This window comes from Klebsiella sp. GW_Kp181 (assembly GCF_040062315.1).
GTDB lineage: Bacteria > Pseudomonadota > Gammaproteobacteria > Enterobacterales > Enterobacteriaceae > Klebsiella > Klebsiella oxytoca.
Map to the genome: position 1 here is coordinate 1 of NZ_JBEAFR010000001.1, position 57,242 is coordinate 57,242.

The following is a 57,242-nucleotide window of genomic DNA, read 5'->3' on the forward strand; positions in this document are numbered from 1 at the left end:
GCTGTCCGGGCACGGATGAGTCTGGCCCGGACGCGGTGCTCCGCCTGCAGCGTCTGCTGCCTTTCCGTTCTGATCGCCACGAAGCGCATCCCGGGGCGGCTGACAGCCTCGCAGATAGCTTCGGCATCGTTGGCATCATTCTTCTGGCCTTTAAGATAAGGCTTAACCAGCCGGGGCGGGATAATGCGTACGGTATGCCCCATACGGGTCAGCTCCCGGGCCCAGTAGTGGGCAGAGCCACAGGCTTCAATACCGATAAGGCACGGTGAGAGTTGGGTGAAAAAGGCCGCCATGCGGTCACGGCGCAGGGTTTTACGAAGGACAACATGCTCACGGTGATCCACGGCATGTATCTGGAAGACATTTTTTGCCAGGTCGAGACCAATACGTTTAATATTCATGATGGACACCTCCTCCAGTTAACTGTAGGTACACCTCAGTCTGGCACTTTGATGCCGTAAGGGGGAGGCGTCCATCACATCGGGCTACGGGTTCATTGCCGTCTGCGGACCGGGAGCCCCCATGATTCACCGCCGTCTGCGGGCCGGTAACCACCATGATTCACCGACGTCTGCCGTTGGGTCGCCCGGACAGATGCGCAGCATCGCCTCCGGGAAATTCAGCCACTCCGCACTCTGCTCCCGGGGGCGGCGCTCAACGCGCCTTGCCCGGGCTACGGGTTCATTGCCGTCTGCGGACCGGGAGCTCCCATGATTCACCGCCGTCTGCGGGCCGGTAACCACCATGATTCACCGACGTCTGCCGTTGGGTAGCCCGGACAGATGCGCAGCATCGGCTCCGGGACAGCCTGAACAGACAGCCGCCAAATATTAGTCGGTGATTTTAAACGTCAGCGCATAACCGCTGGTTTTACCTTCATCACGCGCGCCGCCCATCTGATAGACCCGCACCGTATATTGACCGCTGACGGCCAGACGCTGCTCAAAGGTATCTCCGCTCATTGAACCGTTATAAATGGCATTATTATCAGGCGCGATAACATTAAAATAAGGATGCGGCCACTGGCTCGTCATGCTGATATGCATCATCTGGCCCGCTTTCGCCACCAGCGTAAAATCATTGACATCGTTCCCGGTCACGGTACTTTTTATTATCGTACCGCTGCTGCCTTTATCAAAATGGACGGCATTACTGTTTATTTTATCACTTGCCATTGATAACACTGACGCTAATAAATAACTTGCACAGATCACGCTGCCAACAATTAGCTTTATTTTTTTCATTTAATTAACACCTTATGTTTTTTATGCGCGCTGTTATAGCATATAAGATGCATGGAGTAAGCTACTTCTAAATAGAGTCCCGTATTTAAGGTTTAAAATCCGGAGCGGTATTTTAAAAAATCGCTATGCCTGTTCATCAGAAAAGGGGGGAAATTTCGTACGTAATACAGCCTCGGAGATCGCTGCGATAGTTTTCCTAATCGGAGTCCTGCTCCCTTATAACCTGCTGTAAGGCAGCGAGTTAACTCTTGATGAAATGCGAGTGCAGGATGAAAGTCGCTTTGCAAGTGCTAAAAAACCCCGGCAGGCCGGGGTTTTGCTTTCACGTCACGCAATCACTTCTGCGGGCGCATTGCCGGGAACAGGATCACGTCGCGGATGGTATGGCTGTTGGTAAACAGCATCACCATGCGGTCGATACCAATGCCCAGGCCAGCGGTCGGCGGCAGGCCATATTCCAGCGCGGTGACGTAGTCTTCGTCATAGAACATCGCTTCGTCATCCCCCGCCGCTTTGGCGTTGACCTGATCCTGGAAACGCTGCGCCTGATCTTCCGCATCGTTAAGCTCGCTAAAGCCGTTGCCGATTTCACGCCCGCCGATAAAGAACTCGAAGCGGTCGGTGATTTCCGGGTTCACGTCGTTACGGCGCGCCAGCGGCGAAACCTCCGCCGGATACTCGGTGATAAAGGTCGGCTGGATCAGATGCGCTTCCGCGACTTCATCGAAAATTTCGGTGACGATACGCCCCAGTCCCCAGCTCTTCTCAACGTGAATACCGATGGATTCCGCCAGCACTTTTGCCGCATCGAAGTTATCCAGATCCGCCATCTCGGTTTCCGGACGGTATTTCTTGATCGCTTCGCGCATGGTCAGTTTTTCAAACGGTTTGCCGAAGTCGAACACCTGGTCGCCGTACGGCACTTCGGTTTTACCCAGCACGGTCTGCGCCAGCGTGCGGAACAGAGACTCGGTCAGTTCGATCAGATCTTTATAGTCCGCATAGGCCATATAGAGTTCCATCATGGTGAACTCTGGGTTATGACGTACGGAAATACCTTCGTTACGGAAGTTACGGTTGATCTCGAATACCCGTTCAAAGCCGCCGACCACCAGCCGTTTCAGATACAGCTCCGGCGCGATGCGCAGATACATATCCAGATCGAGCGCATTATGATGGGTGATAAACGGACGCGCGGAAGCGCCGCCGGGGATCACCTGCATCATCGGGGTTTCCACTTCCATAAAGCCGCGCGCGACCATGAACTGACGCATGGTGGCGAGGATCTGCGAACGCACTTTGAAGGTGTGGCGCGACTCTTCGTTGGAAATCAGATCCAGATAGCGCTGACGATAGCGCGCTTCCTGATCCTGCAGGCCGTGAAACTTGTCCGGCAGCGGGCGCAATGCCTTGGTCAGCAGGCGCAGCTCGGTACAGTGAATGGAGAGTTCGCCGGTCTGGGTTTTAAACAGCTTGCCGCGGGCGGCGATGATGTCGCCGAGATCCCATTTCTTAAACTGTTCGTTGTAGACGCCTTCCGCCAGATCGTCGCGCGCGACGTACAGCTGAATGCGGCCGCCGACGTCCTGTAAAGTAACGAAAGAGGCTTTACCCATTATACGGCGAGTCATCATGCGGCCAGCCACGGAGACCTCGACGTTCAGAGAGGTGAGCTCGTCGTTTTCCTTACCATCGAACTCCGCATGAAGCTGGTCAGAAGTGTGGTCACGGCGAAAATCGTTCGGGAACGCCACGCCCTGCTCGCGCAGCGCGGCCAGTTTTTCACGACGGGTTTTCAGTTCATTATTAAGGTCAATTGCCTCATCGGCACCTTGTGCTTGTTGTTCAGACATGTTGGTTCCTCATAACCCTGCTTGCAAACTTGCTTCGATAATTGAACCAGGTGCTATCCAGCGCGGCCTGTCCCGGTGACGACACCAAAGAACAATCTTCAGGAGCCTGGCTTCAATTCCGGCTGATTTCACTCAGCCATCGCTTCAGTAATACTTTTTTATCTTCGGCTTCCGCGCTCGCCAGAATATCCTCCTCCTGTTCAGTAAAGGGTGCAAGGAGCGGCTTGTCGCCCCGCTGTTGAGGTTGCCGATCCCCGGCTCGCGGCGTAAACGCCTTAGCCGGGCTACCAGGCAGCACAATTTTGTCGCCCCGGTAAGCGCAGCGCGACCAGGGGGAGATTTCCCGCAAAGCCGCACCTGTCGCCAGCCGAAGGCTAGGCGCCGCCTCCGGGAAGCTCACCGGCGGCCGCGCGGCGTTTGCCAACGCTGAACGCGGCGGCGAAGGCGACGACGACAATGATCGCCACGCAGCCCAGCGTCCATTCGCCCATCTGCGCAAAGAAGTGCTGATACGCGGCAATTGCCGTATCGCTGATTTGCGACTCGGTGGTCTGCTGGGCGACGACGCCCGCCAGCCAGTTAGCGACCGCGCCGGTCGCCAGCATATAAATGCCGGTCAGCATGCCGGTAACGCCGGGCATATTGAGGCGGGTAATCTGCGCCATCGCCACCGGGTCAATAAACAGTTCGGCAAAGCCCATCAGCGCCAGTCCGGCCACCATCATGCCCATCGATGCCTGCCCTTGCGCCGCGCCGTGGCGTGCGTTAAGCGCCAGCAGCATAAAGCCGCAGCCCATCAGCACCAGGCCAAAGGCGAACTTCAGCCATACGCGCAGCGCCGAGCGAACGGAACCTTCCGGACGCATCAACCACGCCAGTACGACGCCCGCCGCCATCACCGCCACGGCGTTAACCGACTGGAAGAGCGCGGTCGGCACTTCAATATTCAGCAAGCGGCGGTTCACAAAGTGGTCGATGAACAGGCTAATCGAGCTCCCGCCCTGCTGCGCCAGAACCCAGAACAGGGTACCGGCCAGCATCAGCAGAACGATCTGCCACAGCGCGCGGCGATGTTCCGGGGATTTGACCATAATGCGGGCTACCATCTGGGCGGCGAACACGCAAACTATCGCCAGCAGATAGCCGGACCAGTTATTTTCCAGCAACAGCGTAAAGAACACCGGCGCAACGCAGAGCATCACCACCAGCCAGCCCCAGGTCGGCAGCACAAACTTCACCGTCCGCAGCGCCTGTTTATCGACGCCGCGGGTATCACGGAAGTAGCGGCTACCGCTGAGGAAGATCATCAGGCCGACAAACATGCCGATCCCCGCCAGCGCAAAGCCGATATGCCAACCGTACCACTGCGCCGCCAGCCCGCAGGCGATGGGCGCGGCGATGGAGCCGACGTTACCGGCGGCGTACAGCAGCGAGAAACCGCCATCGCGGCGCCGATCGTCAACGGCATAGAGTTCGCCCAGCAGGCAGCTAATGTTGGATTTGAACAAGCCGTAGCCACAGATAATGATCGCCAGCGCGAGATACAGGCTCCAGGTGGAAGTGGATTCGACGCCCAGCACCACGTGGCCAAGCGTCATTAACAGCGCGCCGGCAATCACCGCCGTGCGGTTGCCGAGCAGGCGGTCGGCAAGCCAGCCGCCGAGAATAGGAGTGACGTACACCAGAGAGGCGTAAGCGCTGAACAGGCTGATGGCATGGCTGTCATCAAAGCCGAGCTGATGGGTGAGATAGAGGATAAGCAAGGCACGCATGCCGTAAAAGCTGAAATATTCCCAGATTTGGATCGCAACGATGTAATAAATCGCGCGCGGCTGTGAGGGTGTTTTCATATGTTCTCCTTGCAGCGTGAAAAAAGGGAAGTGGCAAGCCACTTCCCTGTTGTGCATCGATTATTTGTTGTTTTCTTCTTTCAGCACTTTAACGGTGTAACGACCATCCGCCTGACGATAGGCGCCGTGGATATCGGTTTCGAAGCCCGGGTAGTGGGCGCCGATTTCGCACAGCATCTGCAGGAACTCCAGCACCGGACGGCTCTCTTCGGTGATCATTTCACCCGGCATGACCAGCGGCACTCCCGGAGGATACGGCAGGATCATGTTGGCGTTAACGCGACCCACCATCTCTTCGAGATACACCTCTTCGGTCTGACCGTGCAGCTCTTTCTGGAACGCGGCGTACGGCGTGATCACCATGGTCGGCAGCACTTCGAACGCGCGGAACATCAGGTCCGGCAGGTTGTGATGCTCAATCAATTTGTGAATGTTCTGCGCCAGTTCCTGAACGCGCATGTTTTCGTAGAATTCAGGATCTTCACGATACAGCGACGGCAGCATGTTTTTCACCCGCAGGTTCAGGTCGAACGCGCGTTTGAAATCGGTCAGCGCGCGCAGCAGGCTCAGCGCTTTGGTTTTATCGATACCGATACTGAACAGGAACAACAGGTTGTACGGGCCGGTTTTTTCGACCACGATACCGTGCTCGTCGAGATACTTCGCCACGATGCTGGCCGGAATACCGAACTCATCCATGGTGCCGTCTTTCTTCATCCCCGGGGTCAGCAAGGTGACTTTAATCGGGTCGAGATACATGTGCTCGTTGTCGATGTTTTTGAAACCGTGCCATGCGCTGTCGGAACGCAGCGGCCAGCATTCAGGACCATCGATATGTTCCGGCTGCCAGACGTCGAAGAACCAGCCGTCGGACTCGCCTTTCAGACGTTTGATCTCTTTACGGAACTTGATAGAACGTTCGATAGAGCCGTCGATCAGGCGCTTACCGGCGTTGCCTTTCATCATCGCCGCCGCGGTTTCCGTAGAGGCCACCACGCCGTAGTGCGGAGACGTTGTGGTGTGCATCATGTAGGCTTCGTTAAAGGTTTCTTCGTTAACGTCGCCTTTAACGTGGATCATCGAAGCCTGAGAGAACGCCGCCAGCAATTTGTGCGTGGACTGGGTTTCATAAATCACTTTGCCTTCAACGCGGCCGCCGCTCATCCCGCATTTGCCTTCATAAATCGGCGAGAAGTTGGTGTAAGGCACCCACGCGGAGTCAAAGTGGATGGATTTCACATCCAGGGTTTTCTTGATGTAGTCCGTGTTGTACAGCAGACCATCATAGGTGGAGTTGGTGATCACCGCGTGCACCGGCCAGGTCGCGTTCGGGGTTTCTTTTACGCGCTTCGCGATGGTCGCATGCTGGAATTCGCTCTGCGGAATACCGCCGAGGATACCGTAGGCGTTACGCGTCGGGCGGAAGTAGATTGGCGTAATGTCGCTCATCATCATCAGATGGGTCAGCGATTTATGGCAGTTACGGTCAATCAGTACGGTGCTACCTGCTGGCGCAGAGTACATCCCGACGATTTTGTTAGCGGTAGAGGTCCCGTTCGTCACCATGTAGCTGCGTTCCGCGTTGAAGACGCGAGCGATGTACTCTTCCGCTTCTTTGTGCGGGCCGCTGTGGTCCAGCAGAGAACCAAGTTCAGATACCGAAATGGAGATATCGGATTTCATGGTATTGGAACCAAAGAAATCGTAGAAGATGCTGCCGACCGGGCTTTTCTGGAACGCGGTACCGCCCATATGGCCTGGCGTACAGAAGGTATATTTGCCTTCACGTACGTATTTAAACAGCGCTTTGGTCAGCGGCGGCAGAATGGTGTCGATATACTCGTCAGTATTCTGTTTGATTTTGTTCGCAATGTCTTCCGCGGCGCCCAGCGCATATTCGAAGAAGCGAACCTGCATCCGCAGATCGTTGAGACTGACGTCCAGCGTTGAGTAAGTATTTGCAAAGGCATACAGCGGCATATATTCGTTCATTTTGCTGATGTCTTCGCACAGTTCGAGATTGTATTTATCCCAGTCGAAGATAACGCCGCACAGACGCGCATTGTTTTCGATAAGTTTTAATAAGTCTTCACGGTCGTTCGGGTAGACAATACGGAAGTCCAGGCGTTCGAGGGCGCGATGCAGTTCACGGATGGGTTCTTCTTTGAAGTAGACACCCATGTGATTCATGATTGCGATAACGTTCATAGTCAAATCTCCAGATAAAGAAAGCCCCTCCCGCCACGTCGTGACAGGTGATGGAAGGAGCCTCAGGAATAGGGTTGCTGATTAATGCGCGCTGGCGGTGTTGCTATCTGCTGAGTTGTCGTTGTTCTGGCGCTGGTGCATTTTGCGACCGTAGAACATCAGGATAATCAGGCTGACGATAAAGGTACCGGCCAGTTCGAAGGAGCTTGCCCCCATCAGGGCAATGAAGCAGAACGCGCAGCCGAGTACGGAGCAAATCAGGCTGACGAAGTTGCGTACATTGATGCCTTCGAAGCGAATCAGGTCAACGCAGGAGTAGAAGTAAGGCAGCATAGTCAGCAGTACCGCGATACCGGTCAACTCGCCGAACAGGTCAGAAGCTTTGCCGCCGGTAGAGTTCATCAGGGTAATCAGTACCATCAGCGCGGTCATTTTCACCGCGGCCAGCAGCAGGCCTTTTTTCGGGATCCCGTTGCTGTCGACTTCGCCATACACTTTCGGGAAGTTACCGTCATTGGCGGCACGTACGCCGGCCTGACCCACCAGCATCATCCACGAACCGAGCGAAGTCAGGCACGCAAAGGCGGTGAAGGCGGAAACCATCGGCGCAGCCCAACCGCCGAGAATAGTGGAGGCGCTCACTGCAAACGGCGCACCGGATGCGGCCATCTGAGAAGCAGGATACATACCCGCAATAACCTGAGTCGCAGCGATGTAAACGATACCGGCCATCGCAGTCCCCAGCATGGTAGCCAGCGGCACGGTGCGTTTCGGGTTTTTCACCATTCCGGTACTGACGGCGGCGGATTCCACCCCGACAAAGGCCCACAGGCAGAGCAGAATACTTTTGATTACCGCATGACTGTCAGTAGTGCTGGAGGTGTTCCAGTTTGCCTGATAGGTTGCGGCATCAAACCAGTGCCAGCCGACCACGGCGGTCATAACTACCGGAATAAGTACCAGCACCAGGCCAATTGTTGTCAAGCGGCTAACCCAGGTCCCGCCGAGCATATTCACGAAGGTGAATATCCATACGATGGCAATACAGGCAATACCTGCCGGCACCGGGTTATTTAAAATTGGGAAGAACGTTGATAAATAAGAGACGGCGGTAATACCGATTGCCAGATTACCGATCCAGTTGGCGTGATAATAAAGCACACCGGTCTGGAAACCGAAGGCCGGAGATATTTCACCGGCGTAGGCAATAGGGCCGCCCTGCTGCGGGTTCTTGGTCGCCAGTCGGGCATAAACATAAGCCAGAGACATCGCGCCAATAATAGAAATCACCCAACCCCAGATGGCAATACCACCGATGCTAGCGAGGTTTGCAGGTAATAATGCGATACCGCTCCCCATCATATTACCGGCGACGACGCCGGTACAGGCAAATAGCCCGATCTTCTTGGCAGAACTCATGTTTGCTTTTCTCCTAAGTTTATTTGGGAGGTACAGATCATGATGATGAACCTTTTATTGACCCGACCAACTGCCAACAAGATTACGGATTAGTACGAGATAAGTCCTAAAGATAAAGTGAAATAACTGCAAACATCAGACAAATGATATTTTGACCTTTTTCGCGCAACATATCAGGATGACATGTTGATATCAGGAAAAGATAAATAAAGTTATTTTTCAATAATTTGTGAACTATAAATCGTGTTGAAAAGGTGTTACATACGGGACCGGACTGGTTATAAGATATAACAATCTGGCGGCTCATGAGAAACATAATTTTAACCTCATTACGGCCAAAACCATGGCCGTGATGAGGGTTTACTTATTCTGAAGCGAGGAAATTATCGAGATACGGTACCACTCGGGTTACGGAGGTCTGGAATACCGCGTTTTCAATCCAGTAAAACGTATTCTCTCCCGGCCGTAAATTAAACGCCGTCAGATAGGCATCGGCAGCTTCCCGGTTCTGTCCTTTCATTTCGTACACTTTGCCCAGCAGCACATAGTTCATCCACGACATTTCCAGATCAATCCCGGAATTAATCGCGCTGTAGGCTTCATCGACTTTGCCTTTACCCAGCATGTCTACCGTTTTAATTTGATAAAATATTGCCATATCTTTAATCCCCGGCATATTACCCACCCGGGTTATTTCGCTGTAAAGATCGGCCAGTTGTTTATCATCTAACGGCTGTTGGGAATGGCGTAATACGTCCACCAGCGCCTTTTCCGCCCAGGCGTAGGTAAAGTCCGGCGACTGCTTATTCACATCGGCAAGCAGGCTACTGGCTTTGCCCAGCGAATCGACGTCTCCGTTCATTAATAACTGATGCGCCTGATAGAAATGCGTGAGCGCGATACTTTGCGACGGCTGATACTGCTTAAGCATCTCCTGCATTCGCGCCGGCCATGGCTGCTTAAGCGCGTCCGACAGGCTACTCAGCAGGTCGTTTTGAATCGACAGCTGGTTGTCGCTGGTCACGAAGTAACGCTTGTCCATCATCGTCGATCCGTCGGCATTATCCACCACTTTGACCGACATAAAGCACTGCTGCGCGCGATAGTGCCGCTGGTTGACGAACTCGATGGTCAGGGTTTTTCCGGAACTGCTCGGCTCATTGATGTTGTAGTTGGTTTTATCATGCACCATAAAGGTGGAGAACGTGTTCAGCGAGGTGGTAATCAGGCTCCCCAGGCCGATGGCATAGGAGTGCTGCGATGACCAGTTGTTACAGGTATTGCCGCTGAGCAGGTGGATATCAACATCCCGCGGGTTGAGCAGTATGCGGGTTTTTGTGACCGGCGGGCGCGACTCCAGGGTGGATAATGCCACCAGCGCCACGCAGCTTGCGAGCGCCAGCAAAAACAGGCCCCAGACGATAAAGGTACTCAACCGCTTACGTTTTTCCGGCTTCGCCACCGGCGCCATCTCTGGCGCAGCCGCCTCAGGCTGCGGGGAAACCGATGGCGCGTCCACGGCGACCGTCGGCGTTTCTGCAGGAATAACCGGCGTCAGTTCCTCCCCCTCTTCCGTACACCAAATCACCGGCACCGTTAGCTTATAGCCGCGTTTAGGAACGGTAGCGATATATTCCATGCTGCTATCGTCGCCATCTTTCAGCGACTTACGTAGCTCAGAAACGCTTTGCGTGACGACGTGACTGGTCACAACGTTGCGGGTCCAGACGTTGTCGATAAGCTCATCCCGACTCAGTACTTCATCAGGATGGCGGGCAAAGAAAACCAGAAGATCGATTAAGCGCGGTTCGAGAGTTAGCTGACGCCCCTTGCGGCTAATTTGGTTAACAGAGGGAGTAACCAGCCATTCTCCAACGCGAACAACAGGTTGTTGCATAAAAAAGAGCCCCAGGACGAAAAGGGAAAGGCGGGATGATAACACATTTCCCCTACCTATTAATGATAGGGGTCATGACCATGAACGCAATATATTCTTCTCCGTTTTCGAAGCGTGACAAACTTTCATTTGCTAAAGACTTTTCTTTGATTCACCGCGATGTTCCTTGAGGAGACGAAAGTCTGCCCTTTTTGACCTTATTTTCGCCGAATGTGTGACCTGAGCAAAGCTTAGGCACGACAATCGTCGCCCAACCGTGGGGATATGCTATTTTTAGGTCGCCCGGCACAGATCGGACCGCCGAACAGATGGCCGAAAAACAGCGCCTCACCCGCAGCGTAAAGGAATGTCGACGATGAACTACAAATTAGATAAGCAAATTGTGCACAATGACGTTTTAAGAAATAGCTTCATTGATCTTGCGATTAAAACCTTCGATCTCTCCTTTAAAGAGTGGTACCGCAAAGGATACTGGACCGACGCCTATATTCCCTACGCCCTCGTCAGCAACAATAAAGTGATTGCTAACGCCTCCGCCAATATTATCGATCTGGTCTGGCAGGATGAACCCCGCCGCTATATTCAAATCGGTACCGTGATGACCGATGTCGATCATCGTAATAAGGGTCTCGCCGGTCAGCTCGTGAATGCCATTCTGGCGGACTGGCAGGATAAAGCCGATGCTTTCTTTCTGTTCGCTAACCCAAACACCGTTGATTTTTATCCAAAATTCGGCTTCGAGCGCACCGAGGAGCATCAGGCTATCCTGCCGGTAATGCCGGCGGCGGGCGACTTCCGCAAGCTCGATATGGATCGGCCGGAGGATGTCGCGCTATTACAGCGGTATTATGAAAAATCGAATCCCTTTTCGCAGCTGCGCGTACAGAATAACTTCGGTTTATTGATGTTTTACTGTTCCGCGTTTATGAAGCACTTCGTCTTTTATTCCGAGAAAAATCAGGCTATCGCCATCGCGATGCAAAACGGACCGGCGCTGATCTGTTTTGATATTTTTTGCGACAGCGGCCGTTCTTTGTCGGCCATTATTAATGAGCTCGCCGATGAAAATACCTATCAGGCCGTGCTGGGCTTTACTCCCAAAGAGAACCGGGTTGGTGAGTATGAAAAAATTGAAGGCGAAGATCTTCTGTTTATCTACGGACAAAAAGAAAATATCTTCAAAGCGCATAAGCTGATGTTCCCGCTTTTATCCCACGCCTGACCGAGACCAGGGCCCGCGTTCGGGCCTTATTGCGCCAGTAGCCACTGTTCAAACGCCTGTAGCGCCGATTCATTGATCCCGGGCTCCAGCGGTTTAACCAGACAAAAGCGCTTGCTCAGGCTGCGAGCCAAAGGCCAGGGCGCAACCAGCGTCCCGTTTTCAAGCTCTTTTTCAACGTACACGTGCGGTACCAGCGCAACGCCCTGCCCGGCCAGCGCGGCGGCTATCGCCATCTCATGCAGATCGTAGCGCACGCCCCGCGCCGGATGATCCAGCGCGATCCCACACTCTTCAGCATAGCGCGGCCAGGCGTCGGGGTTTTGCCGTCGGTGAATGCGCGGTAACAGGTTCAACTGGCTCAAGGCTTCGCCTCCCGTGAACAACGCAGAATGGCATACCGGCACCAGCCGCTCCTCAAACAGAAATTGCCGGCGCATTCCGGCCCATGCGGGATGCTCAAAGTGCACCGCCGCATCAAAACCACTGCCGGTAAGAATAAACGGCTCGGTTCTGACCGCGATGTTCAGCATGATGTCCGGGTAGCGGCGATGAAAATCCCCCAGACGGGGAATCAACCAACGGCTGGCAAAGGTCGGGGGGGAGGCGATTTCCAGGCTTCGGCTGCCGTCCGCGACGCCCATCAGATACTGAGCGTCGCGTTCCAGCCGCTCCAGCGTCTCGCGCACATGGTGCGCATAGCGCGCGCCGTTAGGATTCAGCCGCACCCGGCTTCCCGTCCGTTCAAACAGTTTGCAGTTCAGCAGCGATTCCAGGCGGGCGATTTGCCGACTTATCGCCCCTTCGGTAAGCGACAGCTCTTCCGCCGCGCGGGCAAAATTACCGTGCCTGGCGGCGGCCTCAAAGGCCTGCAGAGAGGCGCTGCTGGGGAGTTTTTTTCGCATACGGGTATCCGGTTTACGCGGTGCATTGATGACAAAAGATCATTGAAGGATGAAATAATATCGTTTCAGGCGGCTCAGTGCAGCACGTAGGATGATTAAACGTCAATATCACCCTTCAATCATGCAGAGGCTTGCCCATGCTATATATCGTTGAGTGCAGTTACGCCGATCCGGAAAGCGAAGCCAGCTGGAATACGTTTTACAGCCAGCACAAGCTGCCGGCGCTGGTTTCCGTCGGCGGTTTCCGCGCCTCGCAGCGCTTTCGCGCCCTTTCCTCCCGCAGCCCGCTCTATCTGGCGATTCATACCATTACCGATGCAGCCGTTATCGCCAGCGAAGAGTATTGGCTTAAAGGCGGCGGCAACTTTTCGCGTTGGCAGGCGCATATTTGCGACTGGCGCCGCAACCTGTATCGGTACGACGATGTATTTCCGCAGGTCTCACAGGATGAGGTTCTGTTACTCAGCCCGGCGCCGCTGGACTTCATTGACGCAGAACTGGGGTATCCGCCGACAATACTGCACGCTGCCGGGCTGGATAACAATCCGCCGCAGCGCGTGGCCTACATTCTGCCGCGTCGGGAGGCCAGGCTGCTTGCGGGACAGGAAAAATACCGCCTCTACGAGACCATGGGCGCTCAGCTGCTCAGCTCCCTTGATAATCAACCTGATGCACGTTAAGAGGCCATAATGCGCAATCCCGCTTTTATCTCCCGCCAGATTGGCGACTTTCAGGTGATGGCCCTTAGCGACGGCTGTATGGCCGCCAGCCTGACGCTGCTGTCCGGTATCAATAGCGATGATGCTCTGGAAATCCAGCGCCATGCCGGCATCATTGCGCCGGATGATATCGACATTAATGCCTATCTTATTCGCGGCCAGGGAAGGACGATTCTGGTCGATGCAGGTACAGGAGGCGGCACGCTTGCCGCGAGTTTGCAAGCGGCGGGGGTTGGAGCAGAAGAGATCGATACCGTACTACTGACCCACGGCCACCCGGATCACATTGGCGGCCTGTTGGATGCTCACGGCGCGCCATGCTTTCCCAACGCCCGTCTTCATCTGCATCCTCTGGAAGCGGAGTACTGGCAGGATGACGGTATGTTGAATCGGGCAAATGAGCGGGGACAGCGCAACTTCGCCCTCGCCCGCCGAACCCTGGGCGCGTGGGCCCGCCGCCTCAGCTTTCTCGATGAGAGAGAGGTCGTCCCGGGTATCCGCCCGCTTTGGCTACCCGGACACACGCCGGGCCATTGCGGGTTTCGCATCGACTCAGCTCCGCAAAGCCTGCTGATTTGGGGGGATATTGTCCATTTTCCGCATGTTCAGACCGCCCGGCCCGCCGCTGCCATCGCTTTTGATAGCGACCCCGCGCAGGCCAGAGCGACGCGGGAATCGCTCCTCGCCCGGGCCGCAAGCGAAAACCTGCTCGTCGCCGGTATGCATCTTGGCGGCTCGGGATTTGCACATGTGCTACCGACCTCCAGCGGTTATCGTCTCGATTATGCCGCGCAGTAACAGGAAATCTGGCCAGCGAGGTTTACTTCTGGCCGCATTTCTCTTATCCAACCCACATTTATTTAGCATCTGCTGAAAGATTGAGCTGACTCGCGTTTATTTTCCAAAGCAAATATAAAATAGAATTTCACTATAAATGAATTATTGTTTTGTTTTCCCATGAGATATGACATTAAGGAAAATATATGCGCAATACCTTCCGACCTTCACGCCCTATGCTGGCGCTGACTATCGCCCTGGCCGGACTCGCAGGCGGCTGTAATGACAGCGGCGTAAACCGCGATAACCCGGCGGAAGCGCCCGCCTCCGCGCCGCAGAACGTCATGGTTCCCGTCCTGTCTGCTGATGAAAATAGCCTGGTGCTGGTTTGGGAAAAGCCGGAATCAGAGACGCAGCAGGTGGTGGACTACGCGATTTACCGCCAGGGCGAGCGGCTGGGTCTGGCGCGCGAAAATCAAAACCATTTTTCACCGGCCAAACCCTATATTGATAACTTCTATCAGCGGATTGCCAGCGATGGCTGGCAGCAGCCAATCGATTTGCGTACCTTTACGGTCACTCACCTGCAGCCGGATACGGAATATGCCTTTACGGTGCGCGCGGTCTACGCCGATGGCCAGGAATCTCCGGACAGCGCGGTGGTTAAAGCGCAAACCCGCAAAACGCCGCACGTCATCGAAGCCAGAACCTTTGGTGCAAAGGGTGATGGCACTACGCTGAATACCCAGGCGCTGCAGCAGGCGATCGATAACTGTACGGTCTCGCACTATCCTCAGGGCTGCAAGGTGCTGATTTCCGGCGGCATATTCAAGAGCGGCGCGCTGTTCCTGCACAGCGATATGACCCTGGAGATTGCGGCTGACGCCACCCTGCTGGGTTCAGACGATCCGGCCCAGTATCCGCTGGAAAAAGGCTATTACCTCTATCCCTACAGCGATCATCCGCAGCCCCGTCGCCCGCCATCATTAATTAACGTGCTGGAAGCGGACGATAAGGGCGAGTCTCCGGCCGGGACGTTTCGCAATATTCGCATCGTCGGTCAAGGTACGATTGACGGCAACGGCTGGACCCGGGGCGTCAAAAGCGGCGGCGAGGCCACAATTATCGATGAAATGGGCAATGAACTGCCGCAGTACCGGGCCAGTAATGCCAATAAAGTTGGCGCAGACGGTATTCTGGCAAAGCATCAGACCGAAGCGGCTATTGCGGAAGGCATCGAAAGCAATAGCGCCTATAAAAATCGCCGCTCCAGCCTGATGACTCTGCGCGGCGTGCACAACCTCTATCTTGCCGGGCTGACAATCCGCAACCCCGCGTTCCACGGGGTAATGGCGCTGGAGTCAAAAAATATCACGCTCAATGGCCTGGTTCACCAGACCTTTGACGGCAATAACGCCGACGGCGTGGAGTTCGGCAATAGCCAGAATGCGCTGGTTTTCAACAACTTCTTTGATACCGGGGATGATTGCGTCAATTTCGCCGCCGGGTTTGGTAAAGGCGCGGAAACTTTTCATCAACAGCCGCAAAGCGGGGCGTGGATCTTTAATAACTATTTCCGTAAAGGCCACGGCGCCGTGGTGACCGGTAGCCATACCGGAGCATGGATCGAAAAAGTTCGCGCCGAGGATAACGTCATGTATATGACCGATGTCGGCCTGCGCATGAAAAGCCGCCCTTACTACGGCGGTGGCGTAAGGGATGTGCTGTTCCGCCATAATGCGATGAAAGATATCGCCAAAGAGCCGTTCGTTTTTACTATCAAATACAGCGCCGACGTGAATGATACGACCCCTGCCGACGAGCCCGCTCAGTTCCGCGACGTTCAGGTGCAGGACGTCACCGTCGATGGTACTTCGGCTAAGTACAGCATCCTGATTGACGGCATGACGGTAGCCGAAATGGCAGAATCATTTGGGCTGACCTATTCTCGCGATGCCTATCACCAGAATCTGCGTTTTTCCAACGTCAGTTTCCGTAACACCAAAGCGACCAGTATCTCCTTCCTGCGCGACAGCCAGTTTGATGAGGTAACGTTCGCTAATACACCGCAGGCCTGGGCGTTTTTCGCCGTCAATGACGTGACGCTCGCTGATAGCCTGCATCAGCAGAGCATCACCCGGGGAGAAAAGGACAAACTTATCCTTGAGGGGGCAATAAAGTAATGGCGTTGCCGGCGGCGTCAGTCGCCGGGTTTTATCAGCGCTTCTGCCTAGACAGAGATCTGTCGCTCAGTGATCCAAAGTAAAGACGCAGGTCATAACCGGCGTATTCAGCGTTCCCCGGACGATATAATTTCATTACATCCCAAATGTGCTCGCCAGCTTAGTGTTCAAGGGCAAGCGCGCAGACATGCTCAACATGAGACAGATCGTGGTATAAGTCAGGTAAGGTCATTTTCTGGCGAATAACCATTTTCAAATTAACCTCAATCTTTCCCTTTTTAAGGTCTCTAATCGTAATATTTTCGATAATATTTTTTTGCTGATGGATACGGCTTATCAGCTTTTCAAGGGCCCCTCGTTCATCAAGAACCACCCGTACTTTCACTTTTCCGGGGAACTGATTTTTAGTTTGCAGGAATATAATGAACGGGCTTAATTTTATCGCCAATAAGAACAAACCCGTGGCGAAAAAAGCATGAAAATAAAAACCGGCGCCGCAGGTAATTCCAACCCCGGCTGATGCCCAGACAATGGCCGCCGTCGTCAGGCCTGAAATAGCATCGTCGTGTCGATGCAGAATCACTCCCGCCCCCAGAAAACCGACGCCGCTGATAATCTGGGCCGCCAGGCGCATCGGATCGCTACGAATGTTCATCGAAATTTCAGCATAGTATTCCGCCGACTGTATTGAAACGATGGTTAATACACAGCTGGCGACAGACAAAATGACGCAGGTTTTGAATCCGACAGGTTTCCCTTTCGATTCTCTTTCCAGGCCAATGATGCCTCCCAGAATAAACGCAATGCTGATTTTGACGATGGTCAATAACGGAAACCATCCGTGATCGACGATCGTGGCGGCCAGATTATTCATATCATTACCTTAATGAAAGATCCGTTATCAATCAGGAGTTCGCTTTCTTCAATGCGAGATCCGTTTTGCGTTTTGACAGATCGTCGCGGAAGAAAATCAGGAAGAAGACGCTCACTACCGCGGCGACACCGGCTGAAACTAACCAGAATGTTTCCCATTGCGGTAACGCTTCCGGCCCTTGCTCTGTCACGGTACTGTTAAAAATCTGCCCGCAAACGGTAGAAGCAAACAGCAGCCCGACGCCGTTGGAGACGATAAACCTCAAGCTTTGCGCCTGCGCTTTGATCTCTGGCGCGGCTTTGCGGTCAACATAAATATCGCCGACGGTAAAGAAAAAGTCCCAGCAGAATCCCTGTAACATCAGGCCAATCAGCACAAACATCATGTTGGCATCCAGCGAGGCATGAGCAAACAACAGCGTGCGGATGATCCAGCAAACGGCCCCCAGCATCAGCGTGATTTTAAAGCCGGCTTTTAGTAAGAAGAACGACAGCAGGAACATGAAAATCACTTCGCAGGCAATCCCGATCTGCATCATTGATGCGGCATTATCGAACCCCAGCGCTTTCAAAAAGACAGGAATATAGGCGGAATATGCGGTTTTGGGGATCATTAAGACAAAGATACTCAGCATCAGCACGCTGAAGCTACGATCTTTGAAGAGTGCCAGAGCATCGAGACATAACAGATCGCGCAGCGCAAAAGCGTTTCCTTTTGCTTTTGGCGGCGTATTCGGCAATGTGAAGCAATATAAGCCCAGGACGACGCCGGAAGCTGCCGCAATATACCAGGTAACGGTGTTGCCGGAATAGCCCATTTCACCAATGATAAAGCCGATTGCCATAAAGCCGAAGGTGCCAAAAACGCGGATGAATGGGAAATATTTAACCCCATTGATATGGCTGAAACTGATACTGTTAGCCAGCGCCGTTGTCGGATAAAACAGCAGACCGACCAGGAAAATCATGGTCAGCGTCATGCCGGTATTTTGCGCTTCAATAAATTGCGGAACAAACAGCAGCACGCCAGCATTGACTAAGTGCAGGATCGCCATGACCTTTTGTGATGCAAAGAAGCGATCGGCCACCATACCAATAAATAACGGTGAAATAATTGTCGCTAATCCGAGCAAGGCATAGGATGAGCCGATTATGGTCGCCATTCCATAGGTACTTAATACCAGCCCCATGGTCATATTCCAGGCGCCCTGCATAAAGTACTGTATGAACATCATAATTAACAGGCGTGGTGTTTTATTAAGGTCCATATTGCATATCCTTTATTGGTTAATGCTCAGGTTAAGCCCGTCCCAGGCGACAAGAATGTTCTCTTTATCGCATGCTGCTACTAGCTCATCGTGCAGGAGACCGCCGCTGTGTGAAATATGCGAGACGATAAGTTGACTTGTTTTCTTCAGGCAGCCCAGTTCCGCCAGTCTGTCTCTGGCAGCGAACACCGTTTCCAGACTCATATGGTTATTGGTACGATTTTCTCCATTAAAGCCGTAAGTACACTCCAGAACGGCCAGATCGATTTTTTTCCCTTCCAGCCACTGCCAGGTGAGCTCAGGAAACCAGCCAGAGTCATGACCGTAAAATATTGACTGGCCCTCTTTTTCGATAAACCAGGTATAACAAAGCTCCCATTTAGCATGGTTAGCCAGCAGCGGAGTTATCCGATAACCACGGGTTTCTACGGTGACGAAGGGCACCAGGCAATGAAAGGCAAAGCGCTCTGCGCTAAAGCCCGGCAAAACCTCTGCCGCACCGTTAATCGCACGATCGTTACCAAAGATATTCAGCGGATGGGTAATCTCAAATCCGTAACCCTCCATTCGGCTGAAAAGATCGCCGACGTTGAAATGATCGGGATGAGTATGGGTAAACAGAAGCGACCTGATTTCAGTTGCGTCCATGCCGTCGCGCAGCAGCTGCTGGCTAAATTCCGGCGCGACGTCAATCAACAGTTGATCATCAATAATCGCGGAAGAGTGTGTACGAATGTCTTTTCCCTTACGTATACGGGCTTGCTGACAATGCTCGCAGCGGCAAAACGGGTTAGGTATCCCTTCAGACGCTGCCGTTCCCAGAAAATGGATCTTCATGATTTCCTCTTATCACTAACAGGTTGCTGTTTTTATCATCAGAAATGTAATCAAACGTAATTGGAACGTGTCAATTATGGTTCTGCCGTTTAACAGGAACAACGATCTTTTTTCCCAGAAGTGATCCCCTTCAAAAACTTATTGTATTTATCTTAAATTTCAACAAATTGTAATTTTTACTACATGGTTACTCGTCTCAAGCCGGAAAAGATTAATATTTTTAATGTCTATAAATCACACATAATTATTTTGTAACGTTCAAATAACACCGGCAACGATAGTTTTCAGCGGTATGCCGTGCTAGCATCAACGCATGAGGGTAAGGATTAAAATATGCCAACAATCAAAGACATAGCAAAGCTAGCCGGTGTGTCACACGGCACTGTCTCGAACGTACTTAATGGCAGAGGAAATGTCAGCGTTGAGAAGATTGAAGCGGTTCAACGAGCGGCTAAGGAAGTGGGCTATCAGTTAAATGCGCAGGCGCAATCGTTAAGAGCCAGTAAAAGCCAGGGGGTGGCGCTGTTGCTGCCAGACATAAATGCGGAGCAGTATTACCAGCTTTACCGGGGCTTACATCAGGTATGTCAGCCATCATTAAGCGAACCGCTGGATCTTTACCTGACCAACGATCTGCCCAACCTGGAACTGGATATTCTGCAAACGCTGGCGGCAAAATCTTACCAGACCATTGTTACCGTCAGCTGCCTGAGCAATAGCCAACCTTATTATGAAATGCTCAAGCTGCCCGCGGAACAGATCCTTTTTGCGTACCGACAACCTGCCGGAGCTGACAACTATTTCAGCCTCGATTACGTCACTGCGGGTGAACACCTTGCGAGAAGAGCGCTCGCACAGCGGCCGGGCCATATCGGTATCTTTTGCGAACCGCTTGAATATGCTCATAGCGCATGTTTTATTCAGGCGATACAGGAGACCTGCCGGACAGTCAGTCCGCAGACTAAGCTCACCGTTTTATCCTCGCAGGCGGGCGAGTCTAACACCGTAGCGTTTGATTTTTTCCGCGGCGTTGCCCCCGATATTTTCATCACTCAGGATAGTGATAAAACGCGAGCCGTGACGCAGGCAGCCTGGTTTGGTAGCGCGCAGTCCTGTCCGCCGATACTGCAGTTAAGTGATAATCTTCCGGCAGCCTTCGACGGCGTCACAAACTACCAGATGGACTATGGTCGCCTGGGTACCGCCATCGCTTCCCATATTCGCCAGCCTAAAAAACAGGTAACGCATCGAATTCTGACAAATAGCGGATTTTCATTAGATGGCCAATCCGTCCAGCCGCCTGAGACCGAGGCGACGCTGAATATGTTAATTTTGCCCAGCCCCTCAACCGATGCGCTGAAAAAACTGTTACCTCACTTTTATCGTCAGACCGGTATCAAGGTAAATCTTGCGGTTTATCCTTATGATGAAGTGTTTGAAATTCTTTCCCATCTTCATCTGCATCCCTATTACGATCTCCTGCGCATCGATATGGCCTGTTTTCCCTGGTTTGCAGAAAAAGCGTTATTGCCGCTGGAGTCGATTGCCCCTGCGCTGCCGCAGCTGCTGACTCATTTTTCTGACCAGATTCGACAGCACTTCAGCATGGTGAATGGCACCGCGTGGGCCATCCCCTTTGATGCCAGTATGCAGCTCCTGTTTTACCGACGCGATCTCTTTGAAGATGCGACGATAAAACGGATGTTCTACGAAACGACGGGAAAAGAGTTAACGCTACCCGAAAACTTTGCGCAATTTGATGAGTTAGCGGCTTTCTTCAGTCGCCAGCATCAGCCGGATAACAGACTGCGCCCGATGGGCACGGCGGTGACCTTAGGCAGCTCAGGGCTTATCGCCACGGAATATCTGCTGCGTTACTACGCGCTCGGCGGACGTCTGGTTCGCGAAGGCGAACCGGTTCAACTGGAGACTTCGCTTGCCGCTACGGCGCTTGAACAGTACCTGCAACAGCTCTCCGTCGCCGTGAATCTCTCAGGAGAATGGTGGAGTGACGCCGTTAAGCAGTTTGAGCGCGGCAACCTCGCCATGTTGATCATGTATCTCAATTTGTTCAATGACGTCGCGCATAGCCCTATCGCCCCCACTATCGGCTATGCTTCAGTCCCGGGACAGCTTCCACAGTTGGGAGGGGGATCCATTGGGATGTCCCGCTACAGCAAAAAGAAAAAACAGGTTGAGCAGTTCTTCAACTGGCTTTATTCCGATGAAATTGCGCGTCATCTGGTTCTGCTCGGAGGAAACTGCGCCTGGTCAGGGGTTTGTCACGATCAGAACGTCCTGAACCTCTATCCATGGTTTAATTTATTGAATGAAAAGGGCATGATCGGGATAAGAGAGTCGCAGGGTACGCAGGGTAAGCCCTTCAACCTGCGCCAGGCAGAAATTATTATCGGCCAGGGCGTGACGAACGCGATAAATGGGATTATGGATGTCTCTCAGGCCGTGGAATACATTAACAGGCGAATAAAAAATGAGACCGGCGCCTGAGGCCAGGAAAGCGAGCGTGCCTCTGCCCTTTTTCCAGAGAGTCTGCGTGTTGCTGGACTCTCTGAAACCAGATTCCAGCGCAAACTACCGTTGCGTTTCCAGCGGAGATAAATCTCTATATTTGTTGAGATTGACGCCAGCGTTTAATCATCTCTTGAGTGACTTCTTTCTTATAACATACTGGCGCATAGCCTCCTGCTTTACTCCAGGCACTGCGCCTGCCGCAGGCGCTGCCGTTTCTCGCCCGATTAAACGGACAAGCGCAAACACCGGGGTAAGAAGCGATAGAAGCCTCAATAATTTGCTGCTTAACTTGATCATCAGTTAATTGCGGTGTTTTAGCAGCAGCAGCGCCGACGATAAAAGTGCACAGCAACGCTAACACGGCGGTAACGGGTCGTTTAACGGCCATAATGATTGCTCTTGTGAGAGAGGACATCTCAAATTACGCGGCAGCAAGAAACAGCATATTGATCTTTCTCAATAGTGCCGAATATCTCTGAAAGTATTTTTGGTAACATCACAAGAAATCGTTATGCAGTCGATCTGCCTGCAGCTTGCACGCAGATCCTGTACTAAAAAGTGCCTCAGCTCGAATCTTATTCCGCGCCTATTCATGGCCTTTAGCTTGAATATATTCGCCAATCGTCATTTTCGAATCGCGAATCCGATCGGAAATTTTACGGAAGCTATCTTTCCATTCTGCAGGTAATTTTTTTATCTGAGCTATCTTACAAGCTACACTATAAGGAGTGCGCCCAAGCTTTTCAGCCAGCCAGAAGAGATGCTCTCCTATCTCCTCCTCCGGAATAGGCTCTAATACTTCCCGTAGCATGGACTCATCATTGTCATTCCAGGGTATGCCAGCGTTTGGAAACCGTGGATCGATAACCTTTTCTTTCTTTTCTTTCTTTTCTCCACTCTTTTTTATCGACGAAGATTTTTGTGAAGACACTATAGCAACACGTGCTTTCATCGCCCCGATGGCGGCAACAGCCCGGACCAAATCAAGGCGTTCCGTGCGTGTTAACAAATTTTCATCGCAAATTAAATCATTCAGCAAATCAATTATTTCATTGAGATTATCTTCAGTTATCTTCATATTCTGTCCTTAGCGGCATGTTCCATGATTGAATGCTATAGCATCCTCATAGTTTCATATATTTCATCCGACCCGGCATGTTATGTGATTCAATCGCGAATATACTAACTCAAATATTTTAGACTGTATCTGCTTATATTACTGCGCATCCCTCAATCAACGAAAGACCTACTGCTGTAGCCAATCGATGCAATTCGCCACCATTAATGAGTTGGTATTATCTCTCATTTGGCTCTGCCGATCCTTTCTTTGGTGGATTGAGGGCTATGAGCCCCTATTCGCCTGCATGAAATAAGCCTGTAAAAGTCCTCTGCACCGCCCTGATTCGTTTACACCTGCGTCGGTTTCGATAAAGCCAGTGATAGAAAAGGACTCATTCCAGGGAGTAAAAAGGTAAGGGAAGAGGATTGGGCAGAGGATGCTTAACGAAAAAAATGGTACGCCCTACAGGGTTCGAACCTGTGACCTACGGCTTAGAAGTTCCTAGAACTATACGCTAAGTCATACACTTACCGCGTCATTCCTGCGCTCACACGTCCCATGATGCGAAAAGTTAGAAAGAGATGAAAACGGTTAAGAAACTATGGTTGTCCCAAAACCGTCCCACCTATCCTTCACACAGGACTGCTATCCTGCATCACATTGTGAATCGTATACGTGACGACTCCGATCACTTCCACTTCATCCAGCGCTTCCCCTTCGATAGCTTCTCCGTCAGATGTGATAAACGCCCTGCCTAAGATCTTCGCAAACTCCATGAACCCAGCATGCCTTATCAGAACCGTGCTCCCCTGCTTAGCTTTCAGAGACAAATCAAGAACAGCAAAGCCGCTATCTGTGCTGATAACTCGCGAGTTCGCTGTGATGTTGCATAGTGAGCTCACTGTCAGCGTACTCTCTACATAATCTGTAGCCGGCGATGGAAAGCCCATTACATGACCCTCCCCATGTTTCGTAGTATCCAAAGCCTGTTTTCGCTATGGTCAGGAGTCTTGTCAGCAAAGCAGTTTTGATAGCGCTCTATCCAGCGATTTGCCTCGGACTCTGAGAAGTGGATGCCGCGCCGCTGCAGCGAAGATACGAAATCCCTGGTGTGCAGGTACTGGTAGCCCTTCGAATTCCGAAGAATCGACACCCGAAAGGCGTTGTTGATGTCTGATTGTCTGAGCATGATCCCTACCCTCAATAATACTGGTTATATATACAGTATTATTGAGTGGCTAAACACGTCAAGTTGTCATTTATTCACTTTTGGAATATACGGGGCGGGTTGACAAAAACTCATCTATATCTTGCCGGGAAATGAGGACTTCAGCACCTTTCTTGCTGGGGTTTTTTATAACCTTATCCATCCATAAAATATCCATATCATCAACAGTAAGCGTCTCAGCGGCATACTGCGCTGTTTCTTGTGAATCATAGCGCCCTCCTGTGATGACATGTCTATATTTAATGAACCACATCGAATCTTCTACAACATATTCAACTTCACCTAAATCCATCATCGATATTTTCCTTCATTTAAATAAAGCTACAAAGCATTTTTGCTTTTGCAGAAATGCATTATATGAGATGAACACCACTTTGGGTATCCATCTCTAATGATTATGTATCACACAATTACAATGGAAAAGCAATTATACATAATGCGTTGCGAGTGTTGATAATTTTTGATTGAATATCATTATTTATTCAATTGCGATATCTCCTCAAGTGCATCAAGTTTCTTTGATAATATATCTTGGTTGGCAATAATCGCCCTTGTAATCCAGAATAATAACTCTTCTTTTCTAAATGCATACTCACTCATAGCTGGCTGTGCATCTTTGATGACCCGACTACCTGCAGGCGTCTTTAGCTTCCGGCCCCCTTTTTCTTCTGCTTGACGAAGCGTGACACCATCATCCTCATAGATAGCTGGCTGATCAGGGATAATCTCATAGATATCGCCCCATGCCTCTACCTCTTCTGGACTGGCGTCTTGCTCTATATGTACAAAGCAGGAATAATCGCTCCATACAAGACCGTAGCGCGTCATGATTTCAATGGCATCTTGTACTGTCGGACCAGAATGCAACCTTGCTTCATCCCCCTCTGTTTGATATTTTTCTAACCACTGCCACACCGAGTCAAGTTGTCCGATTTCGTAAAACGCAGAAATTTCTTTAGTGTCAATCTGGCGAAGGTTGGTTTTTTTCCTTTTATCTGACGTTCCTATTGTGCTATTAACTGCAAAAACCTGAGTCCACCTAAACGCCCCTGCGCCACAAGATAATGTATTATCTGTTCTGGGGGCAAATCGAGAATCGGCTGATGATAACTGCAATCCGTATGTCGAATTTACCGGGTTAAGATAAAGAGTTGATGAATAACCAGTGAAGCTATTGCCATCGGGACCTAATGAATATTTTGGTGCCGCAGCCTGGGTTCTTTGATTAGCCTGAGTTGTCGAGAAAAACCAACCTGGACTACCGTTGAAAACATTAAAAAGCAACCCATCGCCCACTGCATTTCTCACTCTCCAAACAGAAGCGGTGACTCCATTATCAGTCGTGTCTGCTAATTGCGGGTTGAACAGTCTAGGGCTATAAGATGACAGTACTGTATTGCTAAATGAACTAAAATCATCTAGCACATTGTTAAATATGAAATTTGCAGCCCTTACAGTAGTAGGAGTTACCACATTAAATGTAAGGGTGCTTATTCCTGAAAAGTTACCTTTAAATTCAAAAACAGAGGCGTCGGTCGTTTCACAAATTAAGTTACCTTCAAATGATAGATTTCCACTAAGATTATCTGTATTACAATTAGTTAGTTTGTATGCTCTGCAGTTGGTGCCCCCAAAAAACTTCATATCCCACGTTTGGTTATAAAGGTAAGCTGGAGATGTGATTCCATTAACCCTGACCCCATTCCCAAATGTTGACCCGGCTAAAACTTGGTTTTGTACATTGGTAAATGAATTGCCATGAAAACTATTATCGCCTCCGTTGACTTCAAAAATAATATTATCGGCACAGTTTTGCACCCTACTATTTGTAAAAGTATTAAACTCAGTAAAACTGCCAGAGGTTCCACTATTGCTAAATTTAATGCCGCTTGCACCATTAAGTAGCCATAAATCCGAGTTGTGGGAAAAGCAGCATCCATCCAGAAGGTAAAGATTAACATTCCTTACTGAATCATTGGTTGTAGATAGGCCCATTCCGTGTAGTGATTTTTGTGATATTGAACCACTTCCACCAATATTGGATATGCCCACACTCCCAGCAGAACCGCGAAAGAAAAGCCTCGTATTTCTTTGCCCTGCCCCAACAAGCTTAACTCCCTGGTATCCTTTAAACCCTTGCCCACCTAAATTTACATCCTCCAATGAAACATCAATCAATGCAAAGCCTGCGGGGATCTCAACAATTTGGTATCCAAGAGATATAGCTTTTGCAATCGCCTGTCTTAATGCTGGGCCATTATCTGTGCCAGTTTGAGATGTAATATTGAAGTCTGGGGTGTAGCCAAACATGCCTGGGGTAATATGGAATATGGCGTCTTGGACTTTCCCCCCCTGAGATAAGCCAATCAACGAAGCGCCAAGGCCCGGCGTGTTTGATGCTAACTTCAGTGCCAAATCAGCAGTTTCAGTCATTGCAAAAATTGGCACAGGCCTGCCTGAGCTATCCCATCCAAAAATAGAATCCTTGCGCGCATCTAATGGATATATTTCCTCTACGAAGCCTTCTGGTACTCTTAAAAATTTCTTTTGCGCTGTCTCTCTTTCATCTTTCTCTTGCTGCAACGACACATCAACATAGTTTTTTGTTGCCGCATCCTGTGGCTTTAATGGATCGAGAAGGTTACTAATTCTATTGTTGAGAGCATCATAAAACGACGCCAAAATGGAAGGTCTCCGCAAGGCCAGGCCAAGCCCAGTGAAACAGCTTTGAATCAGCATGGTCAGCTTATCGAGTGCCTGTTCATGTGACTTGGCCGGGAATTTACCGTTCTCATAGTAAGCGGTTTCCTGGGTTGCCGGCGGCTCGCGATAGAAGAGGATTTTATATCCAGATGCATAGGCGGTGTTCATTGTAGCGCTGCCACCTGATGAGCTTCCTGCGCCTGATACTGAGTAATCAACTCCATATGTCAGGTCTGTAATATTCCCGTCTGCATCAGCTATCTGCGCGGAGATATCAGAATTTAGAATAAAGTAAAATGGGATAGGAAATGTAGTTGTCACCCCATCTCCGTTATACTCGATGTAGTTTACTTCAGATGATACAGTCATCTAATTCTCCGGGCGTAAGAAATCCCCACAGGCAAGCTGCGGTAGGCATTTAGGTATAAAAAAACCCCGCCGTAGCGAGGTTTGGGATTGTGTGCGCAATTATATATTGCGGTAATTACTGATAATGGCTCAACGCATCCGTTATGCGCCTTTTGTCTCTTCTGCTCATGGTTGGAGAATTCGAGACAGCAGACCTTACATCTCTCATGCTCAAATCAGAAACCCTACCCTTCAAAATGTAACCATAGTTGGTAGATATTTGATCCTTTACATCATCAAGGTTGAAGGCAGCATGGGCCTCGATGCAGTTCACGAACGAATCCCATTCAAGGAATTCATGGGTCTTCTGCATTAATTCAACCTGACATTGAAGTAATCTTGCGTTTTGCTGGATGAAAGGATTTATGTGTGAGTTTACAAGCAACACAAGAAGAGGTTCACAACATGCAACCACCATATACTTCATTTTTGGAGGTGTAGTGAAGTCGCAATGCATGTACAAAACATCGCCGGGCGATACGCCTCTTTGCTGACTAAAACTAGCCATAAAATCAGGAGGAAAGCTATCGCCCAACATAAAACATCAGCATCCGTTTTGTACGTAGTCCAGTATGAGCTTACTGTTATTTAGCTCGCCTATGATGGCTTCAAGCGACATTTCACCATTAGGATCTGCCGACTCCCAGGCAGCATCATGGCTCATGTTCCTGATATCCTCGAAGCTCATTCCGCCGAGAAATTCTATCGACTTATCAATGCACTCTAAATCAGAGTCGCTGAAGACATCCTCATCCGCGTTACGCTTTGGCTTAACATATTTGCCGATTACACGAAACGAGCTTCTTACATCATCCGCATCGCAACCATTTGGTATGTACCTGCCGTCTCCGCGAGCAATCTTAATAATGTCGTAAGTGTTACTGGCTACCGGCCCATCTTTCATCGCGTTATAGTGATCGCCCGACAAAAGACGACCATATGACTCAAGATGAAACCTGTCTGCATAATAAAGAATCTTACAAACATGGTAAATGTCTGGTATGGGTGCTTTAGAGGCTACATACAGAATGGCCTCTAAAGCCTTTTCTGAATCGAACCGAACCTTAAGCATCTCAATATCCTTAATTAACATGTCGTTACATGACTGCATAAAAGGCCAATGCATCATGCCTGATACTAGCCAAGGGTTAACCTGGCGGTTTTTTAAGTAATCACACCTGGTGATTACACCCTGAGTATACAGCCAGCGTCTACAGGTTAGCAATATCAGCTTGATATCAAGGAAATACAGGGGCTTAAAAAACCCGCAGTTAAGCGGGTTTAAATAGCAAAGCCCAACATTGGGTTTTGAATGATTTTCAGATAGTTACGCCACATCAGCACCGTTAATCAGGTGGCGAAGGGCCTGAACCCCTTCGGCGTTGTAACGGAAAGCCTCAACTTGCTTGTCTGAGTGTCTCGACTTATCCAGAAAGAACTTGCCGTATTGCTCAGTTTTGAGGTTGTGCTTATTAGCCACGCGTCCGATCTTGTTCGCAGTGCAACCGAGCTGCGCCGCCACTTCACCCGCCGTTGAGTAATGCTCTTCAATCGCCGGCAGTGGCACAACTTCGTGACCAAGAAGCGGGTTAACAAGGGTGGCAACGATCACCTGGTTAGCCGATTCACCCAGCCGAGGGAACATTAACATCAGCTCGCGGGCCGATGCGATGTTTTTCTCCAGCGCCTGAGCTTTGAGTTGCTCAGCTTTAGCAAGCCGATATTCAGTAAGCCCTGAAGTGCTTTTAGTAGGCACCTGGATAGCCTGCATGTCTTCCAGCTTATCAACCAAAGATCGGCGAACGGCTTTAGACTCGCGAGCAGCTACGCGCAATGCCTGCTTGATAGACATTTCGGCGATTTCAATTTCAGCGCCGTTTTTGTGACCTACAAAAATTTTGTAGGTCTCCCCCTCTAACTCATCATGAATGCGCTCGATAAAAACATTGTTGCGAACCGATTTCTCCCCGCATTGCTTACGGGCCTGATTAACCATTTCAAGCAGTGACTGGCTGTCAATGGTTTTATCAGTGACAATTGAACCAACATTTGCTACATTCTTCTTAGTCATATACGTTCCTATACGTTGTCAGACTTCAGTAGACCGCCAGCAGCCACTGGCGGTTTTTCTTTTTGCGCCGTCCCATGCGCCTGTCAGTGAAGCTCATTTCTTAATCTTGGTAGTACCCGCGACCAGTTGTCGTCGTTTTGTGGTTCATATGCAATATGCTCAGACGCCTTTGCTATAGCCTTTCTCGCTTCTTCAAACGTCCAGCGAAACTCATTGCCAAAGTCATAAAACTTACCTGCATACTCTGATTTGATTGTTCGCATTGCTGGGTATAAATCTCTTGCAAAATTTTGCATCCGATTGGTTACATCCCACATCCAAGCGAGTCGGCATAGCTCATCATCGGTGAACTGCTTAGCAATTGGTGAATGCGCCACTTCGCGATCTAGGATGTCCAGAACCCAGCGGCGAAACTCTTTAGCTACCGAAGTACGCGCGAACATAGCGATCAGGTGAGCGCCACGCAGTGAGAAAACACGTACTTTTTTGCGGTAATTCCCTGAGGTCACTGATTCGATGACCTGAGTCATTCCACTGGTAAATTCATCTGAATTTTGGTTAAACAAGTTCGTCACTGACTTCGCGCTTTTATATTGAAGAGCATTAGCTATTTCTGCAGAAGTCAGCCAGATACCAGTCATGCCTACAACCGGAACAATCGCTTTACCTTGGAAGTTGAGTTCTGATTTTGCTACAATATTCATGTCGATATTTCCTTCGCGGTTATTTTCGATAGAGGCCCGGATAGTGTTAGCGCACTTCCGGGCTTCGCCGTTTTTACTGACCATTCATACGCTCCTCACGCAGGCTTTTTGCCAAACGCTGCACAATTGCAGAGTTAATCGAAATCCCATCCATTTCCGCCATCCTGCGTATATCCTCTTTCATGCGCTCTGGAAGGCGCAGTTGAAAGCTATCATTTTTACGTCCGGTATAAAGCACATCGCTCATTCACTCTTCCTCCTGTTGCTGATAGCATCATTTTGATGCCTGACACCATTATGATGTCATTGTGAATAATGTCAATATGATGCTACCGTGTTTCTATTAAAATTTACGGTTTATGAAAATGACTGAAAAAGACAACCCGAACTTTATTGAGAGATTCACTGTGAGAATGCCGGACGGGATGCGTGACGCCATAGCCGAGAGAGCAAAGCGTAACGGAAGATCCATGAACTCGGAGATCGTTCAGATTTTGCAGGATGCAATTGACCAAGAGATCCGCGAGAAAGAAGATTCCAAGAAAAACTCTCAGTATCTTGAAAATAGGAAAGAGCTTCCGCCCTCGTATCAGGAGGCGCTTGCATCTTTTGATAATCGAGTCACACAGTTAATAGAAGAGGCCACTAAAAAAGCCATGGCTCAAGCTGGCTTGGAACTCAGCTTAAAAATTGAAGAAATTTCCAAGAAAAAACCCACCTGATGGTGGGTTAGTTTAAATGCCATGAGATTGCCGTAAAGGCTATGACAGCAATTCCTTGTATTGTCTGCGTTCTGTATAGAATCGAATCATCTTTTGAACGAGAAACAAAACCAAAGATGAACCCTGCAGCCAGTGAGCACGCAAAGAATACCGCTATAGCCCACCAATGAACTTCAGACGCAATTCTTGCCATTAGCGCAAAAAACATCACCAAGTTGGCAAAGCAGAAGAATCTTGCAGCATTTGATGCAATGATTTTTCTGCTACTTTGCGCCAAAACTAAACATCCGATCAGGCCACATATAGACACGTATAAACCTATGTCATTTGCCATCACCTCAATCTCCTTTCCTTAGCAGTTATCTCCCTAGCATAAACTGAGAAGGAGGGATCAAGAAGTCATTACCCTGATTCTTTCTAATGTTCTGCTCGTATCGATGAAGAGAGCCTGGCGATAGCGACTCCTGCAACTGATTAAGGAACAAGTAATTCAGTATCGGACGCGACCAGAACAGGTTTATGAAAGGTGTATGGTCCACAGTGAATCTAAAGAAATCACCGGCTTTTGCATCTCCAGAACGCGTCTTCTGGAATAAAGAAACCAATTGGTCTGTTGATGAGGCTACAGGCCCAACCATCGACAAAACAGGACCAGCGCCGAAACGGTTAGCCTCTCCAAAAAGAAAATCACCAAAGATTCCCAATCCTCCACCTTGCGCGGCTGCTGCGAGAAATGTTTTGGCATCAGCTGGCCTGGGGGTCTGCCCTTTGAGCATGAGCTTGGTCTGCATGGAAAGATAACCAAAGAAGGTCATCCATAATGCAAGTTGAGCGAGTCCAACCATCTCACCTTTGCCACTTTTAAATAGCGCATTCGATACGCTACCCCACCGGCTTTGTCCCAATGGTGCAGGGGTATAGCCTCTACCAAATACCTCACGACCCAACGCCTGCTGCATGAAAGAGGCGGTGAATGACTTGTATTGCCCCATAAAGCGTAAAATTTCACCGGGCCAGGTTCCGGGCTGAGTTCCTTGCTTCATTGTTGCCCTAGTTCGAGCGGTTGGCTCCGTCATCGCTACCATGACGCGATCGAGAATATATCCACGCAACTTATCACCCAGTTCAGAACGAGCATTCGCAATGCTTCGCTCATTTACAGTGACGTTTTTATCTGCGACATACTTAGCGATCACATCATCAGGAACAGAATCAATACCGTCTGGCGTCATGAAGGTTCGACCTTCTGAGCCTTTCATGTCCATGGTGCGATAGATGTTCCACTCTGGCTCGCCGATTCCATGCAGGTCAAGAGCGCGTTTAAGGTCAGGATTCAGCGTGGCATGGGGTGACTTTGCATTACCTGCCAGCCAATGAGAAATCATTGTGGCTGTGGTATTTCTTGATGCATCTGTCCACCAGTTAAGACCGTTCATACGAAAAAACTGGCGTTGCAATCTTGCAACCTTTCCTGGCAACGTTACGTCCCCGGAAAAGCGCTGCAGTATCTCATCACGCATGGAGTCAGCGTAAACGCCAAGTGAGCTAAGGATTTCCTTCTGCTCCTCTGAGGAAAAGCGCTTTAGTCTTCCTTGAATAGATTCAGTTAACGCCTCCATAAAGTTTTTCCCCTGATATCTCAATTCAAGGGCGTTACTAGCCAGATCGTTAAACGATGAAATCATTGCGCCACCCAACTTCATCATTGAATCTACAGCTCTTGTGGTAGACCCGAACCTGGCTAATGATGAGGAGCCTGGTATGTTTGTCTGACCTGTTATTTCAGCCATCTGATGCTTAATCGAGGTGCGCCTGGCATCGTTAAATGCAGCCAGAGCCTTTTCGTTACCTTTCAGATCTGCAGAAATGGTATCTGCAAGGTAATTAACCATGTTCTCCGGATTGGTCCCGAGAATGCGCATAAGTCCGGTATTACGGGCAGATGCTTCAAGGCCCCCATAGATAGCCTCACGCACGGAACCAACGCCAAACTCCCGGTTGTATTCATACCATGACCGGCCATCAAGAAAGTGCAGCACGCGCTCCTGACTGGCCCTACGAGCTACGTTCTGTGAGCCCTTGAAGCCTTTCATCCAGTCTGGCTTCTCTGAGGCAAGATGGACACCAGACGCCAGCCCATCATAAACGCTTCTCAGAAATGCGTCCTGGTCTGCTACGCCTTCGAATGTTGCCTTGTCCAGTTTGGGGAGGATGGCGTCTCGCCATGCAGCAAAACCTGCAGCGCGAATCTTCATCATGTCGTGGCCCTGGCGAGCAATGTAGCCAGGCATCTTACGAATCCAGGCACCGGCCTTGTTGGCATCAAGTCTGGCTGATTCTTGCCATTTAGTGATTATTTCGGCGATTTTAACCGACTCTTTCATCATGCCGTCTGTAGACTCACCTTTGCCAAGACGCCACATAGCATCGGCTACCTCAGCATCATTTGAGCCACTGGAGAGATATTTCAGTACTCCCGCTTGTTCAAGGTCGTGATTCAGTCCGGACAGATACTTTGAACGCAGTTGAAATTGTTCCGCAGACGCAGAGGACCGGCTGCCAGTGCGGGCTTCATTTCTCCCAACAAGAATTGCTGACAGGCCTATATCAGGGCGATCTGGAAATGAGTCACGAATGAACGCAAGTCGCTGCGCTGCAATGCGCGTATTCAGAGCCTTGTTACGTGCTTCAATAACGTTTGCTAGTTTCTCAGCATTGCTAAGTTCTTCGGCAGCCCATAACGCTGCTGCCTCAAGCGAAATCCCTTCGTTCTCAGCGCGTATCCGTTTGACTGTGTTTTCCATGTCAGATACGAGGCGACCCATTTCATCTTCTGACAGATTGCGGCCGGCAGCAGCATTAACTGTTTTTTCGCATTGAGTGAGAAACTGATTTGCCATTACATTCTCCTGAGCATGCAGGTGGCGTATGCCTGCAGACCTTTCATAAAGCTTTCGTCATTGGCTTCTTTTTGGATGGCAGATAACGCCTCTTTGAGCTGGGGGGAGTCGAGGTCATCAACCATATTCCGCGCCAGTTCGATTTCAGCGTCAAAATCTTCCTGAGCATTCATGAGGTCATCATTGTTTTGCGCGCGCTTATACTGCGTGTCAGCATCTGCACTGGCTCTTACTGTCGGTTCGTCAATGTCCGGGCGCGGGCCTTGTTTGATCTGGTCAAACGCAGTTGCACGAAGGTCTGTTCTGCCAAGGTCAAAGAAGGGCTCAATATCAGGCGTCCTGCCCTGGAGCATATGCGATAATCCACCGCGAAAGGCGTTCTCTCTCTGCGTCCAGTTAGCCTCATTTATTCTTTGTGCTGCAGTTCTAACACCCTGGGCTATTGCAGTTGGCTTGAATCCATCGCCGATTTCTGCAGCACGGGCGGCAATTCTCTCTCTCAATGCAGGAGGTATATCGCCCCGGTCTATTTGCCCTAGCTCATCCTCCGCCCGAGATGCCTGGCCATGCTTCTCAAGTTCCTGTTGCAGCTCTCCCTGACGCTCCTGAACTTGTGTTCTTTCATCAGCAATATCTTGCTTTGCCTGAGCTCTTGCATCGCGGCTTTTCATCCCCTGAGACTTATATTCAGACACGCGCCTCTCCAGTGAAGACTCGATGTCACTTATCTGCTGTCGGGTGGCCTCAATACCTGACTTAATATCGTCAAGATTTGATGTGATGCTATCTCTGGTAGCATTCAATTCAGCCTGGTAAGCAGGAGTGACATCATCATAGGCGCGGCTATATACGTAGGAATCAAGGTCAGCAAAGTTTGCTTCATTGGAAAGGGGTGCCTGTGATGATTCTGTCGCTCTCGGAGTGCCGGCCTCATCTGCGATTGATGCTGATGGTTCAGCGCCTCGCCTTCCTCTAACCAGATCTGCAATAACCCCTCCGCCCGCATGAAGGACTCCCCCGCCCACCATGCCAAGGAAGATGTTTTCCATCCCCTGCGCAAGCGTGAAGTTATCCCCTTCAGCAGCAGCTGCAAGAGCAGTAAATGGAATTGCGGCCGCCGTCTGGACACCACCATAAATCGAGCCCTGCACAAAGCGCTCACCAAACCTTCCGAGCGCAGTAGCGGCCCTGGCTTCGCCAGCGAACGGCACCAGACCAATCGCCAGGTTTGCCGGGTCTGCCATAGAACCGGCGAGCCCGGCCATAAAGTTAAGCGGCGTGTTTATAAACCCTGATGGTGCCGAGGAAGCAATCTGCTGTCTTGCAAGCGCCTCTTTTCTTTCCTGTGTCACATGGTCCATGAAGGACTGCGTAACGCCGGAGTCGGGTATATTTATACTCTTAACGCCAAGCTCTTTGAGCTTTGCATCCGCCTCAGCTTTACTTACAACAGGAGAGTTAGGGTCATTGGCGTACTGGTCAGCCTGAGCAAACCGTATGCCAGACATCAACGGGCCTTCTCTGAATCCCTGTGTGAATGATGCCGACAAAGATTCACCGAGACCAGATTCAACGTTGCTCAGCGGTTGATTAATACCTGTCCCCGGGTCGTCTGTATAAATCGGCATAATTTACCTGTTGATTTGCTGCCCCTGATTGAACACCTTGATCAGATTCTCGCGCTGAGACTCAATGCTCTGCCCTTTAGTCTGACCTGGGGTGTATGTCACGGGGTTATTGATGAATTTAGAGAAGCGGTTTGTTCTGCTGCGGTTCTGCTGGCCAAGTTTTGCGAGGTCACTAAACGTTGCTGTTATGGGCTGCCCTTGCGGGTCGGTCACAACAAGGCCGTTTAGCGTCATCATCAGACCGGTTTCATCAGAGTTGGTCACCCACTCCGCGTTGTCTTTGATGCGACTTAGACTCTGGCTGCGGTTGACCTCTTCACTTACTCGCGGATCACCAATCAAGGGGCGAATGTCTTCACCTTTGAGGTTATCCATATACGCACTTACGCCGTCTTTAATGTCGCTCATGTCGAGGTTAAGGCGGGTGGGCAGTCTCCATGTTCCGGTGGTCTGATACTGTGAGCCCAAAATATCCTGAAACGCCTGCTTGGCTGCATCGCCTACACTCATCCCTTTCTGAATGTTCAGGTACATAAGCCGGCGGCCCTGGTCATTAAAGTTATTCCAGATACCGACGCCTCCTGGCTGCACAACCATAGTGGCCGCAAAATCTTTCGACTGCGAAGCCCATTCAGTATCTGCGCTGTCAGCAGAGCCAGATGCGGCAGTGTTGATGGAATCACGCAGATCAGAGGTCTTAACATTACGGTTCTGCCACAACGCATTAGCCGCCCGGGGGTTATCAGTAGCCATCACAACCTGTAGCGCCGGGCCAGCCTTTTTCTGTATTTGCTGCATGACTTGCTGCGAGTACGGCCCAAACTGCTGCCCAACGGATTGAATGGCAGCGACGCTCTGTTCTTTACTACTGTCGATAGTCTGCAGGATAGAATCAGCCATCGTGTCTGGGAGAATGTCTTTGCTCATAATCCCAAGGCGATTTTTCTCAACCATAATGGCGTTTGCGAACTGCGCGCCCTGCGTTGGGTCTTGCGCATAAGCAGCATAAGCCTGTTTAACTGCAGGTGAGTTCTGCGATAGCCAACCTCCGGGGTCTTTTTCGCGTGCAGTAATTACTTGCTGGTACTTTTGGGCTGCTTGCTGATAACGCTGTTGCCGCACGGCAAAATCAGATTCATCACCAGTGGGCTTTATTGACTGAACCGCAGCAAGTCCATCTGTCGCAGATTTTGTGTTTATGTCTGAGTATGTTCCCTGCAGACTCATGGTTAACGCATACTGGTCGTACTGCTTTGACAACAATTCGATTTGCTGTGGCGTCGCATCATGCGGAGCAGTAGCCATCCACGACTCACGAGAAATGGGATTGTTTACCGGCACCCCGGCCTCCACTCGCGCAACATCATCCTGAATACTTTGCTGCATCAGCATTCTGGTTTGTGTGTTCTGCTGATCTACTTTGGCTTGTGCCTGGTTGATTACCGTTTGCGTCTGTTGTGGCGTTAGTTGCCCCCACGGAATGCCGGGAGCGAGTTGATTTGGGTCGTTAAGTGAATCCCACGCACGTTGTAACTGCCCGCCGCTAAGATTTCCACCATACCCCTCCTGCTCAGCCATTGCCTTTGCTACCGCAGTCATTTGCTGAGGGTCATTAGGATTTAACTGAGCATCAACAGGGATGCCTGTTTTTCTGCTAACGGCTTGGGCGTATTGCTTTGTATCGTTCTCACTTGGGGGTGCCCACGTACTGATTAACGACTGCAGTGTATCCTTGCCGTTTCCAATATGGTTGCGGATTAGCTTCAGCCCTGCACGTAGACCATGCTCTGCGCTGTCGAAGTTCTCAAACCCGGAGCCGTTATCGCTACCTTTACCGGCCCAGTTATTGTTTCCAGAAAAACGAATGTTAAGAGGATTATTATTCCTTGTCGCAAGAGTCCCGCTTGATCCTGATGGAGTCGCTTCTCCATCGCCAGCCCCTACGGACTGAACCTGACGGAAGGTCGATTCCTGATCAATAACATGTTGAGGATTGGCGTTAATACCGTACTGCGCCGCGGCAAGAGCCCACATGTTACGTGACTTGCTTGCTAGTTGCGCCTTCGTTGCCGGGTCAAGGTCGCTCTGGTCTATCGTCTGCAAGTGAGACTGAGCCAGAGCCTTTGCCTGCGTTGGGTCCTGGAGAATGATATTCCCTACTGCAGCAGCACTATCTTCCAGATTGGCTATGGAGATAGCTTTCGCCTGCCCCTGCCCCCAGTTGATAGCCTGATTGTCTACGCTTCCTCTCAGCTGCGCCCAACGGAGTTGATACTCTCCCTTCTGCTGCTCTGACATTGAAGGATGAGCAGCATAGAAATCATTCTCATGCTGCTTAACGAGCGCAGATGCTGCAGGAATGTAGTCAATTCCCGTTTTTGACTGCTGTCTCGCATCATTTAACGCAGCATTCAGGTTATTCTGCGCATTGGCAAAGTCCGTCAGATCTTGAGTATCCTGAACAGCCTGTTGCTGACGCTGAATGCGCACGGCGCCGTCAACAAACTGATTGACGCCCTGTGATAACATTTGCTGGTCAGTCGATTCAGTTTGATAGCGCACAGGAGACGGACCTGCCGCGCGGATACCGACCTGGCTCTGGTAAACAGGGATTCTGGCCATATTAACCCTTCAGAAGTGATTTTGTTCCGTAGTAAGAACCCAGCGTACTTGCCGCACCACCGACTAGGCTCAACAGTCCTGGCTGCTGATTCTTTGCCGTGGCCCGCATAGCTGACGCCTGATTTTTCAGATCGTTAATCTGCAACTGACCGTTATAGTCTGCGTTTGCGGCGTCCATTTCTGTATCTATCGCTGTCGAGCGCTGGATGAGAGCATTACTACCACCTGTCCCGGTACCGTTGTCAGCGAATGCAGCGGCTTGCTCACCCATAACATTTGCTCCCTGCCGGCGTATCTGGCTTACCTGAGAGCCTGTCTGCAGCGCTGTGTTCCTGGCTTGTTGATCGAGTAGTTGCGCGTTGAGATTGCTTTGCTTAGATTGCTGGCGTGCGTTATTCACTCCGGACAAAGCGCTTAAACCGGTTGAACCAGCCGCAAGCCAGGGTAATGCTGCTGCCATTATGACCTCACTATGCTGTACGACTTCGCATCAGAGCCATCAGGCATGACTTTGCGAAGAACGCCTTCAAATTCGAAACCAAGCAGTTCAAGCCACCTGTCGGCCTCTTCAAATCCACTCAGTGTTTCAAGTCGAATATAATCATCCTGCACGGCATCAATAAGGCGTCTGGCCGCACGGAATAATTTTATCCATTGATGCGGGATGCCTTCTGAGACGATGAGATGCAGGAAGCCTCTACCAGGGCAAACAGGGATGATTCCACCAATTGCAACCACCTTACCTTCGTGTACCCCGGTAAAGCAGTTGCCGTCTGCCAGAAGTTGTCCATATTCAATTGTCAGCTGAATATAGGATTGCCTATCTTGTGGTTTAATCTGCAGGATGTGCTCTGGTTCAAAGTCGATTATTTTCATTCGCCTGATGTCCATACACGAGGATAGATAGCGCAAACCGTCATAGGTAACGGTTGGTCCTGAACGATTCGAAGGCACGCATTTGTATCGTACTGCGATGGGAGTGTTAGCTTTCTGTCATCTGTGAACGGGCCCGGAGCCTGGTCCATGAGATCGTGATAATCGCGAGTTGGAATTACATCAAGGTATCTTCCACCCTCTATTCCCATCTTACCGCCAAGAGTATTTACGAACCTGATCGCAGCTTCGTTTGCTCGTTTGGTTTTGCTTTGTGCCGTACCTGCGGTACCGCCAGCCTCAAGAGGCAAAGTCACCATCTCAGAGGTAAACGGCAGACCAACATGAGCTACAGTCGTTGACCATTCAAGACTGATAGCTCCGCCTGACACGACGCGGTCAGGATGTGCTGCGCCATCGGTCATAACTGCCACAGTCTTTCCTTCCAGATGAGAAAGCCCTGTCAATGACGTGACTGCGCTACCGTTGTATGTAAGCCCACAATCAACATAAAACGCATTAGAAATCGATTCGGTATAGGAATCCCATGCAGCATGAAGGTACTCAACATAACGACGCTGAACACCGTTAATAGTACGCCTGACGACTATCCAGAGGTCATCCCTGTTTCCATCCGGCCCGGGTATAGTCGCTACAGACTCCACCACGCCGCTGACATCATGTCGATGCCAGGCAATAACTTCCTGCTCAGAGTTGTAAGTAAGCCCAACCAGGATTCCACTATTCAGCACGACCCAAACCACATAGTCCGGCTCCTGCTGCCAGGCAAAATCGATTATTCCTGTTGAGGTGATATGCTCTGCAATGACTGAAAGATCAACGGAGCTGTATGTGCCACTCTGATAATCAGCAGTGACGGCGCGTACTTTCCTGCCTGCGCGTTGGATAAACAGGACTGTATCACCAACGATAATTGCATTGACGCCCTTAGAGCCGTATTTAGATTCCTGGACAATTTGAATGTTATCCGGGCCAAAAGCGGTTGTTGTTGTCGAGGGAGAGCAGGCGAATTCGTTACCCGCGGTGCCAATCAGCAAAGAGCTACTGGCAGCCAGCCACTGTATGACGTTGGTCGAGTCGGCTTCAATCTGCACGTTGATAGAGTCATCGGTCTGCACCTCGAAACCATCTGACATTGGAGTGAAGTTTTCGTAATCTGACGCGACCGAGAACCACAGTTTATTTCGGCCTGAGAAGCATAGCCGGCTCTTATAGAATGCGACCTTTGTCGGAAACCCTTTCTCAGATGACCAATCACCAAAGGCCCATTTATAGGTTTTACCTGTGGTGTTGCGCACACTCGGCGGCAATTCAGTTCTGATCTTGCCTACAGCCTCGGTTGCGCTGTTCACTGCGGTAATCTCAATGACTCCCCAGCCGCCATTTGAATATCGCCACAATACCGCGTCGCTACCACTACCATCACGGTGAGCGCCAGCTGTCCAGGTTGGCTGAGTGCTGCCGGTATGGTCGCCGCTCATGTCCTCGTAATACTTGCCATCACTGCGGCAGAACGAACCTTCGGTAAAGGTTTCTGTTGTTCCTGCAGACCAGGCGGATATGTATCCTGAGTGGCCGGTCCCGTCATCGACGGCGTCAGTTGAGGATTCGATATAAAACAGCCCGCCAACATGACCCGCTTCAAATATTGCTGAGTTCGCGGTTATCGTGCACAAACTTGTTGTTGTTGGCGTGCCGTCAGGTCGAGTTGCGCCATCTGCTGACCAGATTCGAAACTGGTCAGTGTAGACAGTTACAGTACGATCGGAGTTGATATTGTCAAAAGGACCAAGGGCCGATGCATAATCAAACGCTTCAAGGGTCCAGTTTGTATTGCTGAATCTTGATAGCTTATATGGCGGCTTATCGCCAGCATAAGAGCAGATGTAAATCACATCACCGCTCTGAACCATTGAAAGGCCAAATGCCCCATCTTCGTTTGTCAGATCACCTGCTGTATATGGTGACGCAACCTCAAGTGGATTTCCTGAGCCATCTTGCGCCACGCCGTGATCTGAATAGAAACGGATGTAACCCGGACCGAACTCAAGAATAAAAGCCTGAGTTGTGTTGTACTCAAACCTGGCCAACCACACGCGGTTGGCAGAGTTTTTTACTTCGCTGACAAAGTAAGTCCCACCGCGGCGCTCTGCCGGCCCTTGCGACCGGGGAATAAAGTTCAGCATCTTTTTGCAGCCGCTTTTCCATTTGTTGAAATCGGTCTGCCCCATCATTAGCGGGGAGAACTCACCGGCGTTAAAGCTATTGATGGCTGGAGATGTTGAAGGCATTTATAACCTCGATGTATACCAGGATGTGTCCTGCTGCTTGATAGGGGGTCTTTCGATTGCGCTTGCTGCTCGCGCCGCTTTAATGGCCATATCGAAGTCCTGAAGAGCGGCCTGTTTCTTTGTCGAAGACTGAGTGATGGTTTCGCAAATCTCTACAGCAAGTTTGCAAGCGAACGCCTCAGTAAAGGCTTCGTCATAATTCGTTGGATCTGGCATTCTCGCGCCGTAGCGGATATATACCGGAGACTCCATATCGGTGAGGACTTGACGGCCCTCAACTTGATAGCGCGGATATGGCAGGTTGTATCCACACCAGTCGTGATTCCACCACTCCTGATTGACCACATCAGTAATCGCATCTATACGGATGCAATCAGAAGGGAGTTGGTATTGAAACTGATAGCCAAACAAAGGCTCACTGGATAGCAGCGCTAACTGAGCCCGCTTGATAGCAAAAGACCATCTGTATGTGCGCAGGAGAGTATCCAGCAGCCCATCATAGATAGCCTCTATGGCCCGAGATGCAGCATTGTCGTCAGCCTCGCTCATCAGGCGATCACTTCCGAGTTTGGTTAATGCCCTGTTGATGATTTCGATTCTGGTTGCCATATCTCACCAAATGAGAAAGGGGCCGAAGCCCCTGTTATTACGCGGTGTAGTTGCGAGCGTATGCACGCCACGCCTCAACATCTTTCACCAGGAACGCGGAGAAAGTGCCAGCTGTCAGCGGGCCAGTGCCTACGGTATAGCGAACGCCGAGATAGCGCAGGTATGTTCCGCTCGGCAGCTTAACTGAAAACAACGTTTTGCCCGCGGTTAAGTCAGTCAGCGCATAGCTTGCCGAAGTGAAGTGGACGGTTGAACTGGTCAGCCCTGCAGCAGCGGATGACTCCAGAGTTACCTGAACGGTTGCAGCGCCAGCAGCGGTAGCAGCGGCATCAACCTGAACAACAAGGTAAACATCTTCACCGGTACCGATATCAACCCCGGTGTTGTAGTTAAATGCTGTGTTCAGGTCCATGACGTTGGTGGAAATTGCTGTTGCAGTAACCGCCTGGCTGTCCGAGAACTCAGCTTGCTTATCGAGATACATGCATTACTCCTTATTAAACAATGCGAGCTTCGGCGATGCCCAGGGCATCAACGCGACGGACTGGAACCTCACCAAAACGCAGGGCCGGCTTACCAGCAACTTCGTCGTACATCAGAGTGCCGGAGGCAACCTTGTTTACATTCTGGCGGCGCAGGAAGCTGCGGATGGTGCGGTTGACATAAAACGCCGGAGTGACACCGGAAAGGCTGTGGATTTTTTCCAGAGCCTGAGTCATCAGGTCAATCAGATCAGCGCCAGCCGAGGCGTTTTTAGTCAGCGCGGTAACATCAACGTTTGCGATGCGGACTACATAGCGCCAGTCATGAAGGGCGATGCCGCACTTCCACTGATACTGGTCCATGAATGCCCGGAAGCGGTTCTGGTTAACGTCGAATGCGTCACCTTCACCCAGGTCGTTGTGGATCAAGCCAGCCTGTGAGCCTTTCGGGTAAATACCGTGAACGGTGTTTGCACCCCAGCCAACAAGCCAGATTGACGTGTTGTTGGCACCAGTACCGCCAGCATCGATCACGTTGACCTTGTTAGGCGCAGCAGATGAGTTTGAAGGTGCGAATCCGTAACGAGGAGCCAGACCGAGGAATGCTTCTGGCGTCGTTTCAGTAGAGCCGTAAAGAACGGTCTGCTGCATGCGCTGGTTCATCGCTTCAATGAATGCCTTCGCCTGAAGAAGACGGAAAGAACCAGTATTGCCGTTCAGCATCGCCAGGTCTTTGTCGATCTCAGAACGGGCTTCGAGGATACCGCACGCTTCATCCAACTGAGCAGTGGTCGCCTTGCTCGGCGGAACGCCGCCATTGAGCTTACGGAAGATAACATCCGGCAAGCCAGTTCGGGTTGTGATGCGATGGCCCGTAGGGAGGTTGCCCTCAAACCACGGCATATCCATCAGCATTTCATTGTCTTGTGACAGCAACTCAGCCACCGCAGCAGTGCTGCCATCCGGGTCAAGAGTCTTTGCCACATCCAGAAGGGTGTACTTTCCAGAAAGTGTAGCCATTCAGTAAATCTCCAGTTAGTTAACTCATGCCCGGCCAGAGGCGTTGAGCGAGGTCGTTCTCACCGCCCTGCGGAGAGTTCTTTTTAGCTGCAACCGATTTGTCTTCGCCGATTGCTGAGCCGATTTTGAGGAACATCTTTGCGATGACCGGGCTGTTAATTAGCCCGGACTTGTCGAGCATTTCGACGAATTCAGGTGGCGCGAAGGTTTTCACTGCGCTACTGACGATTGCGCTATTGGCATCAAAGTCAGCGCCCCACTCCTGCTTGATTGCAGTCATGTCTTTCTCTACCTGCTGAGCAATAGCAGCCTGATGCGCTTCTGCCTGAGCAGCGGCGTGGGCGTTGTATTGCGCGACAAGGGATTGAGCTTGCTGTTTGTTGAGTCCCGCTTCATGCAGCCATTGAGAGGCTGTCTTAGCGAACTCTCCGCTATCACCTTCAGGTACAGGAAGTTCATAGCCATCTGCCGTTTCAGGCCGCCCCATCTTGGCGTAAAGCGCAGACCAGCCTTCTTTGTCATCCGCGCCAGGTAGTTCTTTGAGGAAGGGCTCAGCTACCGGTGGGGCTTCAGGCGTCGGGTCCGGTTGGCCACCTAACAACGTTGCAGGCTGAGCTGAAACCTCAGGTGCAGATGCTGGAGCTTCAGAGCCTGGGGCTGCGGGTTCCCCTGCAAGCTCTTGCTTGTGAAAGAAGTTGGATAACTTAAACATTCGATTTCAATGCCTCGTCCAGTTTCGAGATTGCCAGGAGGATTTGTGCATCATCCAGCGTTGTGTAATTGATGATTCGGTGAGCCACTTCCCGGCGACCTTCTGCAAGCATCGTTGCGTGCGTATCTATTGAGCCGGTCACTTTTGACATAGCTACAGAACTGGCGAGCAGCTTGCTGAAATTCATCAGGTCGCCTATCACCATCTGTTGCTCTTTCGTGCGTGACCCATGCTCGCCAAACACGCGTCGATATGCGCGGGACATGGCTAACTCCCGGGCGCGTTTATAGCGCTCGGTAATGAGCTCTTTTGTCATGGTTTTGTCTTACTGAGGTGCAGGGAGTGGGGTATTAAAATTCTGTTGAGCCGAAGCAATTTTGTCAGCAGCGGTTGCGATGTTTGGCGCGGCCTGCAGCAAGTTGTTTAGTTGCGCCTGCTGCGCCTGAGCTTCTTTCATCGCCTGCTCTTCTTCCGGGTCTTTAATCAGCGTGCGCGGCATGCCGTTGATATCAGCGAACTCGCGCATGATATCTCCGAAGTTGAACAGCCCCATGATGCTCTGGTCAAATTGAGCGATCGACGTCGCCATCTGTAGGGTTTGCGCTATGCCAGTTCCCTCTTCGCTCTGCTGCATGCGAATGAGTGGAGACTTGTAATCGATGTCGAATTCCATATTCGCATCAAGCAACTGCTGAGGCGGATCAGGGAAGAGCCCCATGCGTGCACAGATATCAACTTCACGCTCAATCATTGGCCCAAGCTGCTCTGACATAATGCGGCCGGCTGTGGGTGCAAGCAGTTGCCCCTTCTCTTGTGCGCGAAGCATGGCCTCAGTAGCAGTCATGTTCGGGTTCTGCACGAGAATCTGGAACAGCGTCACCAGGAAGATGTCGTTAATCAGCTGACGCTTCTGGTCCATCATCTCAAGCCCTAGTTGTGGCTGGGCTCCAGTGTTGAACGGGACGGCGAGTGGATTACCTTGAGCGCTTACGGCACCAGAGTTAATGCTACCGGGAACCAACGAGAACGCATCTAGGGCACCATCATCTGCGACAAGTACCGGTGGACGGTTTGCAAGTTGCGCACCAATGAGAGTTTCTTTGTTCATCTCATTGAGGACTTTCATGTCAGGCAAGGCAGTCATGCCAGGACCGCGACCGTATGTCTCACCAGGCGACTTATAATATCTGGCGATGCAATACGGCATTGTGTGATAGCCACCCCGCCGGATTAATTTCTTTCCGGAGATGCTGATGTATACCGATTTCCACGGCATACCTGCGGGGCCAGGTGCCGGCTCCCCTTTAATGTATTTAATATCATCGTTCGGCCACACACGGTGTATGAATTCATACTTCGTTAGCGGAGAGTTCTCTGATGCTCGCTGGATGAAGTCGGGGAGATTCTCTTTGCCAAACTGCTGCACTGCCTGGCGAGCGGTGAGGCAAAACTTGCGGTGAACGAGATCAACAATTCCCTGATAGTTCTCCTCGAAGTAAATCTCCTGCAGCGGGTAGCAGATGTATCTTGTGCCTTTGCCCGGGACCTCATCAACGTAAATGCACCCGTTACCGAATGCGCCAATGCTGATGTAGTTCTCGCTCTGCTGGTTAGCAAAGTTGGCGTGCGGAGCATAGCGAACACGGAAGAGTATTTTCGTGCACTCCTCGTAATACTTCTGCACATCGTTATCATCAGCAAAGCGCTCATTCTGCAGTCCATGCCACATCTGAGTGCGCGGAGTGATGACGGATTCCATTGCCGCGGCGAAACGTTCAAGGGCCAGGATTGGGGTTGAGTCAATGGCCTTTTCGCTGCGCTTAGAGCCATCCTGAGGCTTTTTAGTGAAACCGGAATTTCTCGGCAGGCATCGCTCAGCAACTTCATCCCAGTGCTGCTCCCAGGTCTTGCGCGACACTTCCATTGAGGACTGGTCACGCAAAATCTGATTGAGCAGTTCTTCCTGGCTTTTGTCCATCTTAACCACCTAACAAAGTTTTCTGCCCAGTAGAGCTTGAAGAGCTATCGCCACCTGGGCCGGATAGCATATTGGCATTAACGCCCTGACGCTGACGGCGACGCAGCTGATCATCCGCTGCGTTGATTGTCTGGTCCTGCTGCACCTGTGGTGTCTGCGTGATTGTCGGCGTCGCTGTTCCGAGGCCGAGCATGTCCCCGACTCCGCCAATGACAGAGCCGACTGCTTTAGTTACTTCGCTCATGTATCACCCGAATAGGTTGTAGTCTGTGTTAGCCATGCGAGGTTTGTTGCGAGGGGCGGAGATGCGGTATTTCTGAATTGCATAACGACGCATCATGTAGGCGTACCGGATAGCATCAAGCACATCATCATTAGTTTTAGCTATCTTCCCGGTCTCATCGCGATGGTACATCCGGAACTCTTCAAAGAAATCCGTACAAGTGGAGAACACCTTGAATTTTCCATCAAGCATTCTCTCTCTGATTTCGTGAATGCCCGGCTCAACCTTGTTCCCACCATCAGGCCATGTAGCATGCTCGCCAAGCATCTTGAATCCCTCAGCCTTGTACTGTTCTTTGAGCTGCTGTCCTCCGCCCTTTTCATGCTGATTTCCATCATGCGGCCACGCCGTTGGAACATCCTTAGCCCATGGCTTTACGATGCGCCACGCCTCATCAGCTTTCTTCTGTCGTGCTTTCCACACGTGAGAGATGTAAATGACGTCCTCATCCCTGTCCTCCCACAACTGAATGTGCGCCTGCGGGTGGTCCCAGCCGAAGTCTTGCCCGTCGATAACAAAGAAGTGATCTGGACAGGAGAATGGCTGACAGGTGATTTCATCATCGGCAATATCGTAGATGCGACCGTGACCAAGCATTGGTATGCCCTTAGTTCGCATATCTCTTTGATGCGCAGGGAAGGATACCAGTAACTCAGTCTTAACTTTGTCGCTCAGGTGAGGTGCATCATCCCAGCCTACGTTCATGCATGCCTGGGCTGATGACGGGTTGTCCATGAAGCCTATGACCAAATCGGTGCGGCCGTTCTCTGGCGTAAACGTCAAAATCCCTCTGCCGCCGTTTCCTTTGTCACCAGTCGCTGTACGCGTAAGTACCTGGGGGAATATTGCGGGATCTTTTGGCTCCTCATCGATATGGAACCAGTCGACGCTGTCCCCCATCAAAGCGTGCTGCCCCTGCGAGTAAGACCAAAACTGTATCTTTGCTGTGCCGCCTGACTTGTGTTTGATGTACACAGAACGGACGGCGTTTGGCGTGCCCGTCATAGGCTCAACACTGACAATAAGCTCGCCGGGGATTAATCCACCTTCCCAGCCGTTGTCTGTCTTTCGCCCGATGATCGGCGCTTGTAGAAGGTCTCGACACTTCTCGCCTGAATAACCAAGTATCCAGATTAACGGTGCATGATCGAATTTATGACCTGTCCATCCGTCCGGGTAGTCACCCATGGCGTGAATTGCATCGACATATGTCGCCGTGTCCGTCTTACCAACACGGTTCGCAGCAATGAGTGCTACCTGTGAATATTCGCGAGTGTTCGCAATGAAACGTTTTTGCCAGGGGTAACGAGTTTCGTAGTAGGTTCGGTAGCGATAGACATTATCGCGTCGCTTCTTTTCTTCCAGGAGCTTTACCAGCTCAATCTTCTGCTCCCGGCTGAGATTGTGCATTGGTTAACTCCTGTAAGCGCCGGTCTAACTCTTCATCAGTCAGATCGGTAATGGTGATGTTTTGCTCGTGCGTTACTTTGTCGCCGTAACGCTTTGGAGCAAGTTTTGAGGCGTACCACTTACGGGCATCTACTCGAAGCCGGGAACGCGCGACGCGCTCATGATTCGTTTGTTCATGCCCATCTTCATCGACAATCACATCTCCCTTGCTGTCGTCAGCTATTTCAATGATCTCTTCAGCGAGGAGTTCGGCCTGAACCTCACGCGCACGCGCGTACTGTTGCATGAAGTCTTCGTGTCTCTGCAACCAATACATAACTGCACGGATAGATGGCATGCCCGGACGCTTACAGATAGAACGCAGACTCTCGCCCAACATGAGCAAGTTACAGATGTCTTCAGCTACTTCTGGAAGGTAGTCAGTCGGGCGACCCATTTTTGTTTCACTCGACATGCTTATCTCCTTAGTCATTATCAAAGCCCCTCACTTGAAGAGCTTTTGTAATGAGCAATAAAAAACCCGCATTTAGCGGGCTCTATAAAACGGCAGACTTAACAATTCGTCCGTTAGGTCATGCTCACTCTTTTTGAGCTTCTGGAATATATTCCACATGGAATCCATGATTTGCTTATCAGCTTCTTCTCGCTTCTTTTTCCTTGCGCCTTCTCTGTTTTTACCCATCGCCAACCTCGCCTAGTTGTCGTCATTTTAATCCAGGGCCACCCTAGCCAATGATTTATATTATTTGTTCTTCTCTCAGAGGTCACGCCACTTCTTCCGCACCGGCTGACGTTTCCGGCATGTCGGGACAAACCTACAAAACCCTGCGTGTAATGTTTTTGATTCTATCTGCACTCTCGCAATGAGGATTCCGCTATGGCGGCTTGGTCTTAGATATTGCAGAGAGACGGCGACATTACTGCGCCTTTCCCGATTAAGGGATATTTCTTGATGATTCGATTTGCCTGATAGTTCTTACCTGTCCATTGCATGCATCGAGAGCGTTAAGCAGCGCTATGTTCATTTGCACGCTGTCTCCAAATGTCATTGCTGTCGGCACCATAGGGACTGAACAATCAATCAGCAGGCTTTCTGGTATTGGGGCTATCGGCGTTTTTACCATTTCGTACTGAGTCTGCTTGTCGGCGCAACTGCTCAACGACAGAATCAGGAATAAGCTCGATAGAGCACTTATTGTTTTTGAGCGCATCTTTCACTTCTTCCTGCAGGCGTTGTGATTTCATCTCCGCGGCTGATCGGCGACGGGCCTCAGTCCCAACCAGTTTATTCATGCTCGTCACCGCATCAGTGAGATTCTGTAGCGTATTGGCGAGATCGTTGTTTTTGATGTTCAGTTCTTTTGCTTCATTCTGAAGCGATGCGTTACTGATTCTCAATTGACGATTATCTGCGCCGAGCTTAGCGATGAATCCTATGATGATTGCAGCAAAGATGAAGGGGATTAGGTTCTTTAGAGTAGTGGCACTCATATCAACACCGCCTCCGCTTTCCTTGTGCGTTCAGCTCTGTCCTGGAGGCCATTAAATCCACCATTGATACGCTTGGTCAGCCCATTTACGTCACCGGAATCAGCAAACTGATTGCAGTTGTTTGCTTTCCAGAACCAACCGGCAGAGCGGGCAGCGTTCTTATCCAGTAGCAGCAGGTCGGGATCATCAATGAGGTTCAGTCCCAGCACTTTGCCGCAGGCTGAATAGTTGTCTTTGAAGGTAACCTGCTTCAGCCCACGCCCACGGTATTTCCAGCCGTCACCGCTCTGATTGTTTCCGTATCTGCCACCATAAACTATGTTCGCAATGTCAGCCTGTCTGGCAGGGGATAAGGCAAGCTCACCAGGCTTACGCCCAAGCTTTTCGCGCTGAACTGCTGTGAGTCGCGAACCAAAAATTTGAAGTCCAGTGACCGAGTAGTTCAGTGATTCCTGGACAGCTCGGAACCCATTTGATTCAGTGCCAACCTGGGCGATAAAGTGGGCCTGCCTTTTTGGGGTATCAATGCCGAATTCTTTCATCGTGTCGATGATGTGCTGATACCACTTATCAGCAAGCGCCTGAGACAATCCGGCAGCCTTCATGAATTGGTCTTTAGTCATTGGTTTCTTCTTTCCCCGCCGCTTTGCTCAGAAAACGACTTTCCAGAGCCTTGATAAGGGACGAACCAGACCAGCCAGCCATACCACACACGCCTCCGGTAACTTCCTGAGGCCAAGCGTAGTGAATAGCAATCATGATCATGATAAGCCCGGCGAATATCGACACGATGAGCTGTAGGCACATTGTCCTCCAACTAAACGACTCGCCGTTGAGGACTTTGAAGGAGTAACTGGCTATTGCGCCGACGAGAGTCATGCCGAAAGCGATGAGGATCGACCATAGGTTCGGATCGCTTTTATATGGCATTTTTTTCATTTCCACCCCCAGGTACGGGGACTTGTTCAGAAATAGGACTACAAGATATTGATAGGTGAACAAATCCGATCTATTGTCTACCCCGTCTGATCAGACGAGATGGGCCTTCGGTCTTTGTTCGTGATTCGAGTCATGAGCAAGATGACGGCTGGTAGCTCCAACTACTGGCCGTCGCCCATTTTCACGAAGCCCGCCATTGAGCGGGTTTTGTTTTTTTAAAGCGCACTGCACCGTAGCCACAGAGTGTCAGCAATGAGTTGGTTGGGTCTGGTTCTTGGTGGAAGTACGCTTTAAAAAATTGCCTGGGCGACAGGCAAAATGAGGGTAAGGCGTTGGCTCTAAGGCCTGATTTCCCAGCTGGCGGGATTTGGTAATCTAGTCAGGACTCTCGCGTATGAGCTTCAACGTGTAGTGCGGCACGCATTCACTCAAGAGCCCTGACGAGATTGCAGAAATGAAAAAGGCCGCCTTAGCGACCTTTCGGGTATTTATTTCCCAGCGATTTGTGCGTCTATAGCTTCATCTAGGCTATGGTGGCTAATTTTTTTCGAGAAGTCATCTTTCATCACAAGAGGGAAGGAATATAACTGCACATACCCTCCATCCCTTCCTTCCTGAATGGCCCTGCTTTTTAGCCATCTATATCTTGCTGCATCCAGTTCTATGCTGGAATCTAATTCTTCTTTATCTGCACTCATAACAACCTCGTCTAGTTGCTCGTCAATGTTCGCTATGGCAGGCAGTGACGATACTGCTTTTCGGGAGCGACCCTATCCATAGCAAAAAGCCACCGCAGTAACTTAAGAGTCACTAACGGCAGCTTACCTTCTAATTATGGCTAAATGGATAATGCAATGTCAAGCTTTTTAACGGCAACATGTCTAATTTTCTCGACTCGTTTACGCATTTTAAAAGCATCTTGCATCGGTTGGTACAAAACGAAGAGTGAAGCTTTGAGGATGTCGTCGATTTCATTCCTGCATGTTGCCAGTGATGGCTTCCTCCAACCCTCCCCGCTTCTGCCGGCCATTTTGCGTGGCTTTGCGGTAGCGTGATAGTACGATGCAATTGCTCTCTTGGATGAGCCGTGAGAATAGTAGCTAAGCAGAATACCAAAGGCCTTTGTGTCGATGCGCATAACGGAATCTACGACCTGAGAAATCAACATTCCGTCATCGTCATTGCACATTGGCCTGGTCATTACCCTAGAGGGCTCGACCCTTTCCATGAATTGAGCGATCACACTGCTCATACGTTTTTCCAGCCGGCCCGAATATACCCATGCTCCCCACAACTCCAGCCATCCCTCAAGCCAGTCCTGCTGGTATTTTGTTAAGTTGAGCTCTTTTACTGCCATTCTGGCCCCCTGTATATGCGGTAAAACTGACGAAGAAGGATGTAGTTATCTGGAAAGGTTCTGCCGCGGCTGAATAGCTGGAGGCGAGTCCATCTAATGCGGAGTGCTTCGATGATTTCCTGCGTCATGCGGCCTCCCTGATTAGCTCATAATCGTTCAGATAAAGACCGCCAAAGCTATACAGAATGCCCTCCCTGATATCCTCGAGACCGCAATAGGGGAAATGGTTGAGATAAAACTCAGCAGCCCTGTCAGCTTCGCTGAGTAAGCCTGAGTAATGCTCTACCCTCATAACAAAAAGCACATCCTGAAAGATGGCGGCCGTCTCACATGGGTAATGGATTTTTTTCATATATTCTTTGCTCATTTCGCCTCCAGTTTCTTTTCCATCTCCCGACACTTGCGCCGATACTCATCCCGTATTCGAATGAAGTCATCGCGCCGGTATCGGGTCATCTCATGCGGGCCATTCAGCCAGTCAACCAACCCCTGACCAAATCGCTCTACCAGTGTCGCTTCGTATTGCTGGGCTACCGTTGCGGCCTTTGCTCCGTGCTTTGCGGAGCCTGCATTACACGATTTGCATTGTCGGTAAGCATTTCTTTCCTCAAACCGCAACTCGGGAAAGCCACCAACCGTCTTAAAATGCCCGCAATCCCACTGTCCGCCGTGCAGGTCTGGCGGATTGGTTTCTCCGCAGCTGATACAGGACTGGCCATGGTCACGTAGGCGAATGAACTTGTTGAAGGCTTGCTGGGCTTGTGCTTTGAAGTAGCTGTCTGGCTTGAGGGCTAATTTGCGGATTTTCAGGTTTCGTCGTTCTTGCTGGGCTTCTTCCTTGCGCCGCTGCTCTCTTTTTGCTTTATCCTTCTCTCTGAGCATTATTCCGTATTCAGCGCCGTGTTCCGGGCTACACCACCATTCATTGGAGAATCTGGGGTGAAACCATTCACGGCATATCTTGCATCTTCGCCGTGGTTGTCTAGCCATGCTTCCTCCTTGCCCTGGTTCTGAGCCAGCGCATATCCCACAGATGAGCTGTGTAATTGAAAGTGACAATGTCGGATTCTGTGGGAGTGGGTTTCTTTCGGTTTCTGCTGCGTTTGGTGGGAGTGAATATCAGATGGTCTATTACGATTTGCGTTGCGCTTCGTCGCTTCATATCACCTCAGAAGAATGACTGTAATCGGTTGATGATTGCCGGGTCAGTTGTGCCGGCGAATACGTTCTTAATGGCAGCGTTAATCAGCGATGAATAACAGCGCTCGAACTCCTCCTGGTCCATTGATGCGAATGCCAGGCTCTTAGCCCTCACCTTTGTCTCCCCGCGTATCGTTGTAACCACGTCATAGAATCCGGCAAGAATAGTTAGATTCTTCCGGAACTCTTCTTTCTGCGTGTGTTCGTCTGAGCATTCATATCCAGCGTGTTCCGCTGACCAGTGGTCGAAGCAGAACTGGAAGAATGCAAAGGCTTTACGATGATGCGCGGGGTTTCTGGTGAGTTTGATTTCGGCTACGTAGGTTTCGCCGTTTTTGAATCGCTGGAGTCGTTCGAGGTCTGTTTCGTTTGCTGGAGAGAATACGCCACCTGGGTGTTTAACCAGGTCGATTTGCAATAACAACCTCCTTCACAGCTTTGCGTTCTGCTGGGGATTTAGGCATCAAACCATCCCTCATATTCAGACTCGATAACCCGATGAGATAAAATCTCCATCCGTCTATCTCTTCTGTCTGATGTCGGGTCTGCGTCAATTTCGGCAGCCTTCTCCGCGAGAAACGCTACTGCCTTGAGGTATTCATCTTCCCTGAAATTGCCGAAGCAGATACCGTCAGAGCAGACGCGCCATACCGTGCGACGTGTCTCACTCTCCTTTCTGGCTATGAGGTCGCCCACGAACTCGCGAAGAGAGCGCAGCTGGTCAAGGTCGAAGGTTCGTAATTCATCGCGTAAGTTACTCACCTTTCACCTCCTGCGGGGCGGCTGGTATCGCCATCCAGTGAGTTACCAGCACGTGCTCTATGCAGCATGCTGATGGCGCATCAAGCCTGTCGAAAAACAACCCTGAGTGCTTATCGAAGAATGATACAAAGCGATAGCCCATTTTGTTTATGGTGAGCACCTCCTGCTCATCATCTGGCATCCGCTCGCTTACCGGAATCCATGTATCCGGAATTACAGGAGAGTTGCCACTCTGATTGAAGTTTGGCTTTGCGTCCTGAACCAGCAAAATATAACCATTCTTTGCCCCATCAAGCTCAGATAGCTCGGCGACGGTACCGAAATAACGATTGCCAGCATCAGCATCACAAGTGCTTACATCAATGGAAACTTCCATGCCTTCGATTAATTCCGGCAACTTGTTAGCCGTCGTTACAGGTTCAGCTTGTTTGGTACCCTCACCAGTGAGGATACCACTCTGGAGCATGGCGGCGCGGCAGGCGTTCCAGCCATCACGATACCCGCGAACCTCTCCACCATATGACCGACTGGCCTGCTGCGGCGTCATTTCCTCCGGCACTACCGGCGCTGACTGCGCTTCACGATACACAAGAATATATCCGGGGCCAGCATCTTCGCTACCAGCTTCACCGTCAACTACACCGCGAGCTAAATATGCATCATTGAGCCACGCTATGGGCTCACGTACTGCTACCGGCTCGCTGTCCATTGCGGCCAGCGCCATGCCGTCGATAATCCCTTGTAGCCTCTCCGCTTCCCGTTTCCATGCAGCCCATGATTTTGGATTTTTATCTATAGTTTCAATTTCATCAGACATTTTTCGCCCCCTTGAACATGTCGCACTGGCAATTTTTAGCTTTCCGTCCGCTACCACACGGGCATTTTTGATTGCGTAATTCACCAGGAATAATTTTGACCATAGAGCGCTTACGCTCCTCTTCTCGCTCCATATCGCGTAAAACCAGTCTCCAGTCGCGCATCAATCAGCCTCCCACTTGATGCCAGCGGCATTCAGCGCGCGATGAAACTCCATCCGCACACCGAGCAAAATTGCTTTCCGCTCTTCAATGGCAACTTCGGCGAGATAGTCTTCGAGCATTTTGAGCTTCGGCAGCTTCACGGTGACGGTGCGGGACTCCAACTCGGCGATTCGTTGCTCAGCCGCCTTGCGCTTGCGGAACTGCGCCTTACGACTGGCTCTCAGATTATTTTTCGCCAGTTCAGCCATGTAGAGTTGGTGCTCTGCGTTAGCCAAGCGCTGACGAACTTCATCATTCTCCAGTTCATCAATCCGCTGCTGCGCCTTCTCCAGCGCCTCTACCAACTCAGCGCCAGCCGCTTTCCATGCGGCCCATAAACTGGTGTAATCATGTTTAGAGAAGTAGCCTGTATTAGTGCGTCGGTTTTTTAGATAGCCCCAAGGAAGAGCGCAACGCTCTTCAGCCCACGCTTCGAATTTCTCTCTCTGCGCCAGTTTGGTGATATCAGTTGTCATGCTGCACGCTCCTGTTTTGGCATCAGCGCATCTCGGACGCTCTGGCGGTAGTAGTGGTGAAAGGCAAACGTCAGGCCGAGTTTTGTTGGCCGCTCCTGTTTACCCAGCAGTTTGAGGCGAGTGCAAATGGTCGTCGCCGTCCAGCCAGAGTGATAACCGGCGGCTCGCTTCATAACGGTTTCCGCCAGAATGGTGCGAAAGTCATCTCGCCCGAAATTAGTGTTTTCGAATGCGGCGTTGATTACTTCGTCAGTGAGATGTGCATCGATAGCGTGGCTCATTTGTCGGCCCCCTCGCGCAGCAAATCAGCATATTCAGATGCCGCTCTGCTTGCTCTGGCTTTCCAGCCGGTTGTGATGTTGTTGTCTTTGATCGCCTCTTCAGCAAACATCAGCGCGAACATCTCCACCCCATCAGCCTTAATCCCGGCTACGATGCGATCGGTGGCGGAGCAAGCCTTCCTGATTGCCTCTTCAGCTTCTGCTCTGGTCAGGAATCCACTATTGCCGTCATTACTGATCATCTGGCTGTCGAACCATTCATGCAGTTCACCAACTGAAATATCATCAGGGATTTCAGCCCCTGCTTCATCGGTGGTACCTTCCAGCCATTCGCGAGCTGCAGCTTGATATCCATGAGCAAGGCAAACTAAGGCCGCCTGAGCGCCAAGCATCGTTTTGTGGAACATCCATGATGTGTTGAGTTCACGGGCTGCGCCGTTGAGCAGATAGGTATTCTCCGCAGCCAGCTGCCGGTAAGCCTTCGCCAGCTCCAGATACTTCCGCTCTTTGATCGATAGCTCGCCCGCACTCTCAAGCGACTGAATGAGCTCGTTTACTGTTTCGATATTCATTTTCTTACCCTCATAAAAAAGGCCCGCTAGATGCGAGCCTGTTAATTTGCTTTTGTTAGGTCGTAAAAAAGGCCGATTATCGCAATCAGCCCCGTCAGTAATTCAACAATGTAGATTTCAGTCATCCCATCCTCCCGTATACAGCCATCAGCCTCTGACGGGCCGGGCTTGCCATGTAGTCACGAACCACTACGTTATTCCTCGGATCATATCGCTTGCACAGCGACTTCTGTTTGCCTGCTTTCCGCTTCACGAACACTTGCGGCTGCCCTTCCATCACTGGCATATAGCGTCGATTGTATTCAGCGCCATCATGCTCAATGAGTCCCATGTCGGCGAGCGCTGAGATAATATTGTGTCCAGTCTTTTCGTTGACTCCGCAGGCTCTGGAGATAGCGCCTGAAGTCATTGGGGTAGAGATATTTGGCAGGTATTCGATTATTAGCTTCTTGGAATCTTTATTGTTTCCCTTAACCAGTCCACCTTTGGCCTGTGAGGCTCTTACTTTCTCCTTGCCTCCGCCATTTTCTAACCAGTCATCGTAATCATGTTTTGATATGAAAGTGCCGGCCCCGCAGACGGGATATATCTCCCCCATGCGTTTAAGTTTGCTCTTTTCCTCGCGCCATCGGTTCTTGCCGATACCGAAAGTGCATATGGCTTGCTGGTCATTAATCGGTTGGTTTTGTTTGATGAAGTCGATGATGCGTTGCTTGAGTGCGTCCATCATGGCTAGTACTCCGTGACGTTTTGTTGCTGCCAAACCTCGTCGTATTCTGACTTCGGCATGTTGGCTACGTAGTTGTAAGGAGAAACCCCTTCTGCCTGCAGGAACTGGTGAGACTGCTCATCGAGGAACAAAGGAACACCACCCTCCCATCCTTCGCCATTACGCTGTTTTTCGAGCATGAGTACAGATGCCGGAGCGCCTACAAGTTGCTGGTCTTTGTCTGACAGTTGCTCACCTGCCTGAAGACGCTGTAGCGCCCTTTCGCGCCCTTTGTTGCGCCAGATGATAAACAGGTTATCGGTCAGGTCAGTAATAGCCCCTGAGCCTTTTACGTCCATTTTACCGGTGGGCTTTTCCTCGCTATCTCCTTTCCTTGAATGAGTAACGAGAATGATGTGGGAGTTGGTTTTGTTCTTGAAGTCGCACAAGGCATCAACGAAAGCTTTTTGGCCGTTGTAATCATCGTCACCTATCCCGCACTTCATCAGGCTATCGATGATAAAAAGCTGGATGCCGTAGCGCCGCCTGGCGTAGGTGAATATTTCTATCAGTCGTTCGGTCTTTGCTGTTCCGGTGAGACCAAATATCCATAACCGGTCATCATAGAAATTAAACGCCGAGTCAATTTCAAGTACCGGTGGCATCTTGCAGCAAGTGGCTTGTCTGGTGAGTCGCTTCAGAAGTACGCCGGGCTTTAACTCAAGCGATGCAACACAGGTTTTTACCCCCTGTCTCATTGCTTCCAGTGACATATGCCCGACAACTTCCGTTTTCCCGTGCCCGTTAACGCCGTTAACAAGCGTTAACTCTGCTTCACGGAACTGAAAGTTATGCGCGAGTGACTCCCATGGTGGATTGAAAAGATACTGTTGCTTGCCGTAAAAGGCGTTGATTGTGTCCTGGTAG

59 protein-coding genes and 1 pseudogene (1 of these 60 running past the window's edge) are annotated in these 57,242 nt (G+C 50.7%); 7 read left to right on the forward strand and 53 right to left on the reverse strand.

The genetic code is table 11. The features are described from left to right. The 7 genes from ABLV11_RS00005 to cadC all read right to left on the reverse strand — a co-directional run. On the reverse strand, nt 1-401 hold a 401-nt coding region (locus tag ABLV11_RS00005), incomplete at its 3' end, for an IS110 family transposase (protein ID WP_016809997.1). A 429-nt stretch (nt 402-830) separates the two neighbouring features. Next, nucleotides 831-1,244: a hypothetical protein gene (locus ABLV11_RS00010; RefSeq protein WP_004099850.1), complete on the reverse strand. Its 414-nt coding sequence runs from the start codon at nt 1,242-1,244 to the stop codon at nt 831-833. A gap of 335 nt (nt 1,245-1,579) precedes the next feature. Then, a complete protein-coding gene (lysS, locus tag ABLV11_RS00015) occupies nt 1,580-3,097 on the reverse strand; it encodes a lysine--tRNA ligase (RefSeq protein ID WP_126488679.1) in 1,518 nt (505 codons plus the stop codon). A gap of 374 nt (nt 3,098-3,471) precedes the next feature. Next, a complete protein-coding gene (gene dtpD, locus ABLV11_RS00020) occupies nt 3,472-4,947 on the reverse strand; it encodes a dipeptide permease DtpD (RefSeq protein WP_004099848.1) in 1,476 nt (491 codons plus the stop codon). Between the two features lie 60 nt (nt 4,948-5,007). Then, nucleotides 5,008-7,155, reverse strand: coding sequence for a lysine decarboxylase CadA (cadA, locus tag ABLV11_RS00025; protein ID WP_004099846.1), 2,148 nt, complete (start codon nt 7,153-7,155; stop codon nt 5,008-5,010). Between the two features lie 81 nt (nt 7,156-7,236). After that, entirely contained in the window at nt 7,237-8,574 is a 1,338-nt protein-coding gene (cadB, locus tag ABLV11_RS00030) for a cadaverine/lysine antiporter (protein WP_004099844.1), read from the reverse strand. Nucleotides 8,575-8,938: 364 nt separating this feature from the next. Next, entirely contained in the window at nt 8,939-10,471 is a 1,533-nt protein-coding gene (cadC, locus tag ABLV11_RS00035; protein ID WP_016808755.1) for a lysine decarboxylation/transport transcriptional activator CadC, read from the reverse strand. Nucleotides 10,472-10,826: 355 nt separating this feature from the next. Here cadC and ABLV11_RS00040 point away from each other — a divergent pair, with 355 nt between their 5' ends. Further along, a complete protein-coding gene (locus tag ABLV11_RS00040) occupies nt 10,827-11,693 on the forward strand; it encodes a GNAT family N-acetyltransferase (protein ID WP_004099841.1) in 867 nt (288 codons plus the stop codon). A 26-nt stretch (nt 11,694-11,719) separates the two neighbouring features. On the opposite strand, the gene ABLV11_RS00045 is transcribed toward ABLV11_RS00040, so the two are convergent. After that, complete coding sequence (locus ABLV11_RS00045; protein WP_004099840.1) at nt 11,720-12,595, reverse strand: LysR substrate-binding domain-containing protein; 876 nt, start codon at nt 12,593-12,595, stop codon at nt 11,720-11,722. A 137-nt stretch (nt 12,596-12,732) separates the two neighbouring features. Here ABLV11_RS00045 and ABLV11_RS00050 point away from each other — a divergent pair, with 137 nt between their 5' ends. The 3 genes from ABLV11_RS00050 (at nt 12,733) to ABLV11_RS00060 (ending at nt 16,274) form a co-directional block, all read left to right on the forward strand. After that, nucleotides 12,733-13,275, forward strand: coding sequence for a hypothetical protein (locus ABLV11_RS00050; protein ID WP_064344963.1), 543 nt, complete (start codon nt 12,733-12,735; stop codon nt 13,273-13,275). A gap of 9 nt (nt 13,276-13,284) precedes the next feature. Then, nucleotides 13,285-14,112 carry an MBL fold metallo-hydrolase gene (locus tag ABLV11_RS00055; RefSeq protein WP_126488675.1) on the forward strand — a complete coding sequence of 276 codons (828 nt, stop codon included), beginning with the start codon at nt 13,285-13,287 and terminating at the stop codon, nt 14,110-14,112. A 185-nt stretch (nt 14,113-14,297) separates the two neighbouring features. Continuing rightward, the gene (locus ABLV11_RS00060) at nt 14,298-16,274 is read left to right on the forward strand and encodes a glycoside hydrolase family 28 protein (protein ID WP_126488673.1); all 1,977 of its coding nucleotides are present in this window, start codon (nt 14,298-14,300) and stop codon (nt 16,272-16,274) included. Between the two features lie 160 nt (nt 16,275-16,434). On the opposite strand, the gene ABLV11_RS00065 is transcribed toward ABLV11_RS00060, so the two are convergent. The 3 genes from ABLV11_RS00065 to ABLV11_RS00075 are packed head-to-tail and all read right to left on the reverse strand — an operon-like array spanning nt 16,435 to nt 19,252. Then, a complete protein-coding gene (locus ABLV11_RS00065; RefSeq protein ID WP_004099822.1) occupies nt 16,435-17,148 on the reverse strand; it encodes an MgtC/SapB family protein in 714 nt (237 codons plus the stop codon). A 31-nt stretch (nt 17,149-17,179) separates the two neighbouring features. Beyond that, nucleotides 17,180-18,415, reverse strand: coding sequence for an MFS transporter (locus ABLV11_RS00070; RefSeq protein ID WP_049127595.1), 1,236 nt, complete (start codon nt 18,413-18,415; stop codon nt 17,180-17,182). Between the two features lie 12 nt (nt 18,416-18,427). Next, complete coding sequence (locus tag ABLV11_RS00075) at nt 18,428-19,252, reverse strand: MBL fold metallo-hydrolase (protein ID WP_126488671.1); 825 nt, start codon at nt 19,250-19,252, stop codon at nt 18,428-18,430. Between the two features lie 333 nt (nt 19,253-19,585). Between ABLV11_RS00075 and ABLV11_RS00080 the strand changes: the two genes are divergently transcribed. Further along, nucleotides 19,586-21,760, forward strand: coding sequence for an extracellular solute-binding protein (locus tag ABLV11_RS00080; protein WP_126488669.1), 2,175 nt, complete (start codon nt 19,586-19,588; stop codon nt 21,758-21,760). A gap of 115 nt (nt 21,761-21,875) precedes the next feature. Here ABLV11_RS00080 and ABLV11_RS00085 read toward each other — a convergent pair whose 3' ends face one another. Both ABLV11_RS00085 and ABLV11_RS00090 read right to left on the reverse strand, forming a co-directional pair. Further along, a complete protein-coding gene (locus ABLV11_RS00085) occupies nt 21,876-22,172 on the reverse strand; it encodes a hypothetical protein (protein WP_072031392.1) in 297 nt (98 codons plus the stop codon). A 198-nt stretch (nt 22,173-22,370) separates the two neighbouring features. Beyond that, entirely contained in the window at nt 22,371-22,862 is a 492-nt protein-coding gene (locus ABLV11_RS00090) for a DNA-binding protein (RefSeq protein ID WP_126488667.1), read from the reverse strand. A gap of 477 nt (nt 22,863-23,339) precedes the next feature. Between ABLV11_RS00090 and ABLV11_RS00095 the strand changes: the two are divergent. Beyond that, nucleotides 23,340-23,429 (forward strand): annotated as a pseudogene (locus tag ABLV11_RS00095) (hypothetical protein); the annotation flags it as partial. 47 nt (nt 23,430-23,476) lie between these two features. Here the strand turns inward: ABLV11_RS00095 and ABLV11_RS00100 are convergent. The 8 genes from ABLV11_RS00100 to ABLV11_RS00135 form a co-directional block, all read right to left on the reverse strand. Continuing rightward, nucleotides 23,477-23,794, reverse strand: coding sequence for a hypothetical protein (locus ABLV11_RS00100; protein WP_348855070.1), 318 nt, complete (start codon nt 23,792-23,794; stop codon nt 23,477-23,479). Beyond that, nucleotides 23,794-24,033: a hypothetical protein gene (locus ABLV11_RS00105; protein ID WP_348855073.1), complete on the reverse strand. Its 240-nt coding sequence runs from the start codon at nt 24,031-24,033 to the stop codon at nt 23,794-23,796. The genes ABLV11_RS00100 and ABLV11_RS00105 overlap by 1 nt, the downstream gene beginning before the upstream one ends. 70 nt (nt 24,034-24,103) lie before the next feature. Next, nucleotides 24,104-24,367 carry a hypothetical protein gene (locus tag ABLV11_RS00110; protein ID WP_064351664.1) on the reverse strand — a complete coding sequence of 88 codons (264 nt, stop codon included), beginning with the start codon at nt 24,365-24,367 and terminating at the stop codon, nt 24,104-24,106. Nucleotides 24,368-24,546: 179 nt separating this feature from the next. Further along, nucleotides 24,547-27,144 (reverse strand): hypothetical protein, encoded by a 2,598-nt coding sequence (locus ABLV11_RS00115; protein WP_348855075.1) that lies wholly within the window; start codon nt 27,142-27,144, stop codon nt 24,547-24,549. Nucleotides 27,145-27,727: 583 nt separating this feature from the next. Further along, nucleotides 27,728-28,255, reverse strand: coding sequence for a Panacea domain-containing protein (locus ABLV11_RS00120; RefSeq protein ID WP_224226398.1), 528 nt, complete (start codon nt 28,253-28,255; stop codon nt 27,728-27,730). Between the two features lie 255 nt (nt 28,256-28,510). Next, on the reverse strand, nt 28,511-29,254 hold the full coding sequence (locus ABLV11_RS00125) for a hypothetical protein (protein ID WP_224226397.1): 744 nt from the start codon (nt 29,252-29,254) through the stop codon (nt 28,511-28,513). A gap of 83 nt (nt 29,255-29,337) precedes the next feature. Beyond that, nucleotides 29,338-30,042, reverse strand: a complete 705-nt coding sequence (locus ABLV11_RS00130; protein WP_224226396.1) for a P22AR C-terminal domain-containing protein — start codon at nt 30,040-30,042, stop codon at nt 29,338-29,340. Beyond that, nucleotides 30,032-30,205, reverse strand: coding sequence for an Arc family DNA-binding protein (locus ABLV11_RS00135; protein WP_224226395.1), 174 nt, complete (start codon nt 30,203-30,205; stop codon nt 30,032-30,034). The genes ABLV11_RS00130 and ABLV11_RS00135 overlap by 11 nt, the downstream gene beginning before the upstream one ends. 118 nt (nt 30,206-30,323) lie before the next feature. Here ABLV11_RS00135 and ABLV11_RS00140 point away from each other — a divergent pair, with 118 nt between their 5' ends. After that, nucleotides 30,324-30,680 carry an Arc family DNA-binding protein gene (locus ABLV11_RS00140; RefSeq protein ID WP_224226394.1) on the forward strand — a complete coding sequence of 119 codons (357 nt, stop codon included), beginning with the start codon at nt 30,324-30,326 and terminating at the stop codon, nt 30,678-30,680. Nucleotides 30,681-30,687: 7 nt separating this feature from the next. Here ABLV11_RS00140 and ABLV11_RS00145 read toward each other — a convergent pair whose 3' ends face one another. From ABLV11_RS00145 to ABLV11_RS00300, 32 genes are all read right to left on the reverse strand, one after another. Then, entirely contained in the window at nt 30,688-31,017 is a 330-nt protein-coding gene (locus ABLV11_RS00145; protein WP_348855077.1) for a hypothetical protein, read from the reverse strand. Between the two features lie 22 nt (nt 31,018-31,039). After that, nucleotides 31,040-33,580, reverse strand: a complete 2,541-nt coding sequence (locus tag ABLV11_RS00150) for a hypothetical protein (protein ID WP_348855078.1) — start codon at nt 33,578-33,580, stop codon at nt 31,040-31,042. Continuing rightward, a complete protein-coding gene (locus tag ABLV11_RS00155; RefSeq protein WP_348855079.1) occupies nt 33,580-35,208 on the reverse strand; it encodes a hypothetical protein in 1,629 nt (542 codons plus the stop codon). The genes ABLV11_RS00150 and ABLV11_RS00155 overlap by 1 nt, the downstream gene beginning before the upstream one ends. Nucleotides 35,209-35,211: 3 nt before the next feature. Continuing rightward, the gene (locus ABLV11_RS00160; RefSeq protein WP_348855080.1) at nt 35,212-37,830 is read right to left on the reverse strand and encodes a hypothetical protein; all 2,619 of its coding nucleotides are present in this window, start codon (nt 37,828-37,830) and stop codon (nt 35,212-35,214) included. 1 nt (nt 37,831) lies between these two features. Further along, nucleotides 37,832-38,290 carry a hypothetical protein gene (locus ABLV11_RS00165; protein WP_348855081.1) on the reverse strand — a complete coding sequence of 153 codons (459 nt, stop codon included), beginning with the start codon at nt 38,288-38,290 and terminating at the stop codon, nt 37,832-37,834. Beyond that, nucleotides 38,290-38,706 (reverse strand): hypothetical protein, encoded by a 417-nt coding sequence (locus ABLV11_RS00170; protein WP_142478645.1) that lies wholly within the window; start codon nt 38,704-38,706, stop codon nt 38,290-38,292. Before ABLV11_RS00170 ends, ABLV11_RS00165 begins: the two co-directional genes overlap by 1 nt. Next, nucleotides 38,703-41,015 carry a hypothetical protein gene (locus tag ABLV11_RS00175; protein WP_224226388.1) on the reverse strand — a complete coding sequence of 771 codons (2,313 nt, stop codon included), beginning with the start codon at nt 41,013-41,015 and terminating at the stop codon, nt 38,703-38,705. The genes ABLV11_RS00170 and ABLV11_RS00175 overlap by 4 nt, the downstream gene beginning before the upstream one ends. Beyond that, nucleotides 41,016-41,624, reverse strand: a complete 609-nt coding sequence (locus ABLV11_RS00180) for a hypothetical protein (RefSeq protein ID WP_142478643.1) — start codon at nt 41,622-41,624, stop codon at nt 41,016-41,018. Nucleotides 41,625-41,661: 37 nt separating this feature from the next. Then, entirely contained in the window at nt 41,662-42,108 is a 447-nt protein-coding gene (locus tag ABLV11_RS00185; protein ID WP_224226387.1) for a Bbp16 family capsid cement protein, read from the reverse strand. A gap of 13 nt (nt 42,109-42,121) precedes the next feature. After that, complete coding sequence (locus ABLV11_RS00190) at nt 42,122-43,126, reverse strand: major capsid protein (protein WP_224226386.1); 1,005 nt, start codon at nt 43,124-43,126, stop codon at nt 42,122-42,124. Nucleotides 43,127-43,145: 19 nt separating this feature from the next. Beyond that, nucleotides 43,146-43,838 (reverse strand): hypothetical protein, encoded by a 693-nt coding sequence (locus tag ABLV11_RS00195; RefSeq protein ID WP_224226385.1) that lies wholly within the window; start codon nt 43,836-43,838, stop codon nt 43,146-43,148. After that, complete coding sequence (locus ABLV11_RS00200; protein WP_142478639.1) at nt 43,831-44,154, reverse strand: hypothetical protein; 324 nt, start codon at nt 44,152-44,154, stop codon at nt 43,831-43,833. The genes ABLV11_RS00195 and ABLV11_RS00200 overlap by 8 nt, the downstream gene beginning before the upstream one ends. 9 nt (nt 44,155-44,163) lie before the next feature. Continuing rightward, complete coding sequence (locus ABLV11_RS00205) at nt 44,164-45,816, reverse strand: portal protein (RefSeq protein ID WP_348855082.1); 1,653 nt, start codon at nt 45,814-45,816, stop codon at nt 44,164-44,166. A gap of 1 nt (nt 45,817) precedes the next feature. After that, on the reverse strand, nt 45,818-46,060 hold the full coding sequence (locus ABLV11_RS00210) for a hypothetical protein (protein ID WP_224226383.1): 243 nt from the start codon (nt 46,058-46,060) through the stop codon (nt 45,818-45,820). A gap of 3 nt (nt 46,061-46,063) precedes the next feature. Further along, on the reverse strand, nt 46,064-47,509 hold the full coding sequence (locus ABLV11_RS00215; protein ID WP_348855083.1) for a terminase family protein: 1,446 nt from the start codon (nt 47,507-47,509) through the stop codon (nt 46,064-46,066). Continuing rightward, nucleotides 47,478-47,963, reverse strand: a complete 486-nt coding sequence (locus ABLV11_RS00220) for a hypothetical protein (protein WP_224226381.1) — start codon at nt 47,961-47,963, stop codon at nt 47,478-47,480. Before ABLV11_RS00220 ends, ABLV11_RS00215 begins: the two co-directional genes overlap by 32 nt. A 623-nt stretch (nt 47,964-48,586) precedes the next feature. After that, nucleotides 48,587-49,000 carry a DUF2570 domain-containing protein gene (locus ABLV11_RS00225; RefSeq protein ID WP_224226380.1) on the reverse strand — a complete coding sequence of 138 codons (414 nt, stop codon included), beginning with the start codon at nt 48,998-49,000 and terminating at the stop codon, nt 48,587-48,589. Beyond that, on the reverse strand, nt 48,997-49,623 hold the full coding sequence (locus ABLV11_RS00230; RefSeq protein WP_224226379.1) for a glycoside hydrolase family 19 protein: 627 nt from the start codon (nt 49,621-49,623) through the stop codon (nt 48,997-48,999). The genes ABLV11_RS00225 and ABLV11_RS00230 overlap by 4 nt, the downstream gene beginning before the upstream one ends. Further along, the gene (locus ABLV11_RS00235) at nt 49,616-49,930 is read right to left on the reverse strand and encodes a phage holin family protein (RefSeq protein ID WP_224226402.1); all 315 of its coding nucleotides are present in this window, start codon (nt 49,928-49,930) and stop codon (nt 49,616-49,618) included. Before ABLV11_RS00235 ends, ABLV11_RS00230 begins: the two co-directional genes overlap by 8 nt. Nucleotides 49,931-50,427: 497 nt before the next feature. Further along, nucleotides 50,428-50,637 carry a hypothetical protein gene (locus ABLV11_RS00240; protein ID WP_348855085.1) on the reverse strand — a complete coding sequence of 70 codons (210 nt, stop codon included), beginning with the start codon at nt 50,635-50,637 and terminating at the stop codon, nt 50,428-50,430. A 140-nt stretch (nt 50,638-50,777) separates the two neighbouring features. After that, nucleotides 50,778-51,296: an antiterminator Q family protein gene (locus ABLV11_RS00245; RefSeq protein ID WP_348855087.1), complete on the reverse strand. Its 519-nt coding sequence runs from the start codon at nt 51,294-51,296 to the stop codon at nt 50,778-50,780. Nucleotides 51,297-51,420: 124 nt separating this feature from the next. Continuing rightward, nucleotides 51,421-51,663 carry a hypothetical protein gene (locus tag ABLV11_RS00250; protein WP_348855089.1) on the reverse strand — a complete coding sequence of 81 codons (243 nt, stop codon included), beginning with the start codon at nt 51,661-51,663 and terminating at the stop codon, nt 51,421-51,423. Then, nucleotides 51,660-52,286 (reverse strand): recombination protein NinG, encoded by a 627-nt coding sequence (locus ABLV11_RS00255; protein ID WP_348855090.1) that lies wholly within the window; start codon nt 52,284-52,286, stop codon nt 51,660-51,662. Before ABLV11_RS00255 ends, ABLV11_RS00250 begins: the two co-directional genes overlap by 4 nt. Then, the gene (locus tag ABLV11_RS00260) at nt 52,279-52,458 is read right to left on the reverse strand and encodes a NinE family protein (RefSeq protein WP_348855091.1); all 180 of its coding nucleotides are present in this window, start codon (nt 52,456-52,458) and stop codon (nt 52,279-52,281) included. The genes ABLV11_RS00255 and ABLV11_RS00260 overlap by 8 nt, the downstream gene beginning before the upstream one ends. A gap of 6 nt (nt 52,459-52,464) precedes the next feature. Then, the gene (locus tag ABLV11_RS00265) at nt 52,465-52,914 is read right to left on the reverse strand and encodes a DUF1367 family protein (RefSeq protein WP_224226375.1); all 450 of its coding nucleotides are present in this window, start codon (nt 52,912-52,914) and stop codon (nt 52,465-52,467) included. Between the two features lie 38 nt (nt 52,915-52,952). After that, complete coding sequence (locus ABLV11_RS00270) at nt 52,953-53,258, reverse strand: hypothetical protein (RefSeq protein ID WP_348855092.1); 306 nt, start codon at nt 53,256-53,258, stop codon at nt 52,953-52,955. Next, a complete protein-coding gene (locus tag ABLV11_RS00275; RefSeq protein WP_348855093.1) occupies nt 53,251-54,075 on the reverse strand; it encodes a DUF551 domain-containing protein in 825 nt (274 codons plus the stop codon). Before ABLV11_RS00275 ends, ABLV11_RS00270 begins: the two co-directional genes overlap by 8 nt. Nucleotides 54,076-54,237: 162 nt before the next feature. Beyond that, a complete protein-coding gene (locus tag ABLV11_RS00280; RefSeq protein ID WP_348855094.1) occupies nt 54,238-54,753 on the reverse strand; it encodes a hypothetical protein in 516 nt (171 codons plus the stop codon). Then, nucleotides 54,750-55,034 (reverse strand): hypothetical protein, encoded by a 285-nt coding sequence (locus ABLV11_RS00285; protein WP_064172973.1) that lies wholly within the window; start codon nt 55,032-55,034, stop codon nt 54,750-54,752. Before ABLV11_RS00285 ends, ABLV11_RS00280 begins: the two co-directional genes overlap by 4 nt. Further along, nucleotides 55,031-55,606 carry a hypothetical protein gene (locus tag ABLV11_RS00290; RefSeq protein ID WP_348855130.1) on the reverse strand — a complete coding sequence of 192 codons (576 nt, stop codon included), beginning with the start codon at nt 55,604-55,606 and terminating at the stop codon, nt 55,031-55,033. Before ABLV11_RS00290 ends, ABLV11_RS00285 begins: the two co-directional genes overlap by 4 nt. Before the next feature lie 121 nt (nt 55,607-55,727). Beyond that, nucleotides 55,728-56,336, reverse strand: coding sequence for a hypothetical protein (locus ABLV11_RS00295; RefSeq protein WP_348855096.1), 609 nt, complete (start codon nt 56,334-56,336; stop codon nt 55,728-55,730). 2 nt (nt 56,337-56,338) lie between these two features. Next, nucleotides 56,339-57,242, reverse strand: the final stretch of a protein-coding gene (locus ABLV11_RS00300; RefSeq protein ID WP_348855097.1) for a toprim domain-containing protein. The gene runs 977 nt beyond the window's last position; 904 of the gene's 1,881 nt are visible here — the last part of the coding sequence; its start codon lies beyond the right edge, outside the window — the gene reads right to left on this strand; the stop codon is at nt 56,339-56,341.

Coding starts and splice junctions, on each gene's coding strand:
- ABLV11_RS00085 (WP_072031392.1), bottom strand. CDS start 22,172: ATGGCCGTTAAACGACCCGTTACCGCCGTGTTAGCGTTGCTGTGCACT.
- cadC (WP_016808755.1), bottom strand. CDS start 10,471: ATGCAACAACCTGTTGTTCGCGTTGGAGAATGGCTGGTTACTCCCTCT.
- ABLV11_RS00250 (WP_348855089.1), bottom strand. CDS start 51,663: ATGAGCAAAGAATATATGAAAAAAATCCATTACCCATGTGAGACGGCC.
- ABLV11_RS00100 (WP_348855070.1), bottom strand. CDS start 23,794: ATGGGCTTTCCATCGCCGGCTACAGATTATGTAGAGAGTACGCTGACA.
- ABLV11_RS00110 (WP_064351664.1), bottom strand. CDS start 24,367: ATGATGGATTTAGGTGAAGTTGAATATGTTGTAGAAGATTCGATGTGG.
- ABLV11_RS00260 (WP_348855091.1), bottom strand. CDS start 52,458: ATGAAGCGACGAAGCGCAACGCAAATCGTAATAGACCATCTGATATTC.
- ABLV11_RS00165 (WP_348855081.1), bottom strand. CDS start 38,290: ATGGCAGCAGCATTACCCTGGCTTGCGGCTGGTTCAACCGGTTTAAGC.
- ABLV11_RS00090 (WP_126488667.1), bottom strand. CDS start 22,862: ATGAAGATAACTGAAGATAATCTCAATGAAATAATTGATTTGCTGAAT.
- ABLV11_RS00075 (WP_126488671.1), bottom strand. CDS start 19,252: ATGAAGATCCATTTTCTGGGAACGGCAGCGTCTGAAGGGATACCTAAC.
- ABLV11_RS00175 (WP_224226388.1), bottom strand. CDS start 41,015: ATGCCTTCAACATCTCCAGCCATCAATAGCTTTAACGCCGGTGAGTTC.
- ABLV11_RS00205 (WP_348855082.1), bottom strand. CDS start 45,816: ATGGACAAAAGCCAGGAAGAACTGCTCAATCAGATTTTGCGTGACCAG.
- dtpD (WP_004099848.1), bottom strand. CDS start 4,947: ATGAAAACACCCTCACAGCCGCGCGCGATTTATTACATCGTTGCGATC.
- ABLV11_RS00120 (WP_224226398.1), bottom strand. CDS start 28,255: ATGCTTAAGGTTCGGTTCGATTCAGAAAAGGCTTTAGAGGCCATTCTG.
- ABLV11_RS00010 (WP_004099850.1), bottom strand. CDS start 1,244: ATGAAAAAAATAAAGCTAATTGTTGGCAGCGTGATCTGTGCAAGTTAT.
- lysS (WP_126488679.1), bottom strand. CDS start 3,097: ATGTCTGAACAACAAGCACAAGGTGCCGATGAGGCAATTGACCTTAAT.
- ABLV11_RS00290 (WP_348855130.1), bottom strand. CDS start 55,606: ATGAATATCGAAACAGTAAACGAGCTCATTCAGTCGCTTGAGAGTGCG.
- ABLV11_RS00220 (WP_224226381.1), bottom strand. CDS start 47,963: ATGTCGAGTGAAACAAAAATGGGTCGCCCGACTGACTACCTTCCAGAA.
- cadA (WP_004099846.1), bottom strand. CDS start 7,155: ATGAACGTTATCGCAATCATGAATCACATGGGTGTCTACTTCAAAGAA.
- ABLV11_RS00295 (WP_348855096.1), bottom strand. CDS start 56,336: ATGATGGACGCACTCAAGCAACGCATCATCGACTTCATCAAACAAAAC.
- ABLV11_RS00105 (WP_348855073.1), bottom strand. CDS start 24,033: ATGCTCAGACAATCAGACATCAACAACGCCTTTCGGGTGTCGATTCTT.
- ABLV11_RS00125 (WP_224226397.1), bottom strand. CDS start 29,254: ATGACTAAGAAGAATGTAGCAAATGTTGGTTCAATTGTCACTGATAAA.
- ABLV11_RS00150 (WP_348855078.1), bottom strand. CDS start 33,580: ATGGCAAATCAGTTTCTCACTCAATGCGAAAAAACAGTTAATGCTGCT.
- ABLV11_RS00060 (WP_126488673.1), top strand. CDS start 14,298: ATGCGCAATACCTTCCGACCTTCACGCCCTATGCTGGCGCTGACTATC.
- ABLV11_RS00255 (WP_348855090.1), bottom strand. CDS start 52,286: ATGGCTAGACAACCACGGCGAAGATGCAAGATATGCCGTGAATGGTTT.
- ABLV11_RS00155 (WP_348855079.1), bottom strand. CDS start 35,208: ATGCCGATTTATACAGACGACCCGGGGACAGGTATTAATCAACCGCTG.
- ABLV11_RS00240 (WP_348855085.1), bottom strand. CDS start 50,637: ATGAGTGCAGATAAAGAAGAATTAGATTCCAGCATAGAACTGGATGCA.
- ABLV11_RS00230 (WP_224226379.1), bottom strand. CDS start 49,623: ATGACTAAAGACCAATTCATGAAGGCTGCCGGATTGTCTCAGGCGCTT.
- ABLV11_RS00200 (WP_142478639.1), bottom strand. CDS start 44,154: ATGACAAAAGAGCTCATTACCGAGCGCTATAAACGCGCCCGGGAGTTA.
- ABLV11_RS00190 (WP_224226386.1), bottom strand. CDS start 43,126: ATGGCTACACTTTCTGGAAAGTACACCCTTCTGGATGTGGCAAAGACT.
- ABLV11_RS00055 (WP_126488675.1), top strand. CDS start 13,285: ATGCGCAATCCCGCTTTTATCTCCCGCCAGATTGGCGACTTTCAGGTG.
- ABLV11_RS00065 (WP_004099822.1), bottom strand. CDS start 17,148: ATGAATAATCTGGCCGCCACGATCGTCGATCACGGATGGTTTCCGTTA.
- ABLV11_RS00050 (WP_064344963.1), top strand. CDS start 12,733: ATGCTATATATCGTTGAGTGCAGTTACGCCGATCCGGAAAGCGAAGCC.
- ABLV11_RS00210 (WP_224226383.1), bottom strand. CDS start 46,060: ATGAGCGAAGTAACTAAAGCAGTCGGCTCTGTCATTGGCGGAGTCGGG.
- ABLV11_RS00235 (WP_224226402.1), bottom strand. CDS start 49,930: ATGCCATATAAAAGCGATCCGAACCTATGGTCGATCCTCATCGCTTTC.
- ABLV11_RS00045 (WP_004099840.1), bottom strand. CDS start 12,595: ATGCGAAAAAAACTCCCCAGCAGCGCCTCTCTGCAGGCCTTTGAGGCC.
- ABLV11_RS00080 (WP_126488669.1), top strand. CDS start 19,586: ATGCCAACAATCAAAGACATAGCAAAGCTAGCCGGTGTGTCACACGGC.
- ABLV11_RS00225 (WP_224226380.1), bottom strand. CDS start 49,000: ATGAGTGCCACTACTCTAAAGAACCTAATCCCCTTCATCTTTGCTGCA.
- ABLV11_RS00215 (WP_348855083.1), bottom strand. CDS start 47,509: ATGCACAATCTCAGCCGGGAGCAGAAGATTGAGCTGGTAAAGCTCCTG.
- ABLV11_RS00180 (WP_142478643.1), bottom strand. CDS start 41,624: ATGGCAACCAGAATCGAAATCATCAACAGGGCATTAACCAAACTCGGA.
- ABLV11_RS00245 (WP_348855087.1), bottom strand. CDS start 51,296: ATGGCAGTAAAAGAGCTCAACTTAACAAAATACCAGCAGGACTGGCTT.
- ABLV11_RS00285 (WP_064172973.1), bottom strand. CDS start 55,034: ATGAGCCACGCTATCGATGCACATCTCACTGACGAAGTAATCAACGCC.
- ABLV11_RS00160 (WP_348855080.1), bottom strand. CDS start 37,830: ATGGCCAGAATCCCTGTTTACCAGAGCCAGGTCGGTATCCGCGCGGCA.
- ABLV11_RS00280 (WP_348855094.1), bottom strand. CDS start 54,753: ATGACAACTGATATCACCAAACTGGCGCAGAGAGAGAAATTCGAAGCG.
- ABLV11_RS00275 (WP_348855093.1), bottom strand. CDS start 54,075: ATGTCTGATGAAATTGAAACTATAGATAAAAATCCAAAATCATGGGCT.
- ABLV11_RS00135 (WP_224226395.1), bottom strand. CDS start 30,205: ATGAGCGATGTGCTTTATACCGGACGTAAAAATGATAGCTTTCAACTG.
- ABLV11_RS00115 (WP_348855075.1), bottom strand. CDS start 27,144: ATGACTGTATCATCTGAAGTAAACTACATCGAGTATAACGGAGATGGG.
- cadB (WP_004099844.1), bottom strand. CDS start 8,574: ATGAGTTCTGCCAAGAAGATCGGGCTATTTGCCTGTACCGGCGTCGTC.
- ABLV11_RS00185 (WP_224226387.1), bottom strand. CDS start 42,108: ATGTATCTCGATAAGCAAGCTGAGTTCTCGGACAGCCAGGCGGTTACT.
- ABLV11_RS00140 (WP_224226394.1), top strand. CDS start 30,324: ATGACTGAAAAAGACAACCCGAACTTTATTGAGAGATTCACTGTGAGA.
- ABLV11_RS00070 (WP_049127595.1), bottom strand. CDS start 18,415: ATGGACCTTAATAAAACACCACGCCTGTTAATTATGATGTTCATACAG.
- ABLV11_RS00195 (WP_224226385.1), bottom strand. CDS start 43,838: ATGTTTAAGTTATCCAACTTCTTTCACAAGCAAGAGCTTGCAGGGGAA.
- ABLV11_RS00040 (WP_004099841.1), top strand. CDS start 10,827: ATGAACTACAAATTAGATAAGCAAATTGTGCACAATGACGTTTTAAGA.
- ABLV11_RS00130 (WP_224226396.1), bottom strand. CDS start 30,042: ATGGTCAGTAAAAACGGCGAAGCCCGGAAGTGCGCTAACACTATCCGG.
- ABLV11_RS00170 (WP_142478645.1), bottom strand. CDS start 38,706: ATGAAAATAATCGACTTTGAACCAGAGCACATCCTGCAGATTAAACCA.